The sequence below is a fragment of the Helicobacter canis genome (genome assembly GCF_900451095.1).
GTDB classification, from domain to species: Bacteria; Campylobacterota; Campylobacteria; order Campylobacterales; family Helicobacteraceae; genus Helicobacter_B; species Helicobacter_B zhangjianzhongii.
Genome location: NZ_UGHV01000001.1, coordinates 110,854 through 168,524, shown reverse-complemented (window position 1 = coordinate 168,524; position 57,671 = coordinate 110,854). Strand labels below are relative to the sequence as shown.

Here is a 57,671-nt window from a genome sequence, read left to right as displayed (position 1 = left end):
TCATTGTGGCTATCGTGCAGCACTTCTTCTAAAAGCTGCTTTTCTAATGCTTCTATCTTGCTAGGCTCTCTCTCATCGCGTGCCTTACGAGAATCTAAGAAAAGATCCTTTGGCGTGATTGCCTCATCGCTAAGGATCGCGGCTCGCTCCACCACAGAGAGCAGCTCTCTAATATTGCCGTGCCACTCGTATTCTAGCAAGGCTTGTGTGGCTTCTTTGGTGAAAGTCTTTGGCGGGAGGTTGTATTGGGCTAGGACTAGATCAAGCTTCCATTGGGCTATGGGGAGGATCTCTTCTTGCCGCTCTTTTAGCGGGGGGATTTGCACGGGGATTGTCTGCAAGCGGTAGAAAAGATCTTCACGGAAAGCTTTTTGCGCGATTTTTTGCTCTAAATCCGCATTTGTCGCGGAGATAAAGCGCACATCAAAGCTTATGGGCTTCGATCCGCCTAGCCTTGTGGCTTCTTTTTCTTGGATTGCTCGCAAGAGCTTTGCTTGGAGCATTATAGGCATCTCCCCTATCTCATCTAAAAAGAGTGTCCCGCCATCTGCTAGCTCAAATAGCCCCTGCTTTGTCGCTATGGCATCAGTAAATGCGCCTTTCTCATAGCCAAAAAGCTCGGATTCTAGTAAATGCTCGGGGATTGCTGCCATATTGATAGCGATAAAGGGCTTTTTGCTCCTAGTGGAGTTCTCGTGGATAAAGCGTGCGAAGACTTCCTTGCCTACACCTGAAGCCCCCATAAGCAAGATACTAGAATCCGTGGGCGCGGCTTTTAGCACTTGGGCTTGTATGGATTCTAGTGATTTGCTTGTGGCGACAAAGGGGCTTTGGCGGTTGATTGTAGCACTTGCTTTGGAGGTGGTTTTGGTGTGGGTTTGCTGAAACTCTAGCACCTTTTTACTGCGATAGATTGCCTCAAGCAAAAGCTCTGGCTCAAAGGGCTTTTGGAAAAAGTCTTTCACCCCTAGCCGTATAGAATCGATCGCAGAATGCAGCGTGGCATTGCCGGTGATGACAATCATTTCATAGCGATTATTAAGCTGCTTTAAAAACTCTAGCCCATTCATATGTGGCATATTTAAATCCGTGATCACAAGCTGATAGCTAGAATCCAGCTCTTTTAGCGCGTCTTTGGGGCTGCGGAAAGTTACTACACGCAAGTCCTTATGCTCGGCGAAAAACAGCTCTAGGCTTTTTCGCATATTGATGTCATCTTCTACGATTGCGATTTTCATCTCACTCCTTTAGCACTTCTATGATTAGATAGCGATTATCCAAATGCGCCAAAATCCGCTGCGGCGGGAATGCAAAGGTAATAGAATCCAGCACGCGCGTATTTTGGCTTGTAAGTCCATCGTGCCGCACGCTCGCCCGCCCTTTGCGTAGGCACTCAAGCACTTCTTCTTGGTAGTGCGTTAGGATATATTTAATCGCATAGCTTTCATCATCGGTGATTAGGTCGTTTATGGGGGCATTAAGCGAGCAGGTGTAGGCGATTTTGAGCGTGCGAGCTTTTAGCGTGATGGGATCAGCGACACTATATCGCTCGCCGGTGATTATGCCATCGTGGGTTTGGGCTTTGTAGGAGATGATAAACTCTAGTTTATTTGTGTCTAGTGTGGGCTGCTCGTTGGTGGATTCGGCTTTGCGCGATAAATGCGGGAGCTGCGGAAAATCACTGCGGTCACTACCGCTAAGGTAGCTCCCTTGCGATTTTCCTTGCAACCCACATTTCTCATCGCAAATCCTAGAATCCTTTGCTGGCTGGCTTATAGTTTGGGCGTTTTCATTCTGCGGCGTTTTTACACTTTTGGCGTTACCCCTAGAATCCACTTTTTGCGTTTGTGCGTTTGTGTCAAAAATCCTGCCGCCTGCGGCGTTTTCATCAAACACGCTTTGGGCGTTTTCATTCTGCGGCGTTTTTACACTTTCAGCATTTTTCCTAGAATCCACTTTTTCACTAGTAGCGTTGTTTTCTGTCATTGCGAGACACTGCGTAGCAGTGGCGTGGCAATCCATAGCTTCATTGCTAGAATCCTTTTTTTGGGTTTTTTGTATTTGTTCAGCATTGTTTTCAAAAGTGGATTCTAGGGCGTGCGTTTTTTGTGTGATGTTTTTGTGGATTACTAAAGAAGCTGCGGCTTTGCCTTGCTTTGCCACGCCTTGCTGGCGCAAGGCTCGCAATGACGATAAAAAAGCTTCATTGCTAGAATCCACTTTTTCTAAAAAAGCTATTTTTCCGTCATTGCGAGATTTTGTGGTAGCAAAATCGTGGCAATCCATAGTGTTTGTGGGAGTAAAAATAGCATTGTTATGAAAAATCCTAGAATCCACTTTTTTTGCGGTAGCAAAATCAGCGACATTCCTAGAATCCACTTGTGCTTGTGTGCTTGTGATAATCGCCCATATCATCGCTATATATGCGACTTTTTTATTCATCAACACACGCTCCATATCGCCAAATTCCGCGCATTATAACACAGCTAAAAAAGCATAATAAAGCTTGCATACCAAAATGGCGTGCGCGTGATCACAATATCTTTAGACACGATAGATTCTCCATTAGAGTAGCTAGCTGTGGATTCTAGCCCTAGTCGCAGCTCACTAGGCAGCCCCACCGCACTCATAGGGATTTTCGCGCCAAAATCAAGCTTATAGCGCGAAGTGAGGGAAAAGCTCGCCCCAAGATTGAAGCCATAATCCACTTGCAATAAATAATTCCACAACACATCTTTGCTAGTAAGTCCATTGGTATATTTAGCTAGATTCTCATTAGCTTGGTCAAAAAACAGCAGCACGCCTATGCTTAGTCCCCCATACAAGCCCACTGCCATATCCTTTAGCACACGATTTTCCCCAAGAGTGCCAAAGATACTAAAGGGCAGCTCCGCTAGCACATCGACATTCATACCCCCAAGCACATAGTAAAAGCTCCCCACCGCCTCTTTGCCTATGCGCTCTGTCCCAGCACTAAGCAGCCCATCGCCATAGAGCCTAGTGCCTAAAAATGGGTTAAAAAACCTTTGATACCCAAAGCCCCCACCAAAGGCAAAAAGATTAGAGACAAAATCAATCCCCTGCTCGCCATTGTGAAATATCCCGCTAATTTTGCAGCCACTTTTATCTGTATCAGTGCAGACAAAGCCTGCTTCATCTTTGGGGACATTGTTTGTTTTGTTATACAGCCCATCTTGGTAGCGTTGCGTAAGTGTGCTAGTCCCTAGCATAACGCTAGCAAAGGCTCCACTCTTTTTATCCGCACTTGTGTAATACCTGCTTAAATCCGCCTTTTTGCTAGGATCTGCGTGCGGGAAGCGCGCTTGTATATAGTCTCCAGACTTATAGGGCATAGGTTCTGGTGTGATGCCATTAGCGCGTAAAAGCTTCTCATAATGCTTGATTTTTTCCTGCGTGCTTTTGCCCTGCAGTGATCGCTCCTGTGCGCGCAAAATCTCTATCACATCAACGCGCCTATTCTCCAAAGTCGCAAAGCTTTTTTCATCAAGCAGCAATTCATCATTACTTAAGCCTTCAGCCGCACTTAGCCCATAGCATTGCGATAATGCCATAAGAGCTAGAAAGCCATTTAGGGATAAGATTTTAAGTGCTTGATTGATACACATACACGCCTACTTAGAAAAGATACTGATAGCTTACAAGATACATAAGCCTAAAGGCAAAATTATCATTGATGACACTTGGTGGGAGCTTCACGCCAGCTTCTAGGCGATGATGATATGCCAAAGTCGCAGAAATCCCAGCATTTAGCACACTGCCTACGATGATTTGGTGGTTTCTATATACATTTTCTAGCCTTTGATCAAATATCGCTAGCCCTCCGCCCACGCCAGCGTATGCCCCTAGATAATATCCATCATCAGTGATCGCCAAATCCCCAAACACATCAAGATTAAAGCTAAAAAGCTGCATTGTAATGCTATCTTGGATATTGTTTGAAGAATTCCACGCGGCAAGGTATTGCCCATAGACACGGATCCCCATAGGCGCAGAGTCGATAAAGTGCATATAGCCCCCACTTGCCCCTAGCACAAAGGGATTGATTGCAGCTGGATAGGGTCTGCCGAGTCTTTGCAGTGTGATGTCCATATTGCTAGCCCCAAGGATTACGCCCACAAACGCGCCATTTCTAGCGCGGTTTTCTAGCGTGCGGGCTTGGGATTTTAGGTGGTGGTAGTATTGAGCACGCAAGAAGTAGAGCTGCTTGCTGGAATCTGTGCTGGATTCTAGCCCAAAAGCCAAATTCCACACAAACAAAGCGTGTAAAATCAAAAGAACTGCCACCCTAAAACACATAGCTATACCCCACCATAGTCGCCGCCCCAAACCAATCCAGCTTGTCATTGATGATGAATTTTATCTCCGCTTCTGTGCGATGTTTTGTCGCTATCACAACATCAAAGCCTAGGTTGATCACCCCACCAAGGCTAGAATCAGGCTTATTATCATACGCCATACTAAATAGCCCTAGCCCCATAATCGCGCCAGATTCTAGCCCCTTTGCCACAGGCAAATCCACCAAAATATCCGCACTCACTCCAACTCCGCTAAAGCCAATATCCGCATAACTAAGCTCCTTGGCATTGCTGCCTAGATACTGCACATAGATTCTACTGCCTACGATATTGGGGATAGAGAGCCTATCATACAAAGAGGGATAGAAGCTTTGATACCCCACTTTTGCCCCATAGGCATAGGCATTGCCCGAGAGGTAGGCGGGGTCATTTGTGGCATTGTGAAAGATCCAGCCCCCATAAAGCCCGATAAACACGCCTGTTTTTTGATTAGAGGCTTCAAGGCTATTGACTAGATCGATGATCTCTTCATCTGTGGTGGCATTATAGGCGATGATATATGGATAGTAAGAAAGGTCAAGATTGTCATAGTCAAGGGGCTTGTCTGGATCAAGATAGGGGGCTATCTGGCTAGCTTGGCAAAGGCAGGCAAAAATTGCTAGCAAGATAGCCCCTCTTGCCACACGCCTATACAAAAGCAACGCCCTGCCCCCTGCTTGTAAGCCCAAACTACACGCCCCCTTGGCATAACTCTTATCTCTCATCAAAGCCCTTGTATGTTATAATCCCCTAGTCAAACGCGCTGTATTATAGGTTTATCAAAGTTATAGGAAGTTTAAAACATCTCGCTATATAAGGATCACTATGTCAAGCAAAAAGCTCACCCTAAAAGCCCTACAAAACAAAAAAGGCGTAGAAAAAATCACCGCCATAACCGCGTATGACGCGCTCTTTGCCGGGATATTTGATGGAGAAGTTGATGTGATTTTGATAGGCGATAGCTTAAATATGAGCTTTGGCGGGTGTAGCGATACCACAAGCCTAAGCCTAGAGCATATCATCTACCACGCCCAAGCAGTCTGCCGCAAGGCAAAAAGCTCATTTCTCATAGCTGATATGCCCTTTGGCAGCTATACTACAAGAGATAGCGCACTGCGCAATGCCACCAAACTCATCAAAGCCACGCAAGTTGATGCCTTAAAGCTTGAAGTTACACGCACAAAGCTTCATATTATCGAAGCTCTTATTGATGAAGGCATAGCCATAATGCCCCATATCGGGCTTATGCCTCAATATATCAAGGCAGAAGGCGGCTATAAGATTAAAGGCAGAGATGAGGCACAGAGCAAAGAGCTACTAGAATCCGCTTTAGCATTTGAGCAAGCAGGGGCGTTTGGACTGCTATTAGAGGGCATTATCGCGCCTTGTGCTACCACCATCACACAAAGCGTGCAGATTCCCACCATAGGCATAGGCTCTGGGGCGGCGTGCGATGGGCAGATTTTGGTATGGAGCGATATGCTGGGGCTTTGCAGTGATATATCGCCGAAGTTTGTGCGCCGATATTTACAGGGGGCAGAGCTTATCAAGCAGGCGGTGCGTGAGTATGCTAGCGATGTGCGCAAGGGCAGCTTCCCTAGCGAGCAAGAGAGCTACTAGAGAAGTGCTGGGAGTGTAAGGAGCTAGGATATATGGAAAAAATCTCGCTAGATTTTACCCACAATGATGATAAGCAAGCCCGTGTCGTAGGCGTGGAGAAAATCAGCTTTGAAGAGCGTAATGAAATCTCGCTAAGACCAAGTATCTGGGGGGATTATATCGGGCAAGAACAGGTGAAAAAAAACCTAGAAATAGCCATCTTAGGCGCGAAAAAACGCGGCGAATGCCTTATGCACACACTGCTCTTTGGACCGCCCGGACTTGGCAAGACGACTTTAAGCCACATTATCGCCAATGAAATGAATGCCCCCATAAAGGTCTCTGCCGCGCCGATGATCGAGCGAGCAGGCGATCTAGCCGCATTGCTTACTAATTTGCAAGATGGGGAGATTTTGTTTATCGATGAGATCCACCGCCTAAGCCCCGCTATCGAGGAAATGCTCTATCCTGCTATGGAGGACTTTCGGCTCGATATTATCACAGGCTCTGGACCAGCGGCACAAACGATCAAAATCGACTTGCCGCGCTTTATGCTCATTGGCGCGACAACTAGGGCTGGTATGCTCTCTCACCCCTTGCGCGATCGCTTTGGTATGGACTTTCGCTTGCAGTTTTATAGCACAGATGAGCTAGCACAAATCATCAAAAAAGCGGCAAAAAAGCTTGAAAAAGGCATAGAAGACTCTGCTAGCATAGAGATCGCGAGCCGCTCGCGTGGCACGCCTAGGATCGCCCTGCGACTACTGCGCAGGATACGCGATTTTGCCGATGTGAAAGATGAGGAGACAATCAGCCTAGAGACCACCAAGCAAGCCTTGCAAGAGCTAGGGGTCAATGAGCTTGGCTTTGATGCGCTGGATTTGCGCTATTTAGAAGCGATCGCACAAGCCAAAAAGCCCATAGGGCTAAATACGATCGCGGCTATCATTAGCGAAGATGAAGATACGATACAAGATGTGATCGAGCCGTATTTGCTAGCACAAGGATTTTTAGAGCGATCGGCTAGGGGGCGGATCGCTACGGCAAAGGTGTATGAGCTGTTGCGTTTGCAAAGCCCTAGGTTGTTATGAGAGATTTGGCTTTGCTTAGCGCGGATTTGGCTACGCGTTGTCTTTGCCCTTTTATCGTCATTGCGAGCTTTGCTCCGCAAAGCGTGGCAAAGCGTAGCTTCTTTAGAAAACAAGGCGAAGCCGAAGTTTCTTTAGTAATCCATAGAATCAACCGCCCTTGCCCTAGAATCCACTTTTGAAAATCACCCGGCTAAAGCAGGGCTATTTGACTACGATTGTCTTAACGCCTTGGCTAGAATACACCAAAAATCGCTTGTTTTTGTCTTTGTATTTATTGAGCGCGCGGGCGAAATCACTTGTATCTTTAATGGCGATTTCTTCAACTTGGGAGATGATGTCGCCTTGGGCAAAGCCCGCGTCTTGGGCTTTGGAATTTTCTATGACATTAGTAACAATCACGCCTTGTATATCATCAGGTATCCCATATCGCTGGCGGATTTGCGGGCTTAGAGGTTCTACGCGCATACCCTTTAGCGCGCTAGATTCTGTGGCACTCTCTGACAGCTTCTCATCTTGCTTGGCGTTTGCATCTTTGCGCTCTGCTAGGGTGATTGTGATATTTTGCGTTTTGCCATCGCGCAAGATTGTTAGGGTGATTTTTTGATTAGGCTTGATAGAGCCTATGCGATTGCGCAAGTCTGCGGCGTTTTTGATAGGCTTGCCATCTACTGCGGTGATGAGATCCCACACAAGTAGCCCTGCATTTTTTGCCGGGGATTTTGGATCAATGCTGATGACCACCGCGCCTTTATGCTCGCCATAATTATTGCGCAAATCTTGGCTTATATCCTGTGTGCCTACGCCTAGGTAGCCGCGCGTGATTTTCCCACTTTTGACAAGTGAGTCCGCCACTTCACGCACCATATTTGCAGGGATCGCAAAGCCTATGCCGTGATTGCCCCCAGAGCGCGATAGGATAGCGGTATTCATACCAATAAGCACACCTCTAGAATCCACCAACGCACCGCCAGAATTTCCGGGGTTTATGGAGGCATCTGTTTGGATAAAGTTTTCATAAGTATTGACTTGGATATTTTTGTTGGTCGCTGAGACTATACCTTGCGTAACGCTCTCTCCCACGCCAAATGGATTCCCGATAGCAAAGACAATATCCCCGATTTTGACATCAGCACTATCGCCAAACTTGATAGAGGGCAGATTATTTTTGCTAATGCGGATCACAGCAATATCACCCTCTTTATCGCTGCCTACAAGCGTGGCGGTGTATTCATTAGGGTCATTGGGGATTGTTACGATGATTTTATCCGCGCCATCGATTACATGGTCATTAGTGATGATATAGCCATCAGGAGAGATGATCACACCACTTCCAAGCGACCGCTCGATGCGGTCTTTGGGGATTTGATTATACATATCGCCGAAAAATTGCTGGAAAAATGGGTCATTAAACATTGGATTAAGATTGGTGGTGATTTTTTTCTGCGTGGAGATATTGACGACTGCTTGCGTGGCAGCGGCGATTACATCGTGGTAGGAATACACAGAATTAGCCTCGCCGACAGGATTTATCCGCTTGGCGATAGCGGGGGCTTGCTTGATTTCATAGGCATAGCTTGATAGGACTAGCAAAGGGACTAGCGCGTAGGAAAGAAATCGCATAAAAACTCCTTAAAAGTTATGTAAATGGCGATTATAAAGCCCTAGATTAAATGCTTATTAACTGCGCTTATCTAGCCCCTAGATCCACCCACACGCGATAGATGGATTCTGGTGGGATAGAGGCGATCTCAAAGCTACCACTTTGACTTAGCACATAAGGATTGCCTAGCAGCACGCGCGAGAGCTTTGTGTCGCGCATATTTTTGCCCTTGCTTGTTTGTGGATTGCCAAGTAGGGTGATGACTTGCGGGCTTTGTAATGCCCACGCCAAATGCGTAACCCCCGTATCCCCCCCGATCACGCAGTGCATAGCGTTTAGGACATATTTTAGGGCGTTGAAGTCAAGCGGCGGAAAAAGGCAGGTGTGAAGATTTCTCGCCTCTAGCATAGCTTGGAGGGATAGGGCATTGTGCTTATGCTCGTGATAGATTAGGCAAAATGTGATTTTCTGTGTGCTTGCTTGCTGCATACGCGTAGCAAGAGTGGCAAATTGCTCTATGGGGTAGGTTTTTTGCGGGATTGAGGCTTCTAGGACAAATAGCACGCGATAGGTGCTAGACTCTAGGGTGGCTTGTGTGCTTGGGGGGAGGTGGGCTTTGCCCCAGCCAAACCCACTTGGTGTTTGGAGGGATTCAGCTTTTAGGCTAGAATCGGGGATTTCATCGCCGCTCGATAGACGCCCAAGTCTTATCTCCTTGCGCGGCTTGCAAAGCCCCGATTTACTAAAGAAACTGCGGCTACGCCTTGTTTTCTCATCGCAAAGCGTAGCTTCTTTAGAAATCCTAGAATCCTTTGTGGAGTTGCTTAGAGTTGGGGTGTTTTGGGCAGAAAAGCTAGAATCCACTTGCGCGGATTTATGGATCGCCACGACTTCCTTGCGGAAGTCTCGCGATGACGATAAAAAATATTCATTCCTAGAATCCACTTTTTTACTTGCGGTGCTTTTTTCTGTCATTGCGAGACGCTGCGTAGCAGTGGCGTGGCAATCCATAGCTTTTGCGGTAGCAAAAATGGGAGTATCACTAGAATCCGCTTTTTGCAATGTTTGTATTTCTTGTGCTTTTTGTGCTGTTTTTTCAAAAGTGGATTCTAGGGGGTTGGTATATTTTTGTATGGATTGCCACGCTTTGCGGAGCAAAGCTCGCAATGACAGAAAATAAGCGTTGCTGCTAGAATCCACTTGCGCGCCTTTATGGATCGCCACGACTTCCTTGCGGAAGTCTCGCGATGACGATAAAAAAGCTTCATTGCTAGAATCCACTTTTTTATTTTCAGTTGTTTTTTCACACTCGGCTTGATTTTTATTTTCAGTCCGTTTTTCTTCTTCAAGGATTCTAGGAGTTCTAAAGAAACCTGCTTGCGTGCCCCCGCCTTGCACCGCTATCGCTTGTTTTGCGGTGGGGCTTTCAAAAGTGGATTCTAGGGGTTGGGCTTGTTTTGTAAAGCCGCTGTGGGATTCTAGGATTTGCGATGAGAAAACAAGGCGTAGCCGCAGTTTCTTTAGTAAATCGGGGTTTTTCAAGCCGCGCGCGGAGATAAGACTTGGCTGTCTATCGCACAAGCGCGGCGATGAAATCCCCGATTTATCGCGCAAAACAAGCGAAGCGGTCGGCGATAGCCGATGTTTCTTTAGTAAAGCCGAATCCCCAACAAACAAAGCCGAATCCCCACCAAACAAAGCCGAATCCCTCAAACAACACTGATAAATTGCGGCATTGCGCACCAATATATTCTCATCATACGCCACCTTCACGCGCCTACTATACAGCACGCTAGCTAGCCCCTCTCGCGCCGAGCTAAAGCTAAAGCCCACAAACTCCCTAGAATCTAGCGCACGCCCCACAATGGCGGATTTGATTAGTCCTTGCAAATCTAGCACCACATCAAACCGCCCCAAAGCACGCAAGCTCCTCCAAAGCTCCCTAACGGCGCGGAGTGATTTAAGGCGTTTGATAGGTAGGGCGTGTAGTGTCGTGATCGCTTTATGATGCTCTAATATCCCTGCAAAGCGCGTATCCACAAACCACTCAATACGCACTTCATCATATTCCTGTGCCAAAGCGTGATAAAAGTCCATAAGCTTGCTAGCAGATACCACGACATCGCCAAACGATGAGAGCCGCACAATGCCTATGCGGATAGATTTTGTGGGGGTCTTGCTTGCTTGTGTGAGCTGCTCCATATCTTATGCCTTGCTCTCTATCTCTCTCCACGCGATCATCTCGCCTGCACGCAAGGGCGTTAGATTAGAATCTAGCACGCGGATAGATTCTGGGATTTTGTAGGGGGCTTGCTCTAGGGTGATTAGCTTAGGATTGTCCTCCCACGCCTGCGCTGCTTGCACCCAGCAAGCAAGATCATAGATTTTCATCGCATTATCGCTCACAAAGGCTTGGAGATTGTGCAGGGCATTATGCTTGTGAAATAGCTCTGCAAGCTGGGGCAAAAGCCCCACCGCGCTAAAAATCCCTGCCGCGCCCTTTTGCTTGGCTTCTAGGCTATGGGGCGCAGAGTCTGAGCCAAAGCACACTTTGCTATGCGCATTTAGGGCTAGATCTAGCAGGGCTTGCTTGTCTTTGGGTGTCTTTAGCACAGGCTTGCAAAAGTGATGATGACAGAGTGCGCCGCCTGCTAGATTGCTAAGATCTAGGGTGATATGGTGCAAAGTCAAGGTCGCATAGAGATTATCATACTCCTCTAGAAGTGGGATCGTGCGGTGATCGCTTATATGCTCTATGATGATTTTGAGATTAGGGAAGCGTGTGGCAAGCTCTCTAAATATCGCGCCAAACTCCATCTCTCGCTCCAGCACAAAGCCCCCGCTCTCGCCGTGGATACAAAGGATTATGCCAAGCTCTTGTGCCGCGCTAAAAATTTCATACGATTTGCTATCTAGCACTTGGGCTATGCCATTATCGCTATTTGTGGTGGCACCCTTGGGATAGAGCTTTAGGAGCTTGAAGCCGTGCTTGGCGCAGGATTCTAGCTCTTTTGGGGTGAGTGAGTCGCTCAAATACAGCGCACAAAGTGGCTCAAAGGATTCTAGCGGCTGCTTGTGCGCTTTAGCATAGTTATGGATAGAATCTTTAATTGCTTGCTTGTAGGCTTGTGCCTTGTGTAAGGAGTCTATGGGGGGCGTTAGATTTGGCATTATCACCGCCGCGGCAAAGCTCTTAGCACTAAAGGGCGTAACGACATCAAGCAGCGCACCATCGCGTAGATGCAAGTGCATATCAAGGGGATTTTTTAGTGTGATTTGCATAGTAGCTCCTTAACGATAAATAGTATAGGTGATGTGGAAGCGGATAAGCGTGCGCTGCTTAGGTCGCGGATAGTCCTTATAGGCGATTTCTATGGTTTTTTGCGAATTTTTATCTAGTAGCACAAAGCCCGAGCTAAGAAGCAGCTTCAATCCTTGTATATCACCATTTGGTAGCAAGTAGAATTCTATCGCATTCTCGCCGGATTGGTTGAGATATGCGGCGGTGTTTGGGTAGGTTAAGTAGCGTTGTGTGATGCGTGCTATCTCGCGCAAATTGCTTGTGATGAAATCTCGCTCCGCACTGCCTAGATCCCCCCACTCATCGCCATAGAGCTTGTCAATATCACGCCTTGTTTGGCGGTCAAGCCCTTTGTCTTGCTCAAGTGATGGGCTAGATTGCGTGCTTTGGTTTGCTGGGGAGAAAAATTGCAAGTTTTTGGGATCGTAGGTGGTGTGTGGCAAAGGAGCTTGAGAGTCTAGGGGCTTTGGCTGCTTGGGGTTGCTTTGTGTGCTTGGGGTGGTGGCTTGGCTTGGCTTGGTGGGGGGGTATGGGCTTTGAGCGGTGTCTTTGCTTGCTAGGGTGGGAGGTGGTGCGCCGGGGGTATTTGCACTTTTATCAAGGCTTGTGCCGCGCTTTAGGATAAGCAGATTTTCTGTGTCGATTTTGCGGAGTTTGGGGGTTTTGAAAAAATGCGCATAAAGCCACCAGCTGATAAAAATCACAAACAAATGCGCGCTTAAAGCGATCGCTAGGCTTACATAAAAGCGCGTTTGGCTACTTGTATCAAGCGAGATAGGCGATTTATAGATGGGGGGTAGATTCATCATTTTGCATTGTTGAGTGCGCTCCAAAACTTCTCATCAAATGCTTTGACATCGCCTATCCTTTGTGGTTTGGCTTGGGGGGTGTTGCTGGTGGTGTGTGTTTGTTTGGGGATTTTATCAAGCAAGACATTGCCTTTATCACCTAAAAGCACCATATAGAAATACTCTTTAGCCTCGATGATGATGACTTTGTTTTTAGGGTCGATTTGGCTTTGTGAGACGACTTTGAGCGAGTCATTAAGCCCTGAGCGTCTGCGTATTTGCTTGCGGATATAGAGTAATACCACAAGGATAAGCAAAAAGCTTGCGATGATATACCAATACTTCTGTATATCCATATCCTGCGTGCTTAAGCCTAGCTTGCTTGTATCAAGCAAGGGGGCGGAGGTGGATTCTAGGGGAGATTCTAGGGCTTTGGTGTTTGCGGTGTCTTTGTCTTGCGGGGTGCTTTGTGTGCTTGAAGGCTTTTGAAATACTTCATTGATAGGCGTTGGCTTTAGTGTGGTGGGGGTATTTAGCAGAGAATCCACAATCCCAGAATCCGCGGTAAAAAAGCTTAGGCGCAGGGTGTTTTTGTCTTTGGAAATGCTTGGCTTGACATAGTAGGGCTTGCGCGATTCTACGCTGAAGTAGAGATTGTTGTTTTTGGGGATAATCTCAAGCTTTTTTATCGGCGAGTTTTGGAAGCTCCTAGTTACTTTGCTGCCGCTTGTGATTTGCGAGATCATAGTCATTTTTTGCGTGCTTTTGCCATTAGGCACGCTTGCTGTGCCTACCTCACCGCTAAAGGCAGAATCCAGCAGCAAAAGCACATCAAGCTTATCTTGCTCGGGGTAAGTTTGGATCTGCTTGAGCGTAGCTGCACCACAAATATGCGCAACTACCATAAGCATAGCAAGCGTGTGTTGGATACCTAGCTTTTTCATCGGTGGGTTAGTCGTAGGGATTTGTGCGTGCGATGTAATACACAATCGCATTAGAATCCAAAATTTCATTTAAACGGATAGCAAGCGATCGCTCATAGACCATCACCTCGCCTTTGCCGATGATCCTGCCATTGACAAAGACATCGATACTCTCTCCTGCGGGCTTTTGCAGATCGATAATCGAGCCTTTTTCAAACTTCAAAATCTCTGCCAAAGGGATTTTAGAAGAGCCTAGCTCCGCGGTAAAAACTACGCCCATATCAAGCAAGCCGCCGTAATTTTCCATCATATCTTCAAGATAGGAGGCAAGCTCTATTTCTTCCGGGGTATGGGCTTTTTGCTTATCGAGTATGGAGTTGGGTCGATCTGCCATAAGCGTTCCTTAAAGAGTTGTTGTCGCTATGATTTATTACTGCGTAGAAAAATACTGCAATGCCCCAAGCCTTGCAAGCGGAAGTGGATACCTTGATCGTAGTTTTTTATCACGCGGATTCCTAGGAATTCTGGGGTGGAGATGTTGAAGCTTGTATTGCGCTTTTGGGCGATGACTTTGGCGTGTCCTACGGTGAGATTAGCAAGCTCTCGCGCCATATCTTCTAGCGCGTCATCACTAGGAGTGCTATCATCTAAAAAGTGCAGGCACATTGTTTTTAAAAAAGGCTTATTAAACACAAGCAAGACATTTGTGCCTCTGCCAATCATTTCAATCGAAGTGAGATAGCCCTTTTTAAGCGGGATAATAGACTCTTCTACCTCGACACTGATAGAATCTTTAATAACTTCAAAAAAACTCTCTTTGATCACTTCCATACCGCACCAGCCTTTGACTTTTATTATTATTGTAGCGTAATTTTGGCTTTAGGCTTAGGTTTCTTGCGTGTTTTGTCCTTGTGGCAGAATTCTTGCACGAAGCATTGTGAGCATTGGGGCTTGATCGCCTTGCAGATATAGCGACCAAATAGCACAAAAGCTTGGTGCAAGTTTGATAGCTCGGTAACAAACACTCTCTGCAAATCTTGCTCGGTTTTTTCTGGGGTTTTAGCATTGCTTAAGGCTAGGCGGTGAGAGACGCGGAATACATGGGTATCGACAGCCATTACATTTGCCTGGCAGTATTCTAGCAGCACGACATTGGCGGTTTTCTGCCCTACGCCTGCTAGGGATTTTAGCTCTGCTTGAGTGGTGGGGATCTTGCCTTGAAAATGCTCTAGGACTTGCTGTGCCATTTGGTGTAAATGCTTGGCTTTGTTGTTGAAAAATGAAATGCTTTTGATGAGATCTTTGATCTCTGCAATATCGGCTTGTGCTAGTGCCTGCACGCTGGGATAGCGCGCGAAAAATGCGGGCGTTACGAGATTGACACGCTTATCGGTGCATTGGGCAGAGAGCATTACACACACAAGCAGCTCATACATATTGCGATAGTTTAGCTCTGTTTTTGCCTGTGGATAATGCGCGAGAAATCGCGCCTTGATCTCGGCGATTTGGGATTTTGTCCTGCGTGGCTTGGGTATTGTAGCTTTGCTCATAAAAACTCCTTGGGTATGCAAACGCATTGTAGCAAAATGGCTTAGGTTTGTAATTTAAGCTTTTTGTTTTAGCTCCTTTTTAAACTGCCGTGTGTAGAATGACAGAGCATAGCAAGCATAAAGCTAAAGACAATATCAAAGGAGCATAAGTATGAATGAGATGGATAATTTTAATATGACTTTTAGCACATTAGGTAAGGGGAGTAGTGTTTTTTTCAGTGTAAATGGTGGGTTTGTAATTTTGTCTGTCAATGGCAATAAAGTATTAGCGGATTTATATAGCAATGATGGCGATGAGGCTTGCGAGAAATTTGAGTTTGATAGTTTAGAGGAGGCTAAATATTTTGTGCTAAAAATGAGACAAGAAAATAGCGACAGGGAATAAATGGAGCTTGTGGCGTTTTAGTCCCTTTTTAAACTGCCCTATGGTAGAATTTTGGCGATGAGGTAGAATCCATTAGTATAGTTTTAGTCCCTTTTTAAACTGCCCTATGGTAGAATAGCTTCCTTTCTATCGCCCTGTGGCACGAAGCTAGAGCGACTTTGCTAGCGCGAAATCCTTTAGGATTTCGCGCTAAATTTGGCAGTTTAAAAAGGGACTAAAATAAGGAAGTAAAGGGTCTTCCGCAGGGTAAGTCATATCCCTATCAAAACCCTAGAATTCAAAGAGACTTGGCTGCTTTGGCTTAGGTCTTTGTGTAGTGGTGTTGGATTCTTTTGCTACACTTTTTTGACTCTCTGTATCTTTGCTTTCTTTGTCCTTATTTTCTGTATCTTTACTCTTTTGGCTAGATTCTTTATAGGCATAATCACCAAGCTTTTCATCAAAGTTAAATAGCACGAGATTTTGCTCGGCATTTATGCGTTCATTAAACGAGGCATTGCCTAAGAGGATCTCCATAGCGTCAAATTGCTTTTCTGTGATGATTAGGACACGCACATTGCCTTGTGGGGGTAGGATCATCTTTACTGCATTGATAGAGGCTTTTGCCGAGCTTAATCCCTTGCATATACGCATATATACGCTAAATTGCATCATAAAGTAGCCTAGCTTGATGAGATTATTGCGGAATTTGGTGGCGTGCTTTTGCTCCTTTTTGGTCTTGGTAGGCATATCAAACATCAGCAAAACACGCATAAATTTATCTTCAATCATTTGCATCACTAGCTTAGGTCTCAAAGCTTACCCTTAGCAAGCTCTGCTCCCCTAGCATTGCTCCCTTTAGGCTCTGCACATATCGCCCGATAGCCCTACTAAGCGGATAGCTCTGCCCATCTATACAGGCTTTTTCTTGCAGGATATTGATAAGAGTCCTTTTGTCTTCTTGCTGCAAGGATATGTCTTTAGAAGGGGTATCAAGCTCTAAGACACAGCGATCCACCCAAGGGCGAAAGACTTCTATCACATCATCGCAGAGATTGAAGCTGTTATACATATTATCGTGCTTTATGCCTAGCCACGGCAGCAGCCCGCTAATGCAGACATTACGCACGATACAAGCACGCACAATCGCATAGCCATAATTAAGCGCAGAATTAGCAAAGCAGAATTGCTCCCTAGAAAAGCCCTTACCAAAGAGAGCTTTGAAATACGCTGCTGCTGCTATGGCTTCAAAATTCCTAGAATCCCCTAAGGCGACATTACTAGCTAGGAGCAAGAGCTCATCGCTTGCTTTGTGCTTATGGTGGGTTTGTAGGACATAGGCTTGATTGGTGATTTTGTTTTTAATGATTTTTTGCCACAAAATAGACTTTTTCTGCTTGGTTACTTGCATTTGCTCTCTAGCGACTTTGGCTTGCTGAAAATGCCCTGAGTAAGGGTGCAAGATACCATTGATGTGATGAGTATCATCACAAGTTAGCACGATGATATTATGCTCACAAAGTGCAGAGAGCAGGGCGGTGGTTATGGTGATCTGCGGGGATTCTAGGATTATGGAGTGAATGTCTTTTAAAAAGAGCTTTGCTTGCTTGTCTTCTTGGGCTAAGACAAGGTGCTTTGCTTGTAGGCTAAGCTTGGCTGGGGAGCTAACTAGCACACTCCTAAAGGCTTCATCATAGCTCATCGCCACTCCTTTGGATTATGTGCTTTGCGGGCTTTGTGTGCTTTAGGGTGATGTCTTGGCGTGGGTGGAAGGGGGCAGGTGCTACTTGCCCTAGGATTGAGACTTGGTATTTTTCAAAGACTTGTAGATTTTGGATTCCAACTCTATCTTTTACTTCTTCTTGTGTGGCGTTGTTAAAGAGCAATTTTTGATTGTCTGTAAGTGTAGAGAAGCTATTATCGTGCTTGGCTACTTTGATATTTACACCACTAGTATCAAAATTCACAAAATAACACAGCTCTGGCTGCTGCATTCCTCTTTTTTGCACAAGTAGTAAATCATCTTTATAGAGTGAGAAAATAAACTCATAGCTAGTATCCATCTCTTTCCAATCATTAATCACGCCGCTTTTATCCTTGCCGAGAACCGCTGCTTTATTTGGTAAAATCCCTAGCGCGAAGTCCATCGTATAAACAGGCACGCCGTAGAATTTCCCGCTTCTTTTATGTTTAAAAATATCCACCCGCACCATCGCACCATTGCTTACAATCTTTGTGCCGATTTTTCTCATCTTGCCTAGGGCTAATGCCTTTTCCACACCTTTTGTCCCGCCATAGCTTTTAAGTAGTTTAGGATCATTTGGCGAGTAGAAGGTAGCCTCGTGCAATGCCCCCCTTGCTCGCAGTCTAGGAGGCTTAGAGACAAAGATGGATTCTAGCTTCTCTAGCACACTTGCGCGGAAGTTTTCGCCATTTGGGAGATTGATAAAGGCTCGTTTTTTCTTATACTCTTCTTTGCTTAGTGTGTGGGCGTAGTAGGCGGCTCTGCTTGTCTCTTGCGTCTTTTTGAACTCGCTAAAAGCCTTTATCACGCGATCATTCATAAAGCCGATAATCACCGCATCAAGCCCGTGGTGCAAGTGGTTGTTCCTATCTTTGCTAGCAAAGCCTAGGTAATGCCGCATTGTAGCAGTAAGCGCACCATTGACCACGACAATATGCTTTTTGCTCCCCTGTTGCCCCCTGCCAAGCGTGGTATCCTCACTCTCATCTAGGGGTAAAAACTCTAAATATGTTTGAGTATAGTCTGCCACAAGGCGTGCGATATAGCTTGTGTCATTAAGATTGCGGAGCTTAAATCCTGCTTCTTTATCGACAAAGTTTGCATTTAGGATTCTGCGTGCTTTGCTTTTGGGGAGTTTTTTGGCAAATGTTATCAAGCCTACAATTTTTCCCCACTTGGCAGAGTCTGCTCCAAAGGCTTCAAAAGGCGTTTTATCGCCCTTTTCTTGATTTGCCTTTGTAAAGACTAAGACTTTATTCATATAGCTATCATCAAAGCTGCGTGAGTAGGGGTAGATATGATCTATCTGCAAGGCGGTGGGGTCTTTTAGGTGGGTGGGTGGGTGTGATTTTCTCCCCACTATATGCGCAGAATTCTCCTTGCTCTTCCCATAGCTTTAACTTTAGGAGATTGGTGCTACTTGGCTCAAGTCCTAGACTCTCGCATTGCTTGCGTGCGTTTTGATTAGCAGTGTAGTTTTCTCTTTGCTCTTTTTCGTATTTTTGTCGCTCTGTGGCATTTAGCTTGGCTTCTCTGGCGTATTCTATGTGGATTTTATGGGGTCTGCCATATTGCTTAAGCAGGGCGTTTAGCACCTTTCTATACTCGGCTAATGCCCTTTTTACAACAGGGTTTGCTAAATATGGCTCAAACTCTTCAAAGGGTGGCAAAATATCACCTTTTGAAGCCTTTTTGCCTGTGGCTTTTAGCCCTGATTTTTCTACGGACTCATCATAGCGCAAGCACTGGCTCTCTCCGCTCTCATCAATGCCGATACAATAGCCCACATCACTGCTGCGTGCTTCACGCTCCCCGCGCATAAATGGTAGAATCTGTGATAGAGCCTTAAAGCTTAGGCTAATATGCTTAGAAAAATTGAGATTGCTTAGGGCTTGTATCTGGTCGCTTGTGAGATGGAGCTGCTCCTTGGCAGAGTAGGATTCTAGCTCTTTGTGTAGCTCTACTACATCTTTAATCACGGCAATTTGGCTTGCTATCTTATCTATATGCTCTCTTTCTAAGCTTGCAAAGCTCTCTCCCAAAGCCTTTTTAAACGCCTTTAAATGCGCAAATTCTACAAATTTTACCTTTTCTGCCTCTTTGAGCCCCTTGCTATAATCTAGCCTAGAATCCACAAATTGTATTTTTTCATCTAGGTTGATCATTTCACGCAATGCGCGATAGCTCATCTCTCCTTTTTCTAGCACATATCTCAAGATTGTAAGAATCATAGCTTTGTCATAAATCTCCCCGCTTTTCTTGCTAAGATTGGCAAGAGTGTTGATAATGCGCGATAGTGCGACAAACTCTATGGCACTTACGCTGTCTTTGGGCGCGCGCTTCTCCCCTGCGATAAACTGACACTCCCCCACCTTATCGGCAAAGCTCTTTAAGGGGCGTTGCTCAAAAATCTTTTTTATTAAGCTATCTTCAAACTCTTTGCTTATAGCAAAGCCATAGTCTCTTTGCTTAGAAAATATCAGTGCAAGCTCATCTTGGAGCATATCTTGTGAGACACAATGCTCGTAGTTATCTGTCGTATTTCGCACATTTTTAAACTCTAAGGAAACTGCGCTTTGCTTTGTGGGGTCTAGCTCTCTTGCTTGCTGAAAATACTCTTTGCACAGATATTCGCCCACGCTTCTGTATCCTTTGCTTTGCAGGATTAGGCGATTTTCTTCTATTGCCTTTTTGACCTTGCCTGATTCTGTATCTTTGCTCTCTTTGGCGTGTTTATTGCCATAGCCGCGGTGCTTGGCGATATGCAAAACTATGCGTGCTAGCTCACTAGAATCCACTTTTTGATCTAGTGCCTTTGTGCGTAGCTGATATGGGGATGGCAGTGGTGCTGCTTTGGAGCTTATGTAGGCTTTGGGCAGCTTGCCATCGCTGCTTAGATAATCTTGTAGCTCTAGCTTAAACTCCTTGCAAAGTAGCTGTTTTATGGTGTTTAGCCTCCCACTTCTTCTTGCTAGTCTTCTTCGCACGCCCCTTGCCGCTCTCCTTGGGAGAGCTAGGGACTCTCCTGTTTTGGGATTTTCTGCTTTGGTAAAGATCCTAACGCCCATATCTTTAAGCGCATTATCTTCAATCACCGCCCAGCCAATGCTGGCTACTCCAATATCAAAGCTATATATTTTGATGTTTGTTTGCATAGTTGCTCCTTGATGAGATTTCTGTCATAGCCTCTACTAGCGCGAGTCTTGTATAAAGTGGATTCTAGGGCTAGATCCACTTTATAGCCCAAGCTCTAGCTCTGCAAGCTCCTTAGCACTCTCATAAATGCGCGATTTATACTGCGTGAAAAACCGCTCCTTACGCGCTTGGATTTCATCATACTCAAGTAGCTCGCCACGCATAGCATAATGCCTATGGATAGGGATATTTGCCATATTGTAGGCTTCTAGCTCGCAGCCATATTTCACACGCTCCATGGCAGTTGTATTGCCCGCTAGAGTGTGGGCGCGGACATAGCACGCAGAAAGATTGCGCGCGATGATACCTGCGATCCTTGGCATATCTTGCTTAGGATTGCCACTTAGCGTCTGGGAGAATGCGTAATAATCCATAGCGTGGCGCGGCGGCTTAATGGCTTGGGAGTCCGTTGCTTGAAGAAGTGTGAGAGATAAAAGGGCAAGAGAGCCTAGAAGTGTGTATATGCGCATAAGTGTCCTTTGTGATGGGTTGTTTGCATTGTAGCAAGAAATAGTTATATTAAAGTGGATTCTAGCCCTAGCGATTCATCTTGGGCACTTTAGCGATTCAGTCTTGGGTGGGCAATGCGATTGATTTTAAGGATTTTGGGACAACCGCAGACCTCTAGTCTAGCTCTGCCCCAAAATCCTTAAAAAACACCCACAGCCCCACCGCAACCCTTAGAATCGTGTTACTCTAAAACTAACTTCAATCCTAGAATCCACTTTTTCAAATAACCCCTTTTCTTGTCATATTGAGCCACAGGCGAAATATCTCTGTCATTGCGAGACACTGCGCCAGCAGTGGCGTGGCAATCCACACTAGAATCCACTTTTTGACACATTGCTATATGCCTAAAATAAGTAAAATTTAAGCCAAACTCCTATACAATCGCGGCTTTATTAAACGCTGTTGGGGTATCGCCAAGCGGTAAGGCACCTGGTTTTGGTCCAGGCATTCCGAGGTTCGAATCCTTGTACCCCAGCCACTTTTCTTCCCTTTTCTTATACTATATCGCGGGGTAGAGCAGTCCGGTAGCTCGTTGGGCTCATAACCCAAAGGTCGGTGGTTCAAATCCATCTCCCGCAACCATTCATATATAAATAAGCTGACATTTTGGAGAGTTGTTTGATAAGCGTAGCGCATAGTCCCGATGCTGATGATATTTTTATGTATTATGCCATTGCATTTGGGTGGGTGGGCTCGCCGCTTGGGCTGAAGTTTTGCAACACTGCACTAGATATACAAACACTCAATGAAGCGGCTCTGCAAGGGAGCTATGATGTAAGTGCCATTTCCTTTGCTGCTTATCCGCTTATCGCGCAAGATTACGCGCTTTTGCGCACGGGGGTGAGCTTTGGCAGTGGCTATGGACCAAAGCTTATCAAGCTAAAAGGCAAAAGCCTAAAGCCTCATTGCAAAGTCGCCCTATCTGGCGCGCACACGACAAACGCCCTGCTTTTCCGCATAGCCTACCCCTACGCAAAAATCGTGTATAAAAACTTCCTTGATATAGAATCCGCTGTGCTAAATGGCGAAGTGGATGCAGGCGTGCTGATCCACGAATCAATCCTAACCTTTAGCGATCAATTAGAAGTGGAGCGAGAGATCTGGGATATATGGTGTGAGCTAGCAGGCGATGATCTGCCTCTGCCACTTGGCGGTATGGCTTTGCGCCGTAGTATCCCACTACACCGCGCGATTGATATAGAATCCACCCTCACAAAGGCTGTGCAAATCGCCACGCAAAATAAACCCCTACTCTCACAAATGCTGCTTAGTCGCGATCTTATCCGCGTCAATGCCAAAGAGCTAGATACTTATCTCAATCTCTATGCCAATGCCGAGTCCATTTCCCTTAGCCCCACGCAAATCCGCGCGATTGACACGCTTTTTGCCCTGCTGCATAAACGCGGATTCTACCCTAAGGCACTTTCTTGCGAAGAGTTTTTGCTCCCTAGAGAATATACAAGCCTGCGCAACTCCTAGCCCAAGCTTGTTTATAATCGCATAAATCTTTTGCGCTACAATTTTTACAAATCCACACAAGGACCACACGATGAACTACATTAACAAATGCCTTTTCCCAGCTGCTGGCTATGGGACGCGATTTTTACCCGCGACAAAAGCTATGCCTAAAGAAATGCTCCCCATTCTTACAAAGCCACTTATACAATATGGTGTCGAAGAAGCTCTAAGTGCGGGCTGCCAGACTATGGCGATTGTAACAGGGCGGGGCAAGCGCAGCATAGAAGATCACTTTGATATAAGCTATGAATTAGAGCATCAAATCAAAGGCACGGATAAAGAATTTTTACTCAATGAAGTGCGCTCACTCATCACGCAATGCACTTTCTCCTACACACGCCAAAATGAGATGAAAGGCTTGGGACACGCGATTTTGACAGGTGAGACACTCATTGGCAATGAGCCTTTTGCTGTGATCTTAGCTGATGATTTATGCGCAAATATCGGTGGAGATAGCGTGCTAGCACAAATGGTAAAGCTCTATGCCAAGCATAAATGCTCCATAGTCGCCATAGAAGAAGTGCCTATGAGCGAGGTGGATAAATACGGCGTGATCGCAGGAGAGATGATTAGCCAAGATGTTTATCGCGTTAGCACGATGATAGAAAAGCCAAGTGCTAGCGAAGCCCCCTCAAATCTAGCAGTCATTGGTCGCTATATTTTGACGCCTGATATTTTTGATATTTTGCGCGTAACACCCCCGGGCAAAAAGGGTGAAATCCAAATCACCGATGCCCTAATGGAGCAGGCGAAAAATGGGCGAGTCATCGCCTATAAATTCCAAGGCAAGAGGTATGATTGTGGGAGTATTGATGGCTTTGTCGAAGCGACTAATGCGTTTTTTGCAGCAAAAAGTAGCAAATAAAGTAGCCAATAATGTATAACCAAGGATTCTATGCCATTATTTTGATGATCGCCTGTGGGTTTGGGTTTGTCATCTTTGTGTTTGGGTTTTTTATGCGCAGCATATTTGACAAAAAGCCAGCCCCAAAGCCTTTCACACTAAAAGACTTCCGCAAGCTAATCCCAAATGCCAAGACTCAAGCCCAAGCCCAAGAGCTCATCGAGCAGTTTGTGAAGAAGTTTGGGCTTTTTGCGCCAAGCTCTAGCGATCGCCAAGAATGGCTTGATGTGGTAAAAGAGCTTACAAGCCTTGAAGTCATCGATACAGACAAAGCCGCTGAAGTCCGCGAGCGGCTAAGTGCCAAAAATCCCAATATCAAAAAAGACATATCTGATGCCATAGGGCTAGCACTCAAAACCAAGAAAGATACCAGCACTTAGATCAACACAAAGTGCGCTAGAGACTAAGCGCGCAATCTACTGCCTAGAATCTGCACGGGAGCTTTGCTAAAAATACTTGATTTGCGCTTTATGCTAGTGTGTGTGCTAGTGGGGTATAGAGTAGCACAAGCTTGATAGAGTCTATCCATAGTGGCAGGATCTGCCTTATAAGTATAGGCGTGTAGCCCTGCTTGCGTGGCGTTTGTGATGATCTCCTGCCTTGTGGCGTAGGTGGTGATGATCCCAGAGTCTTTAAGCAAGCTAGATAGCTTACAAAAATGCTTATAGTCCCATAAACTCGGGCATTTCTCATAGCTAAAGGGATCTTGGTAGATCACATCAAAGCCCGTAAAATCGCTATAATACTGCGCTAGGCTTGCGGACAAATCCGCAAGTAAAACACACGCATCACCCCAGAATATTTGCAAAGATACATTATGTGCTATGCGCGCTTGCCTACTAGAATCCAGCTGGGCTACAAGGCTAGAATCTAGCGCGTGGATTGTGCTAGCAAGGGCTAGGCTCTGCCTATCAAGCTCGATAGAGATGATACAAAACTCTAGCGTCTCAAATGCGCTAAATAGGCGTGAAAGCAGGGCGTTATACCCAAGCCCAAAGCAAAGATCTAGAATCCATATTTGTGCCTTAGGGGCTTCTTTTGGGGGTTTGGCTTTTGTGGCAAAAGTGGATTCTAGGGTAGCCCACACAGGTGCTATATGCTTCCCTAGCTTTTCGCTAAAGGCACCCTCACCCATATTGGCATAATGCTCGCCAAACTCCACGCTAAAGGCATTGAGAGAGCCATCGGCACTTGGGGTAAGCTCCATTGCCTGCAAACTTAGCCCAACCCTATCTTAAAAATCTATCCCTAAAGCTTATCCCAAATCTTATCCGTGATAGTTTGGTGCTTCTTTGGTGATATCTACATCATGGACATGGGATTCTCTAAGTCCAGCAGCAGTGATTTGCACAAACTCCGCCCTCTCCCACAGGCTTGGGATATTTGCCGCCCCTAGATAGCCCATAGAGCTACGCAGCCCCCCTACAAGCTGGTGCAAAACATCGCCGATTTTCCCACGATATGGCACACGCCCTTCAATGCCTTCAGGCACAAGCTTATCTTGCGCGGTACCTTCTTGGAAGTAGCGATCAGAGCTACCCTTACTCATAGCACCAATGCTCCCCATACCGCGGTAGCTTTTATACTGCCGCCCTTGGTAAAGCACCAAATCGCCGGGGCTCTCTTCTGTGCCAGCTAGCAGGCTACCTACCATCACGCTAGAAGCCCCCACGGCGATAGCTTTAGCCACATCGCCAGAGTATTTGATCCCACCATCAGCGATGATTGGCACGCCCATTTTCGCCCCCACTTCCGCACAGCCAGCGATCGCAGAGACTTGGGGCATACCCACGCCTGCGACAATCCTTGTCGTGCAGATACTGCCCGGACCTATGCCGACTTTCACCGCATCGGCTCCGGCTTTGATTAGGTCTTGCGTGGCAGCTGCGGTTACGACATTGCCCACGATCACATCAATTTCATAGTTTGCTTTAATGGATTCTAGGGTGGCGATGATATTTTTAGAATGTCCGTGCGCAGAGTCAAGCACCAGCACATCAACCCCTGCTTCAATGAGAGCTTGCGCTCTATCAAGCTGCCCCGCGCCGATCGCCGCTCCCACGCGCAAACGCCCTTGCGCATCTTTGTTGGCATTGGGATATTCTATGCGCTTTTGAATATCTTTAATGGTGATGAGCCCTTGCAAGATATTGTTGCTATCGACTATGGGGAGCTTCTCTATCCTGTGTTTATGCATAATGGCTTTGGCTTCATCAAGGCTTACGCCTACATTGGCGGTAACTAGGGGCATTTTTGTCATCACATCGCTGACTTTTTTGCTTAGATCATTTTCAAAGCGGACATCGCGATTGGTCAAAATCCCTATCAAAAGCCCCTTTTCATCAACCACAGGCACCCCGGAGATTTTGTAATTATCTGTGATGACTTTGGCATCAGCTAGCGAGCGATTAGCTTGGATAGAGATAGGGTTGGTGATGACACCGCTCTCGCTTTTTTTCACCTTATCAATTTGCTCTACTTGCAAGGCTTGGGGCATATTTTTATGGATAATGCCAATGCCCCCATAGCGCGCCATAGCAATGGCAGTCTTATGCTCTGTAACTGTATCCATAGCCGCAGAGACAAAGGGGATATTAAGCGAGATATTGCGCGTGAGCTTGGAGCTTGTATCCACTTCTTTTGGCAGCACTTCAGAAAATGCTGGGATTAGCAAAATATCTTCAAAGGTTAGGGCTTTTTGCGCGAGTTTCATATCATCTCCTTTGCTGTGGATTGGGCTTAGGCGAGCTGGGATTCTAGCCCATAAGCGCAGTCAAGCACGCTTTGCTCATCATACGCTCTGCCAATTAGCTGCATACCGATAGGTAGCCCTTGAGACTCGCCCACAGGCAGGCTAATGGCAGGCAGCCCCGCTAGATTTACCCCGATGGTGTAAATATCGCTTAGATACATTTCAAGCGGGCTTTGTGATGCGCGGAATTTAGGCGCGATACTTGGAGACACAGGCGATAGGATAAGATCGGCTTGCTCAAAGATCTGGGCATATTGCTGCTTGATAAGAGAGCGCATTTTCTGGGCTTTTAGGTAGTAGGCATCATAGTAGCCGCTACTTAGCACAAAGCTCCCTAGTAGAATCCTATTTTTCACCTCTCTGCCAAAGCCTTGTGAGCGGGTGTTGATGTATAAATCTTTGAGTCCGCTAGAATCTACGCGATTGCCATAGCGCACACCATCAAAGCGCGCGAGATTGCTGCTAGCTTCTGCGGTGCAGATGATATAGTAGGTAGAGATATGCAAGCTTGTATCAAGCATTGTGGCTGGGACTATGGTATGCCCGCTTTTTTCTAGGAGCTTGATCGTATCTTCATACGCCTTAGCAATTGCCGGATCAGCATCTTTTAGGAAGTCATTTAGCACTGCTATGGTAAAGCATTTATCCCTATCAAGCTTGGAGAAGCTCTGTAATGGCGGGAGCTTGGCACTTGTAGAATCTAGCTCATCATAGCCACTAATAGCATCAAGCAAAATCGCGCAGTCTTCTACATTTTGCGTGATAGGTCCTATGCAATCAAGACTTGAGCTATATGCCACTAGCCCATAGCGGCTCACGCGCCCATAAGTGGGCTTAAGCCCCACACAGCCGCAATACCCAGCAGGCTGGCGGATCGAGCCGCCTGTATCACTCCCAAGCGCGGCGATCGCATAGCCCCCAGCCACTGCTGCGGCACTGCCCCCAGAGCTGCCGCCGGGCACGCGCGTGGGGTCTTTGGGGTTTTTGGTGCGTCCATAGCAGCTAGATTCTGTCGTGCTGCCCATAGCAAATTCGTCCATATTTGCCCGCCCAAACGCGCTCATACCATTAGCACGCAAGCGCGTGATCGCCGTGGCGTTATATGGCGCGACATAGCCTTGTAGGATCTTGCTCGCACAAGTGATCTCCCAGCCTTTGACATTGATATTGTCTTTGATCAAAATTGGCACGCCGCTGTGATTATCGCTAGAAAAATCAATATAGGCATTAAGCTCGATAGCGGCTTGGGATTTAGCCTTGGCTTCTAGGCTGGATTGTAGAGCTTGCTGCTCTTCTTTAGGGAGAGATAGGGCTTGGGCTAGTGTCATAGGTATCCTTTGGATGGTCGTTGTATATGATAGATTGTTTTAGCTGGATTTTGTGCGGCATTATAGAAAAAAGTAGCTTATATATCGCTTGTTAATGTGCTTGCAGCCTAGAAGCTTAGGGCAAAGCGCAAGAACCATTCCTTGTCTTTTGTGCTGACAAATTTCTGCCTAAGCAAGCTCTCGCTCCACGGGTCATCTTCTCTCACTCCGCCCACACCATAAAGCCCATTATTTGGGTCGTATTTAGTGTGGTCAAAATGCGCACCATTATAGCCATACCACCGCTCTTGCGCGATAGGGTAGTAGGAGATTTTATAGCCAAAATCTATGCGAGTAAAGCGCGAGAGATATATGCTCGCCCCAAAGCGCATAAACCCTCCACTACCCGCGGCAAAGAACGCATCAGCCCCATTGCTCGCCTTGCCTTTAGCAGCAGCTTGGTTGTGCCAAGTTTTGTTATTAGGATCGCCTTGGGAGAAGCGCGCGAACTCCGCCCCCCCACCGATAAACCCCCCCACCTTAAAATACGCAAGCCGTGATCCCCAGAATCCACTTTTAAGCCCAAATCCTAGCCACCGCTGCAAAATCGTATCTATGGGGATATTAAGCATTGCATCAACCCCTAGAGAGAAGCTCAAATACCGCCCATCTTGCGGGGCGATGTCATTAGAATCTGGTGTGTCTTGGAAAGTGAAAGAGTCTTCGACTTTGGTGTTTGGTGTGTTTGGATTAGTGCTATTGCCTAGGATTAAGATCCCGCATTTTTGCTGCTTTTCTGCTTCGCTCCAAGTTTTGCTATTTTGTATGCAAAGTTTATAGGCTTCTTGCAGATTATTGGTGCTTCTATCGCGCTTATCACTGCCTGCAATCTTACTCCCAAGCGAGCCGCTGCGGCTTGCCACCTCGCCAAAGAGTCTAATGCCTACAATGTGAAACTTGTCAAAAAAGTATTCCGCGCCAAGCTCTAGACTAGAGCCTGCATTAAGCTGCCCAGAATACTCCGCGCTTGTGGTATCGCCGCTGCATTTTTGATTAGGACAGGTGGCGACTTCCTTGCTCATACTTTGGGTGTTGTGCGTGTGGATAGAGCTTGAAGAAGTAAGCCCAAAGCCAATGTAGGGGTGCAAAATATCGCCAAACACCCACGCGCTAGGACTAGGCTTGTAGAAAAAGCTAGAATCCTGCGCGCCAAACTTGCCTAGCGCATTATCGCTAATAGGCGGTGGGGTGTCTATTAGTGTGGTAGTGGGATTAGCGGGAGGATTGGCAGGCTTTGGGGCAGGTGTGGAGATAGTGGGCGTGGTGGTGTGTGTGGGATTGTTTTGCAAAATCGTGCGTTTTGGCTCTTTGGATTCTGGTGCGGCGTGTAGGGGGGCAGAGGCTGCTAGTAGGTATAGGGCAAAGTATATTGCAGTCGTTTTGCTTGTTGGGGGCGTTGGCTTTTTGCGAAAAAGCGGGGAGTTTGCCTTTTGTTTGTGCGATAGCCCACTAGGCTTATCTCCGCACAAAAGGCTGCACAACCCCGCTTTTTCACTAAAAATCCTGCCGCCTGCGGCTTGGTTTGTTGGGGGCGCTGGCTTTTTACTAGAGGATTCGGCTTTACTAAAGAAACATCGGCTATCGCCGACCGCTTCGCTGGTTTTGCGCGATAAAGCAGGGAGTTTGTGGCTTAGCTCTCGTTCGATAGACACCCAAGTCTTATCTCTTTGCTCGCCACTGCACAACCCTACTTTACTAAAGAAACTGCGGTTATGCCTTGTTTTCTCATCGCAAATCCTAGAATCCACTTTTTGTAATTTCTGTATTTTTTGCGTTTTTTCGGCGTTGTATAAAAAAGTGGATTCTAGGGCTTGTGTCTTTGTTTGTGTGGATTGCCACGCTTTGCTTCGCAAAGCTCGCAATGACGATAAAAAAGCTTTATTACTAGAATCCACTTTTGAGATTTTTGCGACTTTTGTATTGTCGTTGCTAGAATTTTCGTTTTGCCACCGCATTACACGCTTCTTTTGTTGAAATGCACAAGCTCCGCGCTTCCCCACTCTAGCACACTTGTCGCAAAAAACTCTTCAATACTCTGTCGCATTTCTATGGGGCTTGTGATGGTATTTACCACATTGCGGAAAGCACTTGCGCCATCGTGCCCCTTGGCATAGGCGTGGAGATTTTTTCTAAACATCACCACACCCCTATCGCCGTAGAACTCCACCATCGCATCAAAATGCTCTAGCACTAAGTCCTTTTTCACCATTGCAGGAAGCGCGGTGGTGTTATGGCGGATCTGCCAGAAGATCCACGGGCTAGTGAGCGCGGCTCGCCCTATCATCACGCCATTTGCGCCTGTTTCTTGCAGGACAGATTGCGCCTTTGCCACAGAGTCGATCTCGCCATTGGCGATGAGTGGGTGGCGCAAGATCTTTTTCATCTGGGCTATGGCTTGGTAGTCGATTTTCTCCTTTTTGTAGCCATCTTTGCGCGTCCTGCCATGCACTACGACAAAATCTATGGGCGCATCATTAAGCGCGTGAGCGATTTCAGTGGGGATCTTCTCATCAAAGCCTAGCCGCACTTTGACACTTGTATAAGGTGTCTTGCTCTGCTCTTTAATGAGTTTGAGCAGCTCTACAAGCTTAGGCAGATCCTGCAAAAGTCCGCTGCCATTGCCGTGATTAGCGACTTTGGGAGCTGGGCAGCCGCAGTTAAAATCCACAATATCAATGCCCTCTTGGGTGTTTAGCACGGCTATGGCTTTTTGGATAATCTCTTGCTTTGAGCCGGCAATTTGCACGCTATAAGGTGTCTCTAGGGGGGATTTTTGGAGCATTTTGAGCGTTTTAGCACTAGAGAATGCAAGCGCGTGGGAGCTTATCATCTCACTCACTGTAATATCTACGCCAAAGCGTTTGACCACCGAGCGAAAGGGCAGATCCGTATAGCCAGCAAGCGGGGCTAGAAAGAGCTTAGTGCTAGTAAAATCTAAGAGTGGTTTAGAATAGAAGCGCACATTTTTCTCCATTGCTACTGCTATATTTGAATTGCTTTGGGGGAAATGGGATTATAGCATAAGCTATATTTATGGCTTCTTGCATAGTAGGCACGCTTGTTTCTGGCGTTTGTGTAGCACGATAATGCTCGCTACAAAGCACAGCCCAAATAGCCCAAATAGCGCGAAAAAATGTGGAGCCACACTTGCAAAGCTCGCGCCCATTTGATTTAGGCTGATAAATCCTCTAACGCCGTGGTAGGCTGGGATCATAACGCTTAGATCTTGCAAAAATTGCGGTAGCAGCTCACTGGGCCAAATAAAGCCCAAAATAAACACCAAAGGCATAGAAGAGACAAAGATCACTTGCGTAGGCAAGCTCTCATCTTCTAAGCTAACCCCCAAAAGCACGCCGCTAGCCACACAGCTTGCGATAAATATAATCGCAAAGCACCAAAAATCACTCAAGCTTGCGATATGACTCACCCCAAAAAGTGGGAAAAGCACCCCAAAATACAAACCAAACAGCACGCAATAAATCCCTGTGAAAGCTAGGATTCTAGCACTTACGATCTTCCACGCACTAGCGTAGTTGCTATAATGCTGCAAGGCTTGGTAGTCTTTTTTAGCAGTTGCGCGGATGCGGATTCTGTTTTGATACGCGCTTAGGATACCGCTGCCTGCTATGGCAGTTTGGTGCAGGATAAAGACTAGCACCGCAGCTAGGGCGTAGTTGGTATAGCCTAGGCTTGGATTGTATAAAGGGATAGCCTGCAAGCTTACAAGCTCTGTATCAAGCAAATTTGGGTCGCGAGCTTTTCTTAGCTCATCGCTTAGCTCATCGATTGCCTTATGCACGCCCTCTGCGATCGCCCCATACACGAGGAAGTAAGAGGCATTGCCCATATAGGATACGACACTGCCAACGCCCTTTTTCGCGTTTGCTTCAAAGCCTTTAGGGATATAGAGTGCGCCATCAGCTTCAAAGCTTTCAATCAACCACTTAGCTTCATCAATGGAGCTAACCTCACGCACTAGCGCGATTTCTCTTGTGCTGCTAACAAGAAAAATCAGCCGCTTTGATAGCGCGCTAGAATCTTCATCAATGATGACAAGTCGCTGCTTGCGGACAATATCATTCATATAAGGCATAGGATAGAGCAGTCCATACACAAGTGAGCCGATGATCACGACCATTACGACAAGTTTATTGCTAAAAATGGCTTTATACTCTTCTAGCACAAGGGACAAAAAGCTCATAGCGCACTCCGTTTGCCAAAAGGTTTTGACAGAGATTTTGACGGAGATTTTGAGAGAGATTTAATGATAGGATTACTGCTAAAAAGTCGCAGATGATAGATCATAACCCCAAGGGCTAAAAAGAGCAAAAACCACAACATCTCCCCCATAATCCCAAGCCCAAAGCCCACGCTTCCGCCGTAGTTTGCTTGCTGGATATATAGCTCCATATAGTAGGATATGGGCAGAAATTTACTCCAAAAAAGCGCGAAAAAATTCATCGAAGCTTGCGGGTAAGTAACCCCGGCAAAAGCCAGAGAAGGCGCAGTATAGATAGCCACAAAGCCAATAGCCTTTTTCATATCAAGTAAGATAGATTGCACAAAGACTACCACAGCATTCACACACGCTACAAGCAGCAGCGTCCCTGCCACAAGTAGCAAAAAGCTCCCCCTAAGCTCATAGCCTAAGTTTTGCAAGAGCGTTAGCATACATACCCCCCAGAATCCAAACACAAGCGTATTAAACCCATAGCGCATAAACACGCTAGATACACTTGTGGGGCGATTTTTGAGTAGGTGGATCATCGCTAGCGCACTTAGGATTTGTAGCATACAGGGCAGCAAGAGTGTAAGCATAAATTGCGCGTAGTTGTTGCTGGCGTTATACAGGGGGATAATTTGTGAAAAAATCGGCATAGACTTGCTAATGGCAAGTTGTAGATTCTCATCTTTAATCAAGTTTTTCGCACTCCATTGCTTGGCATTGAGTGTGCCTACTACTTGTGTGAGCGCAGTGGCGATAGATTTGCCTATAAGCACAAATTGCGCATTGTAGTAGAGTGTGATTTGTGCATTGATAGAGCGTTTGAGATTGGACTCATAGGAGTGTGGGATCACCACAAGGGCATAGATCGCGCTTGTGGCTAAATCTTGCTTGGCTGCTTCTATACTTGGATAGATGTGCCTTATATGCACTGCCGCAGAAGAATCAATCATAAAAAGAGCTTCCTTGCTAGAAGGGCTTTTGTCAAAATCCACTGCCCCTATGGCGAGATCTCTTGGTAGCGATGCCATAAACACCGCATAGATAAACCACGCCAAAAGTAGCGGCAAAACCACATAAATAAGCAAAAGCACAATATGGCGCGAGAGATAGAGCCAAAATTGCCGTAATTTTTTGAAGAAATATGCTTGCATAAAAGTGGATTCTAGTTGGGCTCTAGGCGCACAATCGCGCTATATCCTATGCGAAACTCCCCGATATGCTCTAGCGGCTGTGCTTCTATCTCAAAGCTGCGCAAATCATAGCCCTTAGAGCTAGAGGTCGCTCTCCAAGTGGCAAAGTCGCCCAATGCCGCTACATAGCGCACCTTAAAGCGCACATCTTTTTGCAGGGCTGGGACAAACGCGCTAAATTCACTCCCTACACTAAAGCGCGGAAGATACTCTTCTGTAACGCTAAGATTGAGCCACGCTTGTGTGTTATCCACAAGCATAACCACAGGAAACCCTGTGGGACTTAGCTCACCCTCGCTTAAGAGAATATTGCTTACTTCTGCGGTGGCTGGGGCATAGGCTTGCATATCGTGGATATAGGCTTGCACTTCATCAAGCTGCCCTGCTGCGGCAAGCTCCTTTTGCTTGGCGGCGACTTTTGTCTCGTGGCTCGCGCCATCTAGGGCGATTTTATACTGCTGCAAGGCGGTGTTTTCGGCGTATTTGGCGTTTTGGTAGGCTGTGTAGGCTTCATCGCGTCTTTGCAAGCTTACTACGCCATTTTTGTATAGATCTTGTATGCGTGTGTAGGTCTTTTCTGTAAGCTCGCGCATAGCCTTGGCACTATTATACATATCCTTTGCGGAGATGATTGTCTCTACTCTAGCTCCTTTGTTAGTCTCTTGGGATAGGGCTTTAGCAGCCTCATAGCCTGCCTTTGCTTGCTCTAGCTTTGCTTGCACCTCTGGGGAGTCGATAGTGAAGATCAAATCCCCCTTTTGCACCTTATCGCCCTTTTTGACCAAAATCGACCCCACACGCCCAGCAAGCTTAGAGCTTACGCTATATTGCTTGGCTTGGATTTGCCCTTGGATAAGCTGGGGCTTAGGCTGATAGGCTTTGTAGAAGCTTACAGCAAGCCAAATTAGGAGAAGAAGAGAGAGGGCGGCGATGAAGCTGATTTCGACATATTTTTTCATTCATTCTCCTTAAATAAATTTAGCTTTGGGCAAGCAGTGTGCGCAAATTTGTAAAAGGCACGCTAAAATCCAAAGCTATATTGCAAAAATACCCTATGCGTGCTGTTTTTAGGCTCATAGAGAGTAACTGGCTGCCCTGTGTAGATACTCCTTATGGGTGCGCCTTGTGCTGCTTCTATACTCCAGTATTCATACACAAGCCGCACAGAGCGCATACCCCCATCTTTTGTCAAAAAGTTTGCCCCGATATATCCCAAAGCCCCAAAGCCATCGTGCTGCAGCACGCTGTAATTATCCATAAAGCCAAAGCGTGTGGATTGGGAGAAGTGGTTGCCAAAGATTAGGTAGCGATAGCCGCCACCATAGCTAAGGGCTAGAGTTTGCGAGATCTGGCTATGTCCTTCAAGCTCTATGGGGAGATATAAATAGCCCTGATACCTTAGCATTGAGATGATTTCGGTGCGATTTGCGTGGTAGCTCACACCACTTTGCAAAAAGAGCGAGCTTGTGGGCAAAAAATGCAGAAGATCATAGCCCACTCTTAGCTCCACATCGCCAGCGAGTGCGCCCACAGGCTGCCTTAGTGCTTTTCCATTTCTGTCTTTATTATCTGGGTCTAAGATCCCGCCGGTGTATTGCCCTAGCGCGTAGTTAAATCGAGCGGTAGCATCAAGCTTTAGCCCAAAGCTAGTAACATTGCCAAGCTGCCCACTAAGCCCAAACATCGCCGTATCCATACGCATAACACGACCGCCATTTCTGTCTATCTCGCCATAGTGATAGTAGCCTGTGTAAAATCCTAGCGATGAGTAGAATCCACTTTTATAAACTAGCCCTTCCGCGTAGCCTGCCGTGCAGAGAGTCGCAAGTAGTATGCCTTGTAGTATATATCTCATCATTACCTCCTAATATCCTATACCTAATCGAATACCGACATAGCCGAGATTGGAGCGCGGATACGATAGCACAGCTTCTGCACCGGGCTTGACGCCGGGCTCTTGGGTATCTGGCGGATTGCCTACGAAAATGCCTTTTGAAGCTCCAAAGTTATAATACTCCGCCACCAAAGTGCCAAAGAAATACAACTTAGGCGAGGCATAATATCTCCCCCCAAATTGCAAGCGCAAGCCATAGCTGCTATCTATGGGAAGCATTCTTTTATCTTTTTCACTGATGGTTACTTGCGTGGCTTGATCGAGTGCTATGTCATAGGCTAGGAGATACTCTATGGCTAGGGCTGGGGAGAGCCGCACATCACCGCGCAGCTCGATAGGCATATAGATTGCCATTAAGGGCATATTGAAGCTTGTATTTACCACGACATTGGAGTAGATAAGCTCCTTTAGCCCTGTGCCAAGATAGAGCGGCTTGTCATAGCTGCGGCGGATTAGATGCCAGCCAACATACACATCTAACCCCACAAGGAAGTTAATATCCCCCACCGGTCGCACGCTCATAAGATCCTGCATACCTTGGATCATATAGTTATCTAAATTGCCATAGCTCGCGCCAAATAAGGCATCAATCCCAAAGCCCAAACCAAGCTTTGTCGTGTAGTCATAGCTTGCAAATAATGCTTCGTGTAGCCCAGAGGTGCTGGCATTCGCGCTGGAGTGCCATAGCCCTGTGGATTGTATGGCTATTTGTGCGTGGGAGCCTCGCTTTTTAGGCTCATTTGCTAGAGCGATAGAGCATAGAGCCACGCACACTATCGCTAAAATTTTTGTCTGTATTTGCATTTTCATTCACACTCCTTGTATCGCCAAGCTTTAGGAATGGGCATTTTGCATAAAAAATATTTAAACAAACTTAAAAACCGCAATGCCTAATCTACCTCAAACCCTAGAATCCACTTTTGAAACAACGCCCCCACTCTGTCATTGCGAGATTTTGACTTGTCAAAATCGTGGCAATCCACACTAGAATCCATTTTTTCACAAGCCTGTTTTACTGCCGCATTGCTCACCCAAGACTAAATCGCCTACCCCCTAGAATCCACTTTTGTGCTAAGGCGTGTCGTTAGTGAATGAGTGGATTCTAGCTACTGCCTATATGGATAAAAGCCCTCTATATCATCGCTTAGTGCAAAGAGCCTAGCAAGTGCGATGATAGCCTTATACGCGGAAGTTTGCTGCTCGATAAGGGCATTTTGTAGGGCATTTTGCGCATCGATTACTTGCATACTTGTAGCAAGCCCTTGTTTGAAGGCATTTTCTTGGAGCTTTAGATTCTCTTTGGCGAGATTGATAGAAGACATTCTGCTTTTGTATTCTTCTTGGGCGTATAGGGCTTGCTTGTAGGTGTTTTTCACAAGGAGTGTGATGTCTTTGCGCGCTTGATTGGCAAGGGATTGCATCTCAAGCTGGGTGAGCTTGGCGGCTTGATAGTGCTGGATCCTAGCCTTTGGGGTGATGAGTGAGAGATTTGCCGCGACACCGATATGCCAAGTGGGGATAGCACGCATAATAAGCGCGTGATTGGCATTATTAGCATACACCGCCCCAAAGCCCACAATCTGCGGGAGGAAGGGAGCTAGGGCTAGGGTTTTAGCCTCTTTTGCGCTTTGGACTTTTAGGTCAAGTGAAGTTAGCACTGGATAGCTTGCTAGGGTTTTTTGTATAAATATGGATTCTGGTGGGAGGGGCTTTTCTGCTAGCTTTAGTGTATCTATCGGGGCTAGATTCTGGCTTGAGAGCGTGGAGTTTAGCGTGAGAGAAGCGATTGTCGCGGCATTTTGCGCTTGGCTTAGGGCATTTAGGCTTTTATCGTGTGCGACTTGTGCGGCTAGCACTTCTACGCGTGCGATTTGCCCGCTTTTTTCTAAGGCTAGGGCATTTGCATAGTGCTGCTTGGTCGCTTGGCTACTTTGTGCAAGCACTTGGGCAAGATTCTCTGCTAGCACCGCGCCATAATACACATTTGCTAGCTCTTCAAAGCTTGATAGCTTTTTAAGCCTTAGGGCTTCTTTGGCGTCTTTGTGGGCTATGGCGGCGATTTTACTACCCTGTATCCTAGCTCCACCTGTGTAGAGTGGATAGATCATTGTAAGCGCGCCTATGATGATATTTTGATCAAGCAAGACAATGGGCTGATTCAGCGCACTAAGCAAGGGTGCGAACTGCTGGGACAAAGCTGGCGGGATAGAGCTAGTATCCATAGGGAGCTGCTCTTGGATCTTTCTATCTAAATGCGTATAAAACACGCTTGCATTGATCTCTGGGAGAAAGCTAAGCTTTGCCCCTAGGGCAAGCTTTTTAGCGCGATCTACGCTTAAATCCTGCGCCTTTATGGCATCGCTTGTTTCTAAAAGCAAGGCGTATGCCTGCTCAAATGTAACTTCTTCTGCCGTGTTGCGTGCCTTGTCTGCCGGCGTGGGGAGATTGGATTCTAGGGGGCTTTTTGGCTGATCTAGGGTGGTGGGGCTAGGCTTGGCTTTTTTGCTGCTGTGTGGGGCATTGCTTATGTCATCTAGCGTGAAATCTGGTAAAAGTGCTGCTTGAAGAGAAGAAAATCCTAGAATCCAAAGTCCCAAATACACAAAATTACGCATTTGCACTCCTAATAAAACCACGATATTTTACTATAACCCTAGCTTACTCAAGCGATCACTAGCTATGCGATTCTTGGGGGCTAAAATGTCAGCCGCAAGCCGCCATTCACCTGCGTCATAGTCGGCACACCTAGAGAATCTAAATGCGTGTTTAGCACATTGATTACACCTATGACATTGCGCGTGAAGCCTATTTCCATAGCGAGATTTAGCTCATTTTGATTAGCTTTAGTGATTTTGGTGCTAGAGACATAGTCATAGAAGCTCGCCCCATAGGTGATAAGGAAGTTAAACCGCTCAACTTTCGTGGCAAGTTTGGCATAGATGAGATTGACATTTGGCTGTGTTTTTAGCACTCTGCCACCCCAGATGAAAAACGGATCAATGCTATTGCCCATAATCGCCAGACTCCCCCAGCCGGCTTCTTTGCCTGTGTGGATATAGCCTACTGCTATGTCAAAGACATTGGGCAGTCCAAAAGATGCTTGCGCATACAAGGCGTTGCCATCTTTGCCGGCGTTGATGAGATCGCTTGTGGGGAGAGAGTTTTTATGCTCGATACTATATGCATAGCCTACATTGCCCTTCAAGTCAAAGTCCAAAAACGAGATTTTGCCATCGATCCTACCGCCAATAGCTGTGAAAATCGGCGGTGCGAAGTAAGTGTAGATCCTAGCACTTAGGGCATCATTTAGGATATAGTATTTTAAGCCTGTGTGATAAAGCCCGATTTTGGTAGGGCGGTAGAATCTAGTCATTTGATAGTAATCAATGCGTCCAAAATCATTGACCCAAAATGCTTCAAGCAAGAGCTTTTCAAAGGAGCGATTGCGTAGCCAGACACCATCGCTAAGGACATTGACCCAATCATTTGCGATGGCTATGCGCCCTGTTTTTAGGCTCGTATCGCCATCAAAATACTCGATAAAGGATTCTGCTATGGCAGCTTGGTTGTGGTTGAAAAAATCTGCCTTGGTATCGCCTTTACCACCAGTGGGGGGGAAAAATCCGGTATGTGCATCATAAAATGACGCCACCGCGCGAAAGCCGATAGAAGCGCGAAAATTTTTATAGAATCCAGAAGTATAGCTTAGCCCTACATTGCCCATAAGATAGCCTAGATTCCCCAAGTAGGCATAATGCGCAAGTCCCAAAGACTCATCGCCTATGGTCGTAGCACCGCCTTTTTGCAAGCCCACATAATTCCCATATAAAATCACATCGCCCTTACTCACGCCATTTTTCAAGGCTTCATCAATGCTCTCAAATCCCAAAGCCACCTGCGCTAAAAGACTTACCCCACATATCACAGAAAAGACTTTTTTCATAATTGCCAAACTCCTTACAAATGGATTCTAAAAGTGGATTCTAGTTGGGCTCTAGCCAGAGATTATCTAGCAGTCTCACGCGCCCGACTCTTACGACTAGCACGACAATGCACGCCCCACCACCTTGGCGCAAATCCTCTATAAGAGCTAGATTCTCATCGATGATTTCAAGATATTCTATATCCATATTATTTAGCACTTTTATGCCTATGTTTTGCAGCTCTTTAGCGGCTGTTATGCCTTGATTGTAGGCTTGCTTGATAGATTCTAGTGCTTGATGTAGGCGCAATGCCTGCACGCGCTCTTCATCGCTCAAATACGCATTGCGCGAGCTAAGGGCTAGCCCAAACTCATCGCGCACAATGGGACAGCCGTGTATGCAAATAGGCAGGCATAAATCGCGCACCATACGCTTGATAAGTAGGAGCTGCTGCGCGTCCTTTTGCCCAAAATAGGCGTTATTAGCGCGGGTAAGCATAAAGAGCTTTAGCACCACTTGTAGCACACCGGCAAAATGCGTAGGACGCGCAAAGCCCTCTAGCACATAGCCCATAGACTTTGGCGGTAGCAAGCGCACTTCATCTAGCGCACTATCACACAAAGCACCTGCCCCTTGCGCGCTAGGATACATCTCCTCCACACTTGGGGCAAATACCGCGCTCACCCCAAGCGCATCGCAAAGCGCGTAATCTTGCTCTAGGCTTCTAGGATAGGTGGAGAGATCTTCATTAGGGGCAAATTGCGTGGGATTGACAAAAATTGAGACAATGGTGTGGGGATTATCTTGTATGCTGGCTTGGATTAGGGATTTATGTCCATTGTGTAATGCCCCCATAGTCGGCACAAGCCCTAGATCTTGCCTAGAATCTAGCTTGTTGATAAATGCTAGTAGCTCGTTTTTGGTGCGCAAAATGGGGGCATTCATCATAAGCCTTGTGCTGTGTAGGCACTATCTATTTGCATAAGAGCAGATTCTATGGCAGCTTGCGGATCTTGCGCGGTGTAAATAGGGCGACCGATGACAAGAAAATCTGCTTGTGCCTGCACGGCTTGCGCGATTGTGGCGGTGCGCTTTTGATCATCTGGCTTTGCTTGGCTTTGGGGGCGGATCCCGGGGGTTAGGGTAAGTAGATTGCTATGTGTGGCTTTGATCGCGCGAGATTCTAGCACAGAGCAGACCATACCGCTCACGCCTGCTTGGCTTGCAAGTGCGCTTAAATCCCGCACCCCAGAATCCACTTTTTTCCCATACACTGCATAAAAGCTCTCATCATCAAAGCTTGTTAGCGCGCTTACTGCCATTACTTTCATATTTGGCGCATTTGTAGCGATACTTTGCATAACCGCACGCATACCCTCTAGCCCCGCGCTTGCGTGGATTGTCATCATATCTATGCCTAAATGTGCGCATTCTTTGGCTGCATCTGCCATTGTGTTGGGAATATCATAGAGCTTAAGGTCTAGAAATATTTTTGCCCCGCTTGTCTTTTTGATCTTCTCAATGCCTTTTGCACCATCACGGATAAAGGCGCGTAAGCCCACTTTGAGCCAGATATTTTCGCGCTTTGGATTATCATAGATAATGCGTGCTAGCGCGAGATTTTCATCTAGATTTGGGAGATCTAGGGCTATGACAAGCTGGGGTGCAGAGACTCTAGGGTGGCTAGGCATTTTTGCGCTTTCTCCTATACCATAGGATATATACTAGAGCGATCACTGCGACTGCTCCAAGGGTGGATAGCACGATTAGGTGTAAGGACTTTCTAATATCAAAAGTCGTGGCTTTATCGATTAGGACATTGGCAATCCCGCTTGCACTCAAATCATCGCCAAACACTTCGCCCACATAGTAGCCAAACACCGCTAAAATGGTGATCCAAATAAGCGCACCAAGTGTTGTATAAATGCTAAATTTCCAGAGATTCATCTTTGCCAAGCCAGCGGGCAGAGAGATATACTGCCGAACGCCCGGGATCAAACGCCCTAAAAATGTGCTAATCTCTCCGTGCCGCGAGAAGTAGCCCTCCATTTTTGCCATCGTCTGCTCGCTAAAAAACACATACTTCCCAAATCGCACCACAAATGCACGCCCAAAATATAGTGCCAAGACATAGTTAAACACCGCTCCTGCAAGGCTTCCTGCTGCCCCAGCCAAAAGTGCCAAGCTCATATCCATAGAGCCTTTATACACAAGATAGCCTGCTGGGATCATCACCACCTCTGATGGAAAAGGGAAAAAACTGGATTCTAAAAACATCATACAAAATACGCCTACATACCCAAGCGCACCAACTGTATCTACGATGAAGTGGATTATGTCATTCATATTTGCCTACTTTGTCAAAAATGTCGCGATCTCTTGGGCGTGTAGCACGGGATCAAACTCAACTATTGTGTGCTGCGCTATGTGCTTTAGGGCAAATGGGTCATTAACGGCAAAGGCTTGTGCGTCTTCCCTTGAGGCAAAACGCCCGATGATCATACCGCCTGTGCGAGGGGTTTTAGGACCAGAAGCGAGTAGAAACCCCGCTTCATAGCCTTTGGCAAGATAGGATCTATGCTCTGCTAGATGTGCTTCTATCACAGCCAAATCCGCCGTATAAGCCACATCAATAAGAAAAAGATGACTAGAATCCATACCGATCTCCTTTATCTAAAAAATAGGCGTTGGCAACCGCCATTTACGCAAAAAAACATACACAAAATATTAAATAATTAAGTCTGCAATAGTAGCAGAAATTCGCAAACTCTAGGCTAAAAGTGGCATTTTAGGATTCTAGCAGGGGATTTCTCCATAGACTACGATAATTATTAACCATTGCTAGCTACAATGCCAAACGATAATAATTCTTGATTATTATCAAATTCATTTTACATAGGAGTTTGTTATGTTAGTAACAAGAAAAGCCCCAGACTTTGTAGCCCCAGCAGTTTTAGCCGATGGACAAATTGTAGAAAATTTTGAGCTAAGTAAAAATCTCGGTAAAAATGGCGCGGTTGTATTCTTCTGGCCCAAAGATTTTACCTTTGTTTGTCCAAGTGAGATTCTCGCTATGGATCACCGTGTGAAAGATTTCCAAGAAAAAGGCTTCAATGTCATTGGTGTATCAATCGACTCTGATGTGGTGCATTTTGCGTGGAGAAATACGCCTGTTGAGCAAGGTGGTATCGGCAAGGTAAGCTTCCCTATGGTATCTGATATTACAAAGCAAATTTCTAGGGATTATGATGTGCTTATCAATGGTGCTGTGGCGTTGCGCGGTAGCTTTTTGATCGATAAGGACCAAGTTGTGCGCCACGCTGTGATCAACGACCTCCCACTTGGGCGCAATATGGACGAAATGCTTCGTATGGCTGATGCGCTGCTTTTCTTCCAACAACACGGAGAAGTATGCCCAGCAGGCTGGCAAAAAGGGCAAGAAGGTATGAAGCCAACCGCACAAGGTGTAGCTGACTATCTTGCTAAAAACGCTTCCAAGCTATAATGCCCTAGTGTAATGCGCGCAAGACTCGCATTGCTAGATTCTAGCTACACTTATGCTATCGCTTAGGTGTAGCAACTCTTATAAAAAAATCCCCGCTATCTTCACATAAACCCAAAGTCCCAAAAGCCCGAAAAAAAGCACAAAAGGCACGATAAGCAAAGCTATTAGCATATATTGTAAAAAGCTAATGCTAATCCCGTAGCGTTTAAGGCTAAAAAGCCAAAGCAAAGTCGCTAATGAGCCAATGGGCGTGAGCTTTGCCCCGACATTGCAGCCTAGCAAATGAGCAAAAATAAGTGCGTTGCTAGAATCCTTTAGTGCTAAATCCCCTAGCATAACCATAGGCAAATTATTTATCACACTAGAGCCAAGACTTGAAGATATACCTACGCTAAAGATTTGTGCAAACAATGGCAGGGTATCAAAATGCTTAAGTCCTTTAGCTAGTAAGCCAACAAGCCCCATATTATTTAGCCCAAATACCACGATAAACAGCCCTAAGCTAAAAGCTACAATGCCCAAAGGAGCAAGTTTGAGCATTTGTTTAAGCGCGATTTTGTGTGTTAGGATTCCACACAGCGTGCCTAAAAATGCCACGCCTAGCGTGAAAACACAAAGAGCAAAGCCAAATTTCTCCCCGCCAATAATGCCAAAGAGCAAAAGTAAGGTTAAGGCAAAACAAAATAGCGTAATACTAGGCTTTGGCAAAGCTTGTGTATGCACTTTAAACTCTAGTGTTTTTGGGAGTTTGCGTGTAAATAGAATCCAAAATAAAATAAAAACAGCAAGGATCACAAAAAGCTGCGGCAATGCCATAGCTAAGGCAAAATCTATAAATGTGATTGTAAAAAAATCTGCGGTGATGATGTTTGTGAGATTTGAAAAGATAAATGTATTTGAAGCAAAATCACTCATAAATCCCACAAATAGTAAAAAGATGATAAGCGGAGAGCGTGAGAATTTGACATTTTCTATATGGGTTAAAAGCGCGATGATTAGAGGCGTTAGGATTAAAATCGCCCCATCATTAGAAAAAAATGTCGCTAACACACTTGCAAGCACACCTATAAAGACAAAAAATTTCCAAGTTTGTAAATGTAAGGTTTGCCTATGCGTAGAAAGCCTTAGCGTGTAATGGGCTAAAACTTCAAAAAATCCAAGCTTTTCTAAAGATAATGCAAAAATGATAAGCCCAACAAGGCTAAAGGTGCTATCCCACACCATATCCCACACAAACGCCACATCGCTTAAACTCACAAACCCAAATCCCACACAAAGAGCCGCCCCAAGAGAGCTATACACCCACAAAGGCAAATTTAAAGGACGGATATAAATGCAAAGCAAAGTTAAAGCAAAAAGCCACAGCATAAGCAATCCCTAATAATCATAATGCGCAATACTAGCTTATCGCCCTTGAAGAATGTATAATGCGCACAATACTCACAAGGAGATAAGCAATGCACACGCCACAAAAAATAGCAAAGATTCTAGGGCTATTGCTTATGCTTGCCATAGGCTCTAGTGTGGGGCTTAGTGCTAGGGAGTGGGATAGCTCAAGTAGATTTGCTCTAGGGGTTTATGCTAACACAGGGGCGAGTATGGGCGGAGGGCTAGAGCTTGGATTCCCTCTGTATCAAGGGCAGATTTTACAGCTGCGCAACACCATATCCATAGAATCTAAAGCAGCAAAATTTCTGCAAGAAGAGAGCTTTGATACAAATATTTTGGGCTTTTATGAGAAGCTATCACTTGGGATATTTGGGGGAGGGAGTATTAGCTCTTACATAGGGTTTCCATATTTTCGCCCGTATTTGTTTGTGGGGGCTGGGTTTGGGCTTGTCAATACACGCACAAGTAGCTTTGCCAACGCTCCGTATTATTGGGAGATTAGCGGTGGGCTTGGACACGAGTTTATTAGCAAGAGTGGGCACGGGGTATTCTTCGAGCTAGGGGGTGGGGTCGCTAGACTTACACAAGCTCTACCAGATCAAAGAGCAGATGCCCCGCTTGGCGGAATGTTTAAGGTGCTTTTAGGCTACCGATACTTTTTTTAAAGGATATGTATGCCCCCTATGCCACCACTGAGTGAGAAAGAGCGCGCGATCATCATCGATAAAGCCACAGAGCCGCCATTTAGCGGGATTTACACAGATCATTTTGAAGAAGGGGTCTATCTCTGCAGGCAGTGTGGGGCTAAACTCTATGAAGCTAAAGATAAATTTCCTAGCCATTGTGGCTGGGCTAGCTTTGATGATGAGATTGCAGGGGCTGTGGCTAAACAGCCAGATAGCGATGGCAGGCGCACAGAGATTGTATGTGCTAATTGTGGCGGACATTTGGGGCATATTTTTGTAGGAGAGGGCTTCACAGAGAAAAACACGCGCCATTGTGTGAATTCTGCGTCTTTGTATTTTGAGCCTAGCTAGGCTACAAGCCTTTGTGCTTGCATTGCTGGGGTTTAGGATCTTTAGTATATAATCCGTGCTTACATAAATTTCAAGGATAGTTCAATGTATCAAACGCGTATGAAAGATGCCATAGAGGCGATTAAAAAAGGTGAGATGATCATCATAATGGACGATGAAGACAGAGAAAATGAGGGCGATTTGGTAATGGCTGGGATTTTTTCAACCCCAGAGAAAATCAACTTTATGGCTCAAGAAGCAAGGGGGCTAATCTGCGTATCTATCACGCAAGAGCTAGCCCATAAGCTAGACCTGCCACCAATGGTGCAAAGAAATGATAGCAACCACGAAACCGCCTTTACCATATCCATTGACGCTAAAGAGGCAAAGACAGGCATTTCTGCGTATGAGAGAGATTTGACAATCCGCCTAATGTGTGATAGCAATGCAAAGCCAAGCGACTTTGTGCGTCCGGGGCATATTTTCCCCCTTATTGCTAAGAGTGGAGGCACACTTATCCGCACAGGGCATACAGAGGCTAGTGTGGATATTTGCAGACTTGCAGGGCTTGCGCCCATTAGCGTAATTTGTGAGATTATGAAAAAGGACGGCACGATGGCTGGGAGGGGGGATAAATTTCTCCTTGATTTTGCTAAGACTCATAATCTAAAGATTTTGTATGTCAGCGACATTATTCAATACCGCCTAAATTTTGAGAATCTCGTGCGTGAAGTATCGCGTGAAAAGGCGGTGTTTATGGCACAAGAGTGTGAGAAAATCACCTTTTTAGATCATTTAGACAATGAACATATCGCCTTTAGCTTTGGTCCGCAGGCTCAAACTCCGCTCATTAGATTCCATAGCACAAGCAGTGATATTGCTCTTTTGACAGATTCTAGTGAGTGGCAAGCTCTGCAAAAAAGCATAGAGCTACTCTCACAGCAAGGTGGCTATCTTGTGTGCCTTGATAGCACTAAAGCTATGGGGGCAAAAATTGCAAGTGGCAGTGCGGCAAAAAATTGTGGCGATATGAAAGACTTTGGCATCGGCGCACAGATTCTAAAACAGCTTGGCGTGAAAGACTTCACACTTCTTAGCTCTCATTGTGTCAATACTGCTAAAAGCTACAATGCTCTAAGTGGCTTTGACTTGCATTTGCAAAAAAGCGTTGAGGTGTAGCAAGGTGGATTCTAGGAGCTGGGTTTGTGGGGGGTGCAGGAGCTTTGGGCTTGCTCTTTGCTTGCGATCGTTGGGAGGGTCGGGCTGCCTTAGGTGTAGGCTTGTAGTCAAATTAGTAAAAGTGGATTCTAGGCTAGGGCGAGTCTTTGGCTACTCTTCTTCTACGACTATATAGAGATCTTTTAGCCCTTGGGCTTGGATTATATCCATCATCTGCACAAAGGCGTTTAGGTTGCTTTGGGAGTCGCCATTGATGATGACAGAGGTGCTTTCATCATAGCTTTTGATCGCTTCTTTTAAGGATTCTAGTGTATGGGGCTTGTCGTTGAGATAGTAGCGACCCTGCTCATCAATAGCGATGGTAATGGGCTTGCTCTGTGTGTCTTGCTTGCTTGAGCCATCGCTCACTTTAGGGACATTGACTTGGATTCTAGAGGTATTGACAAAAGAAGCCGTTGTAAGCACGATCACTAAAAGCACTAGCATAATATCAATAAATGGCACCAAATTCATAGAATCTATTTTTTTCAATCATAGTCCTTAAAGCAAGAGTGGGTAAGTGGAGCTAGATTCTAGCAGAATCTAGCTTGTAGAATATAGGGTATCGCAGATTTGGGTGGTTACACTGACTTAGATGTCGTAGTGTATCCACAAAAATGCGTGGCTTCTATCAGCGATATTTTTGGGTGTGCCAGATTGCGGAGCAGTATTACCATTGCTGCCACTCTCATTTGCCCAGCCGACTTTGTAGCCAGCTTTTGTCGTATCGCTGAAGTATTCGATTTTCCCGCCGATTGATAATCTCTCATCGATTTGGTATTTAAGATTGAGCGCGACACTATGCTCTTGACTACGCTCTGCATCTGTCCAGCGACCAAGGATCTGCCACCATAGCTTGTTTGCAAAGTGTGTCCCACCGACAAAGAGATAAGGCGTGATAGCATCTTTACCAATCATATCGCTGATACTTCGACCGATGTCATAGGAGCTAGCTGTCCAGAAGTCTATCATCCAAGGATTCCCAGTAGTCCCGATCCTAGCATTAGCGTGCCCAAAGTTTTTATACACACCTAGCCCGAAGTTGTAGTTGTTGTAGTCAAATTGCTGCTGGATAAGCAAGCTTTGCGTGTATTTATCGACTATGGAGCCCCAGCGATATTTGCCTACCCAAGTATCATCGCCATAAATTGGGAGCAAGATATTAGCAAAGGTGCGTGAGCGGAAGCCTGTGCCATCAAAGCCCTTGTTTGTATCATACTCTACGCGGAATGCCGGAGCTGTATAAGTGCCAGGAGAGAAGTAGATATAGGGCGTGATGTCAAGCCCACCAAGGCTGTAAATCGCTTTAAACGCGTGGATTCCGTAGTTGGCAAACTGCCCGCCTGAAGTCATATAGCCCTGTGGCGAGTAGAAGTCAATCAGCCATTGACCAAAGGCAAATGCCCTACCATAAGAGCTATACCACCAAAGCTTGAGTGATTGAGAATCGCTAAATTTAAACTTCATCGCCGCTTCAAAGCCTTGCGTATAGCCGCTCATATACTCAGCACTTGAGAGATAGCGACCGCCTTTGAATTGGAAGCTAAAAGGGCTTGTATCAAAATCCCCATAAGTATAATCAAGATAGGCATTATTGACCACATAGAGATGGCGATTTGTGCCATCTTTTGGACCTAGGTTTTGATTATACCCTGCCCAGTTTCCTACATACTCGTTATTCACGCTATCTGGTCCTAGTGGAAACCCCTTGCTCGTAGAATCCAAAATCATCGACCCACCTGTAACATTAAAGCCATATTTGAGCGATTGATTTTCTGTATCTTTGGGAAGCAAGTTGCCATCAAAGCCAAGGCTACCTACGACATTGAGAAAGCTATCTGTGGGATAGATGCCTTTGTCTGCATCGATAGCTTGATTATTAAAGCCACCTTTACCAAATGCTTCAAGCCAGCCGTTGTATTTAATATCAAATGCGCTTGCAGTGCTAAACATACTAGCTACAATCGTGCTTACAGCTAGAATCTTGCTTGTAGGTTTTGTTACAAAAGCGTGCATAAAAACTCCTTTAGATGATATAGGGGGTAAATTGTAGCTGCTTTACCTTATATTTACTTGATATTTACTATTTCGTATCAATGTGGGCAGATTTGTAACGATACTTGACAGACACTAGGTGCTAGGCTTTATAATGCTGCGTTAGATTCTAGCCTAGAATCCAACTTTCACTAAAAGGAGCAACAATGCTTTTAAAAGACAATCTAGCCCAAGCCAACAATGGGCAAAAAATCACCGCCAAAGGCTATGCAGTTACGCACAAAGATGACACATTTAAGCCTTTTAGCTTCACTCGCCACGCGATGGGGGAGAATGACATTTTGATTGAGATTCTCTATGCTGGAATCTGCCATAGCGATATACATTCTGCGCGAAGTGAATGGAAAGAGGGGATCTACCCTATGGTGCCCGGGCACGAGATAGCTGGGCGTGTGGTGGCTGTGGGTAAAAGCGTGAGTAAGTTTAAAGTCGGCGATTATGCGGGGGTTGGCTGTATGGTGAATTCCTGTGGGGAGTGTGCTGCGTGCAAACAAAGTCAAGAGCAGTTTTGCGAAAATGGCAAGGCGGTTTTCACTTATGATTGCCTTGATTGCTTCCACGATAATGCCCCAACTTATGGAGGCTACTCAAATAATATCGTTGTGAGTGAAAACTTTGCGATCAAAGTGCCGCAAAATGCCCCATTAGACAAGGTCGCCCCACTGCTTTGTGCGGGTATCACCACTTATAGCCCCTTAAAATTTAGCAAAGTCAAAAAAGGCGATAAAGTCGCAGTAGCTGGATTTGGCGGACTCGGGCTTATGGCGGTCAAATATGCCCTGTATCTTGGGGCGGAAGTGAGTGTATTTGCACGAAATACGCTTAAGGCACAAGAAGCTAAAGATTTAGGGATAAAGGCTCTCTACACAAATACGAGTGAGTGCAAGGAGCGATTTGACTTTATCATCTCTACCATTCCTACCGCTTATGATGTCAATAGCTATGTGGATTTGCTCAAATTTGGCGGAGAGCTGGCGATTGTGGGGCTGCCCCCTGTGGAGCTAAAAACGCATATTGATGTAACGCGTCTTGTCTTTAGTGCTGGGAAAAAGGTGTATGGCTCACTCATTGGTGGCATAAAAGAGACGCAAGAAATGCTAGATATTTCTGTAAAAGAGGGAATCTACCCTGAAGTAGAAATCATTAGCATAAAAGACATTGACACAGCGTATAGCAATCTTACAAATGGCAAGGCAAAGTTTAGATATGTGATTGATATGAAAAGCCTAGAGGGGTAAGGATAAGGCACTGCAAGGATTCTGCTAGAATCCTTGCTATTTGGCATAGATACTGCTTGAGACATATTGATATTGTTTAAGACAAAGGGGTTTAATGATTACACAAGACAATCTAAAAGAAGTGCTAGAGATTTTAGGCTTTGAAGCTCTCTCTGCGGGGGGGGGGGGGGAATCTAACAAGCTAGATTCTAAACAAGCAAATATCTACACAAAGACCATAAACACCTACATAATGCAAGTAGATTTTACAAATCAAAAGCTCATCTATCCAAAAGACTTATACACAGAAAGCGATTCTGTTACAGGTTTTACTACAACAGATGGCAAAGCAAGGAATGAAAATTTTGTCGTATTTGAATGTGTGCATAGACTGCTAGAGCAAGGCTACAAGCCACAAGATTTAGTGCTAGAAAAGACTTGGAAGCTAGGACACACAGGCAAAAGCGGTAGGGCAGACATCACCATTTATAAAGAAGCAAAAGATAACAAAGAAAAATTTATCTATGCCATTATAGAGTGTAAAACCGCAGGAAAAGAATACAACAAAGCAAAGCAAGATTTATTCACTAATGAAGAAGGCAATCAACTCTTTAGCTACGCCGCTCAAGCTAGAAGTGTAGAGTGGCTTATGCTTTATGCAAGCGATTTTGATGAACGCACAAAAAGCATAAGTTATAAAGATGAAATTATAAAATTTAAAGATGATGATAATGTATTAGACTTAGCCCTAAGTGATAAAAGCATTCAAACCTTTAAACAAGCTTCAGAAGCTAGCGATATTTTCTCCGCTTGGGAAGATACTTACAATAAGCAAAGTTACCACGATTTAATCTTTAAATCACAAGCTTACAATATAGGCATTCTCCCCCTTTACAAAAAAGACTTAAAGCCCTTTGATGAAAGCGATGGCTTAAATCTAAAATTTAGAGAGATTCTAAGGCACAATAAAGTCAGCAACAGAAACACCGCTTTTGATGTTTTGCTAGCCGTTTTTCTTGCAAAATGCTATGATGAAAAGAAAAATGATGATGAAAGGCTAGAGTTTTACTACAACCCTTTTAGCGATGATTATTTTAGTCTTTATAAGCGATTAAAAAGGCTTTTTATCTCTGCAATGATAGAGTTTTTAAACGAAGAAGTGTTTTTTATCGCCGATGATTTAGTAGAAAAGACCTTTAAAGATTATTTTCATACCAACCGCAAACAAGCGCAAAAGATTCTAGAAGATGCCATATCAAATGCACAAAATTATTCCGCACAATTTTTTGCCTTTAAAAAAGTCTATAACAAAAAGCTCTTTAATCAAAACGGCAAGATTCTAGTAGAAGTTATCCAGCTTTTTGAAAACTACCGCCTTTTATATGCGAATAAAAATCAATTTATAAGCGACCTTTTTGAGCATTTTTTAAACGAGGGCTTTACGCAAAATGAGGGCATTTATTTCACCCCCACACCCATCACTCGTTTTATTTGGAATTCCTTACCTTTTGAAGATTTTATAAATTTGCGCAACAAAACATTCCCAAAAGTTATAGACTTTGCTTGTGGAGCGGGGCATTTTCTCACAGAAGGGGTAAGTGCGATAAGCGATTATTGTAAAGATTCACATTTAAGCATAGAAGATAGAGAAATCTCACGCTACTTTTATGGCATAGACGCAGATGACCGCCTAGCTATGACCTCTCAAGTGAGTATGCTGCTCAATGGTGCAGGGGATAATAAAATCCGCTTCATAGACGGCTTAGAATACGACAAAGAATTTTACGGAGAAAAGCAACAAGATTTTGATATTTTAGTCGCAAATCCCCCTTATAGTGTGAAAGAATTTAAACAGCATTTATCACGCAGTGTTTTAAAGGGTAAAAATGGCAATATCCCCTACAAAGTGTTAGAACACCTAAGCCCCAACGCTAAAGAAATAGAACTTGTCTTTATAGAAAGGCTTACCCATATCCTAAAGCCAAACGCCCTTTGCGCGATAGTCCTGCCCAGCTCCATACTAAGCAACTCCGATAAAGCCACCATACTAGCAAGAGAGATTATTCTACAAAATTTTTCTATCCACGCCATTTGCTCCTTTGGCTCTCAAACCTTTGGCACCACAGGCACAAACACAGCTGTTTTATTCCTTCGCCGCTTTGATGAGCCACCTAAAATTACCGAACTTTTAGAAGATAGCCTAGAAGCGATTTTTGATAATCAAAACTTAGATGGCTTCATAGACAAAGAGATTTTAGAATCTTATGTAAGTCTTCAAAACATAGACTTGCAAGACTACAAAGCTTTTTTAAAGCAAGAGCAAATTCCAAGCCACGAGCTTTTTAAAGAGTATGAAACAGCCTTTAATGAGCAAAGCGAGATTAAGAAATACAAAGAGTCTAAAGGCTTTAAAGATTTAGACGAGCAAGCACAAAAGCAAGAATTAGAAAAAAGGCTTTTTACCTTTATCCTAGAGTGCGAGAGAGAAAAGCTTAAGTATTTCGCCCTAACTTATAAGCAAAACACACTCATCATAAAAGCCCCAGACGACACAGCCGAGCAGAAAAGATTCTTAGGTTTTGTGATAAATAAGAGTAAAACAAGTAATGCAGGCTTACAAGAAACAGAGGGACTTCTAAGCGACAAACACAACAGAAATGCTACAGATAAAATCGCCTTTTGCGTCAAGCAAAGTTTTAAAGGTGAATTTCACACACACGAAGCTTTTAGCAAATATGTGAGCTTCACACAAACTTGTAAGCTTTTAAATTTTGAAAATGTAGTGTTTAATAAGGCTATAAGTTTAAATCCTATCAATTCACAAGGTGAGGGCAAAACACAGAATCCTTTTGAAAATTGTAAGTTTGAGTTGGTGAAATTAGAGCAATTTCCAAACATTATCATAAAAAAAGGAACTTCTATTACAAAAAAACAAACGATAGAGGGCAATATTAAAGTTGTGGCTGGAGGACTTCAGTATGCCTATCTACACAATCAAGCAAATCGCCCAAAAAATACCATTACAATTAGTGCTTCTGGTGCGAATGCTGGATTTGTAAATTTTTGGCAGGAAGAAATTTTTGCTTCAGATTGCACAACAATCAATATTGATTGTGAAATTACTATAAGATTTATTTATTACACTTTACAATTTATACAAAAAAATATTTATGAATTAGCCAGAGGAGCTGCACAGCCACATGTATATCCAAAGGATATTGAAACCTTAAAAATCCCCTTGCCGCCTTTAGAGATTCAAAAGCAAATTGTGAGTGAGTGTGAAAAAGTAGAAGAGCAGTATAACACCATAAGAATGAGTATAGAAAAATACCAAGAATTGATAAAAGCGATTTTAGTCAAATGCGGCATTGTAGATTCTAGTGAGGGGGGGGGCAGTAGAGACTTCATCGCTTCCTTGCTAGATTCTATACAAGAGCTAGAATCTAAGCTAGATTTTGATACATCGTCATTGCGAGGGAGCGAAGCGACCGAAGCAATCCATAATCAACAAGCAGATTCTAGTATGGATTGCCACGATTTTGCTACGCAAAATCTCGCAATGACAGAATTAGATTTTAAAACCCTTTTAGATTCTATCCCTACCCCACCACCGCAAGGCTGGGATACAATCAAGCTTAATAATAAAAAATACCTTACCCTTAATCCAAGCAAAAGAGAAATTGCAAATATTGATGAAAATACCATTATTTCTTTTGTGGAAATGGCAAGTGTGGCAGATAAAGGCTATATCCAAAACAAAGTTGATAAGCCGCTAAAAGAGCTTAGAAAGGGGAGCTATACCTATTTTGCGGAAAATGATATTTTGATAGCTAAAATCACGCCGTGTATGGAAAATGGAAAATGTGCCATTGCAAAAAATCTTACAAATGGTTTGGGTATGGGAAGTAGCGAATTTCATATTTTTAGAACACATAAGGGGCTAAACAATAAATTTTTATTTGCTTGTCTTAATCAAGATTCTATAAGACAAGAAGCGGCGAAAAATATGACAGGCTCAAGCGGACACAGAAGAGTGCCAATAAGCTTTTATGAATCCTTGCAAATCCCACTCCCGCCCTTTGAAGCACAAGAAAAAATCATAAGTGCTATTGAAAGGATAGAATCCAAAATACACCTTTTAGATTCTAGCCTATCGTATTTGGATTCTAAAAAAAGCGAGATTTTGCAGCACTTTTTGCAAAACTAGCACCCCCTAGAATCCACTTTTGACAAAATGTAAATGGATTGCCACGACTTGCTAGCGCAAGTCTCGCAATGACAGAGATATTTCGCCTGCGGCTCAATATGACAAGAAAAGCGTTTTTCAAAAAGTGGATTCTAGTATAGGGAGTGTAGGGAGTGTAGGGAGTGGATTGCCGCGCCGCTGTCGCAGCTCGCAATGACAGAAAAAGCCGCTAGTGAAAACGCAGTTTCTTTAGAAAACAAACGCAGTGCAGTTTCTTTAGAAAACAAGGAATACCGCTCGCCGCTAGGCGATGTTTCTTTAGAAAAGTGGATTCTAGGGATTTATGCCCTAGCTTAGAGAGCAGATAGCCATAGGGCTGGCTGCCTACAAAGTGCCAAACAAATCTGTCGATAAGTATCGCTCCGCTGTGTCATTAAGCATTGTTAGCACCTTTTTGCCCGGATTTTCTTTGGCGATTTGTAGCGCGATAGCGACATTCGCGCCGCTTGAGATCCCCACCATCACGCCGATTTTGGCTAGAGCTTGCGCGGTGGCTATGGCTTCTTCATTGCCCGCGCAGATGACAGAGTCTATCACGCTTGTGTTTAGGATTTTGGGGATAAAGTTCGCGCCTATGCCTTGGATCTTGTGCGCTCCGGCTTGCCCTTGGCTAAGGAGTGGCGAGGCGGCTGGCTCTACGCCGATTATACGCAAATGCGGGATTTTCTCCTTAAGCACTTCGCCTACTCCGCTGATCGTCCCTCCTGTGCCAAAGCCCGCGACAAAGTAGTCAAGCTCGCCGCTAAAGCTCTCATAAATCTCTAGGGCAGTGGTGCGTTTATGGGCTTCTTTGTTGGCTAGATTTGTAAATTGGCTTGGCATAAAGGCATTGGGGATACTTGCAAGCAGTCTGTTTGCCTCATCGAGTGCGCCTTGCATACCCTGTGCGGCTGGGGTCAGCACAAGCTTCGCGCCAAAAAGCGCGATCATCTTGCGCCGCTCTAGGCTCATAGACTCTGGCATCGTGATAATGATCTTTAGCCCTAGGCTTGCGCAAATCATCGCTAGAGAGATGCCCATATTGCCGCTGGTGCATTCTACTATGGTGGAGTCTTGCGTGATCTTGCCGCTATCTAGGGCATCTTGGATCATCGCGTAAGCGGCGCGGTCTTTGACAGAGTGGCTTGGGTTTAGAAACTCGCATTTGCCGTAGAGATTGGGGGCGAATTGGTGGAGGGCTAGGATAGGCGTGCGCCCGATTAGATCGGTGATATTGTGTGCGATAGGCATTGCAGGTCCTTTGTAGAGTTGAGATTGGATCAAAGCTAGCAGACTTTACGCACTATGTCAAGCGATAGGGGGAGAAGTGGTGTGATCTAGGCTAGGGCGTGTTACTAAATGTGGCGAGGGCGTTCTAGGTGGGTAGATCGCCTATACCACTTCCACTTGATCGCCCATAAGCAAAGGCAGCAGATAGTCGCGCCACTCCGCTAGTCTTTGGGATTCTTGCTGGTTTATATGCTTTTGTTTGTATAGATTGTATGTTGCTTTATGAAAATCTTTTAGCACTTCTTCGCTTGGGATTACAAGATGTATAAAGTCTAAATTCTCATCATTGATTGCCTTTTGTGTTGAGCCATTGGCAAAGGCATTTTTTATGACATTAAAGTAATTAGAATTTATAAAATTCCAAATATATTCTAAAGCACCTTGTTTGCACGATAGCCCACACATTCCCGTTGATAAAATTAAAGTATGTATGGATTGTGAATACTCGCCAAAATAAAGGGTTTTATTTGTGTCTTTCATTTTAGCAAACCACACAGAATCTGCTTGCGGCTGCATATTTGCCCTTGATATTCTGTTTTCATAAGTTGTGCGCGTTGTAAAATCCACAATATCCCAGCCTTGTATAGCAGAAGTTGGCAGATAGATTTTCTCTCCTTGAAATTTATCTACTTTTGGCGATATGGGGGTACATAGCTGGTTGTCTGCAAGGCTGGCGACTTCCCAGTCTTGTGGGATCTCGCGCTTTAGGGTGGGGCTATAGACCATAGCTCCGCCGCTTGCTTTATAGGGCTTGCCGCTAGAGTCTGGGAAGTTATACTCCACAAAATAGCGCGTATAAAGGAGCTTTGCTAGAGCTTCTAGCTCGGTGTTTATGCGTGTGTTTAGCTCGATTTTTTTATCCAGCATACTAAGAACTTGCGCGATGTTTTCTTGCGTAGCGAGAGGCGGCAGGGGGATTTTGAGATTTTCAATATCATTTGGATATACATGCGGTTGAGCCGTGCCTCTTGCTAATGCTAAAATACTATTTTGTATGAGTTTAAGCGCGTAATAAATATATCGAATGGTTGGTTCAAAATCGGCATTTATTGTAGTGCAATCGGAGGCAAAAATTTCTTCATTCCAAAAATTTACAAATCCAGCATTTGCTCCAGATGCGCTGATAGTAATTGTGTTTTTGGGTCTATTTGAAGTGTTGTGTAGATAAGAATAGTTTAATCCTGCGGCAACTACTTTGACACTTCCTTGTTTTGCCTGTTTTTTAGTAATTAAACTACCTTTTTTTATTTGTAAATTTTGCATATCCCCCAATCTTACCTTTTCCCATTGTGTTTGGTGGGGTTGCTTGTGTGGTGCTGGTGTTGGCATTGTGTCTCCTTTGTGTTTTTGTGGATTACTAAAGAGGCTGCGCTTTGCCACGACTTGCTAGCGCAAGTCTCGCAATGACGATAAAAGTGGATTCTAGGATTGATAAAACGCACAAAATGTGTTTTGTCAAACGCAACTAGGCGGCAGGATTTTTGATGAAAAAGCGGGGTTGTGCAGCCTTTTGTGCGGAGATAAGCCTAGTGGGCTATCGCACAAGCAAAAGGCAAACTCCCCGCTTTTTCGCAAAAAGCCAACGCCCAAAGCCGAATCCATTATTCTCCTAGCCTTTAAACTTTAGCCGCTCAAAGCTCGCTACTATCTCTTCTTGCAACGCGCTAGACTCTGTGAAAAGCTCTTGCAGCCTAGCCTTGCTAGACTCTAGCTGGGCTTCAAACTCCTCTTGACTTAGATCGATATGCTCGATGCTAAAGTCAAAATACTGCCCCGCAGAAAATGAGTAGCCTTTCTCTGCGATGGATTCTAGGGGGACGCTTATGCTAAAGTCTTTTATCTCTTCTTGGCGTAGAAATGTGCCAATGATTTTAGCTTCATCTTCTTGGCTTAAAATGGTTCGCTCGTTTTTCTCTACCTTTTGCTTTGTGCCAAGCTTTGAAGCGTCCATCAAAAGCGCGTGCGTGTGGGGCTTGGAGCGATCGATAAAGACGATAGAGACATTGGTGCCAGTGGTGGCAAAGATATTGGGCGGCATTGTGATACAGCCTAGCAGTGAGCTAGAATCCACTAGGGCTTGGCGCAGGGTCTTTTCTATACCACTAGTGGCGGTGATAAAGCCTGTGGGTACGACTATGGCGGCTCTGCCCTTGGGGCTTAGGGAGTTTAGCAGGTGCTGGAAAAAGCACAGATAAATCGCCATAGATTCTAGCTTTTTGTTAGGGACTTTAGGCACTCCGGCGAAAAACCGCTCCTTTTGCGCATCTAGCTCGGCTCTATACTCGCTAAAGTCGAGCTTAAATGGCGGATTGCTCACGATGAAATCAAAGAGCTTGTGCGTGTGCTTTGGGTGGGTTAGGGTGTTGCCTTGGGTGATGTTGTGGATAGAGTGGGAGAGATTGTTTAGGATGAGATTTAGGCGTAGGAGCTGGCTGGACTTCTGGCTTATGTCTTGGGCGTAGATGGTGCATTTATCCTGCCCTATGGTGTGCGCTAGGCTCATAAGCAGCGTGCCAGAGCCTGCGCTTGGGTCATAAATGCTCACACTTTTAGGGCTGGTGTCGCCTACAAGTATGCGCGCCATTATGGAGCTTACAGATGCTGGGGTGTAATACTCGGCGTATTTGCCGCCGTTGTCTTTGTTGTAGTCTTTGATAAGGTATTCAAAAAGTGGGGCGAAAAAGTCATAGCCTTGATCAAAGATCGCTTCAAAGTCAAAATCCACAAGCGATGACACAAGAGCTTTGGCGAAGTTATCGCGCTTGCTTGCATCGGTGATGATAGGCGATATAGGCTCAAAAAGCTTGATCTTGCTCCCGCCTTCTGTGGTGATAGAGAAAATCTCAAGATTCCTAGAAGAGAGATTTTCTAACGCTTCATCAAGCCTTTTGTGGAAGCTTGATTCATTTTGCCGCTCAAAGAGATAGGGTAGCAGCTCATCTGGTAGAAAGATGACATTT

The 57,671-nt window shown here is 45.3% G+C and carries 55 protein-coding genes, 2 tRNA genes and 1 pseudogene (2 of these 58 only partly in view); 17 read left to right on the top strand and 41 right to left on the bottom strand.

The window, feature by feature from the left end:
- The 5 genes in view from DX060_RS00845 to DX060_RS00825 are tightly spaced (at most 44 nt apart) and all read right to left on the bottom strand, a layout consistent with a single transcriptional unit that may run on beyond the window.
- Window positions 1–1,238, bottom strand: partial view of a sigma-54-dependent transcriptional regulator gene (locus DX060_RS00845; RefSeq protein ID WP_115010712.1) — the 5' portion only. The gene continues 88 nt to the left of window position 1, outside the view; 1,238 of the gene's 1,326 nt are visible here — the first part of the coding sequence; it begins with the start codon at window positions 1,236–1,238; its stop codon lies off the left edge, out of view.
- A gap of 1 nt (window position 1,239) precedes the next feature.
- Window positions 1,240–2,442, bottom strand: coding sequence for a hypothetical protein (locus tag DX060_RS00840; protein WP_115010711.1), 1,203 nt, complete (start codon window positions 2,440–2,442; stop codon window positions 1,240–1,242).
- Window positions 2,443–2,486: 44 nt separating this feature from the next.
- Window positions 2,487–3,626 carry an outer membrane beta-barrel protein gene (locus DX060_RS00835; protein WP_115010710.1) on the bottom strand — a complete coding sequence of 380 codons (1,140 nt, stop codon included), beginning with the start codon at window positions 3,624–3,626 and terminating at the stop codon, window positions 2,487–2,489.
- A gap of 10 nt (window positions 3,627–3,636) precedes the next feature.
- Window positions 3,637–4,293, bottom strand: coding sequence for an outer membrane beta-barrel protein (locus DX060_RS00830; RefSeq protein ID WP_181814114.1), 657 nt, complete (start codon window positions 4,291–4,293; stop codon window positions 3,637–3,639).
- Window positions 4,294–4,306: 13 nt separating this feature from the next.
- Complete coding sequence (locus DX060_RS00825; RefSeq protein ID WP_115010708.1) at window positions 4,307–5,080, bottom strand: hypothetical protein; 774 nt, start codon at window positions 5,078–5,080, stop codon at window positions 4,307–4,309.
- A 100-nt stretch (window positions 5,081–5,180) separates the two neighbouring features.
- On the opposite strand from DX060_RS00825, the gene panB reads away from it, so the two are divergent.
- Genes panB through DX060_RS00810 form a run of 3 tightly spaced genes read left to right on the top strand, consistent with a single transcriptional unit; the run spans window position 5,181 to window position 7,224 of the window.
- Entirely contained in the window at window positions 5,181–5,975 is a 795-nt protein-coding gene (gene panB, locus DX060_RS00820; RefSeq protein WP_408938829.1) for a 3-methyl-2-oxobutanoate hydroxymethyltransferase, read from the top strand.
- A gap of 32 nt (window positions 5,976–6,007) precedes the next feature.
- The gene (gene ruvB, locus DX060_RS00815; RefSeq protein ID WP_115010706.1) at window positions 6,008–7,045 is read left to right on the top strand and encodes a Holliday junction branch migration DNA helicase RuvB; all 1,038 of its coding nucleotides are present in this window, start codon (window positions 6,008–6,010) and stop codon (window positions 7,043–7,045) included.
- Window positions 7,042–7,224 carry a hypothetical protein gene (locus DX060_RS00810; RefSeq protein ID WP_115010705.1) on the top strand — a complete coding sequence of 61 codons (183 nt, stop codon included), beginning with the start codon at window positions 7,042–7,044 and terminating at the stop codon, window positions 7,222–7,224. Before ruvB ends, DX060_RS00810 begins: the two co-directional genes overlap by 4 nt.
- Before the next feature lie 22 nt (window positions 7,225–7,246).
- Here the strand turns inward: DX060_RS00810 and DX060_RS00805 are convergent, their stop codons facing one another.
- The 8 genes from DX060_RS00805 to nth all read right to left on the bottom strand — a co-directional run bounded on the left by DX060_RS00805 (window position 7,247) and on the right by nth (window position 15,207).
- Complete coding sequence (locus tag DX060_RS00805; protein WP_115010704.1) at window positions 7,247–8,665, bottom strand: Do family serine endopeptidase; 1,419 nt, start codon at window positions 8,663–8,665, stop codon at window positions 7,247–7,249.
- 67 nt (window positions 8,666–8,732) lie between these two features.
- Complete coding sequence (locus DX060_RS00800) at window positions 8,733–10,847, bottom strand: glycosyltransferase family 9 protein (protein WP_115010703.1); 2,115 nt, start codon at window positions 10,845–10,847, stop codon at window positions 8,733–8,735.
- Window positions 10,848–10,850: 3 nt separating this feature from the next.
- Window positions 10,851–11,927, bottom strand: coding sequence for a dihydroorotase (pyrC, locus tag DX060_RS00795; protein ID WP_115010702.1), 1,077 nt, complete (start codon window positions 11,925–11,927; stop codon window positions 10,851–10,853).
- A gap of 9 nt (window positions 11,928–11,936) precedes the next feature.
- A complete protein-coding gene (locus DX060_RS00790; RefSeq protein ID WP_258552142.1) occupies window positions 11,937–12,755 on the bottom strand; it encodes an energy transducer TonB in 819 nt (272 codons plus the stop codon).
- Window positions 12,752–13,729 (bottom strand): flagellar biosynthetic protein FliO, encoded by a 978-nt coding sequence (locus tag DX060_RS00785; protein WP_181814113.1) that lies wholly within the window; start codon window positions 13,727–13,729, stop codon window positions 12,752–12,754. Before DX060_RS00785 ends, DX060_RS00790 begins: the two co-directional genes overlap by 4 nt.
- On the bottom strand, window positions 13,686–14,051 hold the full coding sequence (gene fliN, locus DX060_RS00780; RefSeq protein WP_115010699.1) for a flagellar motor switch protein FliN: 366 nt from the start codon (window positions 14,049–14,051) through the stop codon (window positions 13,686–13,688). The genes DX060_RS00785 and fliN overlap by 44 nt, the downstream gene beginning before the upstream one ends.
- A 26-nt stretch (window positions 14,052–14,077) precedes the next feature.
- Window positions 14,078–14,488: a chemotaxis protein CheX gene (locus DX060_RS00775; RefSeq protein ID WP_115010698.1), complete on the bottom strand. Its 411-nt coding sequence runs from the start codon at window positions 14,486–14,488 to the stop codon at window positions 14,078–14,080.
- 26 nt (window positions 14,489–14,514) lie between these two features.
- Window positions 14,515–15,207, bottom strand: a complete 693-nt coding sequence (gene nth / locus DX060_RS00770; RefSeq protein ID WP_115010697.1) for an endonuclease III — start codon at window positions 15,205–15,207, stop codon at window positions 14,515–14,517.
- A 151-nt stretch (window positions 15,208–15,358) separates the two neighbouring features.
- Between nth and DX060_RS00765 the strand changes: the two genes are divergently transcribed.
- A complete protein-coding gene (locus tag DX060_RS00765; protein WP_115010696.1) occupies window positions 15,359–15,592 on the top strand; it encodes a hypothetical protein in 234 nt (77 codons plus the stop codon).
- A 270-nt stretch (window positions 15,593–15,862) separates the two neighbouring features.
- On the opposite strand, the gene cas2 is transcribed toward DX060_RS00765, so the two are convergent.
- The 5 genes and pseudogenes from cas2 to DX060_RS11050 form a co-directional block, all read right to left on the bottom strand.
- Window positions 15,863–16,387, bottom strand: coding sequence for a CRISPR-associated endonuclease Cas2 (gene cas2, locus DX060_RS00760; protein WP_258552141.1), 525 nt, complete (start codon window positions 16,385–16,387; stop codon window positions 15,863–15,865).
- Complete coding sequence (gene cas1 / locus DX060_RS00755) at window positions 16,377–17,273, bottom strand: type II CRISPR-associated endonuclease Cas1 (RefSeq protein ID WP_115010695.1); 897 nt, start codon at window positions 17,271–17,273, stop codon at window positions 16,377–16,379. Before cas1 ends, cas2 begins: the two co-directional genes overlap by 11 nt.
- Window positions 17,263–20,470 (bottom strand): annotated as a pseudogene (gene cas9, locus DX060_RS00750) (type II CRISPR RNA-guided endonuclease Cas9). Before cas9 ends, cas1 begins: the two are co-directional and overlap by 11 nt.
- A gap of 81 nt (window positions 20,471–20,551) precedes the next feature.
- Complete coding sequence (locus DX060_RS00745) at window positions 20,552–20,980, bottom strand: hypothetical protein (RefSeq protein WP_115010694.1); 429 nt, start codon at window positions 20,978–20,980, stop codon at window positions 20,552–20,554.
- 221 nt (window positions 20,981–21,201) lie between these two features.
- Window positions 21,202–21,354, bottom strand: a complete 153-nt coding sequence (locus DX060_RS11050) for a hypothetical protein (RefSeq protein WP_181814112.1) — start codon at window positions 21,352–21,354, stop codon at window positions 21,202–21,204.
- 69 nt (window positions 21,355–21,423) lie between these two features.
- On the opposite strand from DX060_RS11050, the gene DX060_RS00740 reads away from it, so the two are divergent.
- From DX060_RS00740 to DX060_RS00720, 5 genes are all read left to right on the top strand, one after another.
- Window positions 21,424–21,498 (top strand) — tRNA-Gln (locus DX060_RS00740).
- A gap of 27 nt (window positions 21,499–21,525) precedes the next feature.
- Window positions 21,526–21,602 (top strand) — tRNA-Met (locus DX060_RS00735).
- Window positions 21,603–21,626: 24 nt separating this feature from the next.
- Window positions 21,627–22,499, top strand: coding sequence for a menaquinone biosynthesis family protein (locus DX060_RS00730; RefSeq protein WP_258552140.1), 873 nt, complete (start codon window positions 21,627–21,629; stop codon window positions 22,497–22,499).
- Between the two features lie 70 nt (window positions 22,500–22,569).
- Window positions 22,570–23,403, top strand: a complete 834-nt coding sequence (galU, locus tag DX060_RS00725; RefSeq protein WP_115010692.1) for a UTP--glucose-1-phosphate uridylyltransferase GalU — start codon at window positions 22,570–22,572, stop codon at window positions 23,401–23,403.
- Window positions 23,404–23,414: 11 nt separating this feature from the next.
- Complete coding sequence (locus tag DX060_RS00720; protein ID WP_115010691.1) at window positions 23,415–23,822, top strand: hypothetical protein; 408 nt, start codon at window positions 23,415–23,417, stop codon at window positions 23,820–23,822.
- 23 nt (window positions 23,823–23,845) lie between these two features.
- Here the strand turns inward: DX060_RS00720 and DX060_RS00715 are convergent, their stop codons facing one another.
- The 17 genes from DX060_RS00715 to DX060_RS00640 form a co-directional block, all read right to left on the bottom strand.
- Window positions 23,846–24,649 carry an MnmC family methyltransferase gene (locus DX060_RS00715; protein ID WP_115010690.1) on the bottom strand — a complete coding sequence of 268 codons (804 nt, stop codon included), beginning with the start codon at window positions 24,647–24,649 and terminating at the stop codon, window positions 23,846–23,848.
- Window positions 24,650–24,709: 60 nt separating this feature from the next.
- Entirely contained in the window at window positions 24,710–26,155 is a 1,446-nt protein-coding gene (guaB, locus tag DX060_RS00710) for an IMP dehydrogenase (protein ID WP_115010689.1), read from the bottom strand.
- Window positions 26,156–26,181: 26 nt separating this feature from the next.
- Window positions 26,182–27,522: an Asp-tRNA(Asn)/Glu-tRNA(Gln) amidotransferase subunit GatA gene (gatA, locus tag DX060_RS00705; RefSeq protein WP_115010688.1), complete on the bottom strand. Its 1,341-nt coding sequence runs from the start codon at window positions 27,520–27,522 to the stop codon at window positions 26,182–26,184.
- 107 nt (window positions 27,523–27,629) lie between these two features.
- On the bottom strand, window positions 27,630–29,516 hold the full coding sequence (locus tag DX060_RS00700) for a hypothetical protein (protein ID WP_115010687.1): 1,887 nt from the start codon (window positions 29,514–29,516) through the stop codon (window positions 27,630–27,632).
- Window positions 29,516–30,535: a tRNA dihydrouridine synthase gene (locus DX060_RS00695; RefSeq protein ID WP_115010686.1), complete on the bottom strand. Its 1,020-nt coding sequence runs from the start codon at window positions 30,533–30,535 to the stop codon at window positions 29,516–29,518. Before DX060_RS00695 ends, DX060_RS00700 begins: the two co-directional genes overlap by 1 nt.
- Window positions 30,536–30,592: 57 nt before the next feature.
- Window positions 30,593–31,762 (bottom strand): ABC transporter permease, encoded by a 1,170-nt coding sequence (locus DX060_RS00690; RefSeq protein ID WP_115010685.1) that lies wholly within the window; start codon window positions 31,760–31,762, stop codon window positions 30,593–30,595.
- Window positions 31,759–32,940 carry an ABC transporter permease gene (locus DX060_RS00685; RefSeq protein ID WP_115010684.1) on the bottom strand — a complete coding sequence of 394 codons (1,182 nt, stop codon included), beginning with the start codon at window positions 32,938–32,940 and terminating at the stop codon, window positions 31,759–31,761. The genes DX060_RS00690 and DX060_RS00685 overlap by 4 nt, the downstream gene beginning before the upstream one ends.
- Before the next feature lie 11 nt (window positions 32,941–32,951).
- A complete protein-coding gene (locus tag DX060_RS00680) occupies window positions 32,952–33,938 on the bottom strand; it encodes an HlyD family secretion protein (protein WP_115010683.1) in 987 nt (328 codons plus the stop codon).
- Window positions 33,939–34,000: 62 nt separating this feature from the next.
- Window positions 34,001–34,834, bottom strand: a complete 834-nt coding sequence (locus DX060_RS00675; RefSeq protein WP_115010682.1) for a hypothetical protein — start codon at window positions 34,832–34,834, stop codon at window positions 34,001–34,003.
- A 9-nt stretch (window positions 34,835–34,843) separates the two neighbouring features.
- Entirely contained in the window at window positions 34,844–35,683 is an 840-nt protein-coding gene (locus DX060_RS00670) for a hypothetical protein (RefSeq protein WP_115010681.1), read from the bottom strand.
- Window positions 35,684–35,763: 80 nt separating this feature from the next.
- On the bottom strand, window positions 35,764–35,904 hold the full coding sequence (locus tag DX060_RS11045) for a hypothetical protein (protein ID WP_181814111.1): 141 nt from the start codon (window positions 35,902–35,904) through the stop codon (window positions 35,764–35,766).
- Window positions 35,905–35,979: 75 nt separating this feature from the next.
- Entirely contained in the window at window positions 35,980–37,488 is a 1,509-nt protein-coding gene (locus DX060_RS00665; protein WP_115010680.1) for a TolC family protein, read from the bottom strand.
- Window positions 37,489–37,568: 80 nt separating this feature from the next.
- Window positions 37,569–38,816, bottom strand: a complete 1,248-nt coding sequence (locus tag DX060_RS00660; protein ID WP_115010679.1) for an Opr family porin — start codon at window positions 38,814–38,816, stop codon at window positions 37,569–37,571.
- A 40-nt stretch (window positions 38,817–38,856) separates the two neighbouring features.
- Window positions 38,857–39,744: a pantoate--beta-alanine ligase gene (gene panC, locus DX060_RS00655; protein WP_408938828.1), complete on the bottom strand. Its 888-nt coding sequence runs from the start codon at window positions 39,742–39,744 to the stop codon at window positions 38,857–38,859.
- A complete protein-coding gene (gene pyrF, locus DX060_RS00650; RefSeq protein WP_115010677.1) occupies window positions 39,741–40,487 on the bottom strand; it encodes an orotidine-5'-phosphate decarboxylase in 747 nt (248 codons plus the stop codon). The genes panC and pyrF overlap by 4 nt, the downstream gene beginning before the upstream one ends.
- Window positions 40,480–41,142 (bottom strand): DedA family protein, encoded by a 663-nt coding sequence (locus tag DX060_RS00645; protein ID WP_115010676.1) that lies wholly within the window; start codon window positions 41,140–41,142, stop codon window positions 40,480–40,482. The genes pyrF and DX060_RS00645 overlap by 8 nt, the downstream gene beginning before the upstream one ends.
- Window positions 41,143–41,148: 6 nt before the next feature.
- Entirely contained in the window at window positions 41,149–41,454 is a 306-nt protein-coding gene (locus DX060_RS00640) for a YciI family protein (RefSeq protein WP_115010675.1), read from the bottom strand.
- Between the two features lie 250 nt (window positions 41,455–41,704).
- Here DX060_RS00640 and DX060_RS00635 point away from each other — a divergent pair, with 250 nt between their 5' ends.
- The gene (locus tag DX060_RS00635) at window positions 41,705–42,301 is read left to right on the top strand and encodes a peroxiredoxin (protein WP_115010674.1); all 597 of its coding nucleotides are present in this window, start codon (window positions 41,705–41,707) and stop codon (window positions 42,299–42,301) included.
- A 78-nt stretch (window positions 42,302–42,379) separates the two neighbouring features.
- Here the strand turns inward: DX060_RS00635 and DX060_RS00630 are convergent, their stop codons facing one another.
- Entirely contained in the window at window positions 42,380–43,669 is a 1,290-nt protein-coding gene (locus DX060_RS00630) for an arsenic transporter (protein WP_115010673.1), read from the bottom strand.
- Between the two features lie 89 nt (window positions 43,670–43,758).
- Here DX060_RS00630 and DX060_RS00625 point away from each other — a divergent pair, with 89 nt between their 5' ends.
- The 3 genes from DX060_RS00625 (at window position 43,759) to DX060_RS00615 (ending at window position 45,885) form a co-directional block, all read left to right on the top strand.
- Window positions 43,759–44,355 carry a hypothetical protein gene (locus tag DX060_RS00625; protein WP_115010672.1) on the top strand — a complete coding sequence of 199 codons (597 nt, stop codon included), beginning with the start codon at window positions 43,759–43,761 and terminating at the stop codon, window positions 44,353–44,355.
- 18 nt (window positions 44,356–44,373) lie between these two features.
- On the top strand, window positions 44,374–44,727 hold the full coding sequence (locus DX060_RS00620; protein ID WP_115012249.1) for a methionine-R-sulfoxide reductase: 354 nt from the start codon (window positions 44,374–44,376) through the stop codon (window positions 44,725–44,727).
- 84 nt (window positions 44,728–44,811) lie between these two features.
- On the top strand, window positions 44,812–45,885 hold the full coding sequence (locus DX060_RS00615; RefSeq protein ID WP_115010671.1) for a bifunctional 3,4-dihydroxy-2-butanone 4-phosphate synthase/GTP cyclohydrolase II: 1,074 nt from the start codon (window positions 44,812–44,814) through the stop codon (window positions 45,883–45,885).
- 150 nt (window positions 45,886–46,035) lie between these two features.
- Here DX060_RS00615 and DX060_RS00610 read toward each other — a convergent pair whose 3' ends face one another.
- Together DX060_RS00610 and DX060_RS00605 are read right to left on the bottom strand one after the other, a co-directional pair.
- Window positions 46,036–46,416, bottom strand: coding sequence for an ExbD/TolR family protein (locus DX060_RS00610; protein ID WP_115010670.1), 381 nt, complete (start codon window positions 46,414–46,416; stop codon window positions 46,036–46,038).
- A 99-nt stretch (window positions 46,417–46,515) separates the two neighbouring features.
- Window positions 46,516–47,940: an outer membrane family protein gene (locus DX060_RS00605; protein ID WP_115010669.1), complete on the bottom strand. Its 1,425-nt coding sequence runs from the start codon at window positions 47,938–47,940 to the stop codon at window positions 46,516–46,518.
- Window positions 47,941–48,125: 185 nt separating this feature from the next.
- On the opposite strand from DX060_RS00605, the gene DX060_RS00600 reads away from it, so the two are divergent.
- The 3 genes from DX060_RS00600 (at window position 48,126) to DX060_RS11040 (ending at window position 53,739) form a co-directional block, all read left to right on the top strand.
- Window positions 48,126–49,217 (top strand): NAD(P)-dependent alcohol dehydrogenase, encoded by a 1,092-nt coding sequence (locus tag DX060_RS00600; protein WP_115010668.1) that lies wholly within the window; start codon window positions 48,126–48,128, stop codon window positions 49,215–49,217.
- 94 nt (window positions 49,218–49,311) lie between these two features.
- Window positions 49,312–53,403, top strand: coding sequence for a restriction endonuclease subunit S (locus DX060_RS00595; protein ID WP_115010667.1), 4,092 nt, complete (start codon window positions 49,312–49,314; stop codon window positions 53,401–53,403).
- Between the two features lie 192 nt (window positions 53,404–53,595).
- Window positions 53,596–53,739, top strand: coding sequence for a hypothetical protein (locus DX060_RS11040; protein WP_181814110.1), 144 nt, complete (start codon window positions 53,596–53,598; stop codon window positions 53,737–53,739).
- A 27-nt stretch (window positions 53,740–53,766) separates the two neighbouring features.
- Here the strand turns inward: DX060_RS11040 and cysK are convergent, their stop codons facing one another.
- A complete protein-coding gene (cysK, locus tag DX060_RS00590) occupies window positions 53,767–54,672 on the bottom strand; it encodes a cysteine synthase A (RefSeq protein ID WP_115010666.1) in 906 nt (301 codons plus the stop codon).
- 141 nt (window positions 54,673–54,813) lie between these two features.
- Window positions 54,814–56,040: a restriction endonuclease subunit S gene (locus DX060_RS00585; RefSeq protein WP_115010665.1), complete on the bottom strand. Its 1,227-nt coding sequence runs from the start codon at window positions 56,038–56,040 to the stop codon at window positions 54,814–54,816.
- 118 nt (window positions 56,041–56,158) lie between these two features.
- Between DX060_RS00585 and DX060_RS00580 the strand changes: the two genes are divergently transcribed.
- A complete protein-coding gene (locus DX060_RS00580; RefSeq protein ID WP_115010664.1) occupies window positions 56,159–56,338 on the top strand; it encodes a hypothetical protein in 180 nt (59 codons plus the stop codon).
- On the opposite strand, the gene DX060_RS00575 is transcribed toward DX060_RS00580, so the two are convergent.
- A protein-coding gene (locus DX060_RS00575) for an HsdM family class I SAM-dependent methyltransferase (RefSeq protein ID WP_115010663.1) crosses the window boundary here: on the bottom strand, window positions 56,321–57,671 show its 3' portion. It continues 284 nt past the right edge of the window; the window shows 1,351 of its 1,635 coding nt (coding positions 285–1,635); its start codon lies beyond the right edge, outside the window; the stop codon is at window positions 56,321–56,323. The two genes, DX060_RS00580 and DX060_RS00575, sit on opposite strands and share 18 nt — an antisense overlap.

Bases quoted from the DNA above. Each gene is read 5' to 3' on its own strand.
- nth (WP_115010697.1), bottom strand. From the start codon at position 15,207: ATGAGCAAAGCTACAATACCCAAGCCACGCAGGACAAAATCCCAAATC.
- galU (WP_115010692.1), top strand. From the start codon at position 22,570: ATGAACTACATTAACAAATGCCTTTTCCCAGCTGCTGGCTATGGGACG.
- DX060_RS00835 (WP_115010710.1), bottom strand. From the start codon at position 3,626: ATGTGTATCAATCAAGCACTTAAAATCTTATCCCTAAATGGCTTTCTA.
- DX060_RS00810 (WP_115010705.1), top strand. From the start codon at position 7,042: ATGAGAGATTTGGCTTTGCTTAGCGCGGATTTGGCTACGCGTTGTCTT.
- DX060_RS00715 (WP_115010690.1), bottom strand. From the start codon at position 24,649: ATGGAGCTTACCCCAAGTGCCGATGGCTCTCTCAATGCCTTTAGCGTG.
- DX060_RS00670 (WP_115010681.1), bottom strand. From the start codon at position 35,683: ATGAAAATGCAAATACAGACAAAAATTTTAGCGATAGTGTGCGTGGCT.
- DX060_RS00690 (WP_115010685.1), bottom strand. From the start codon at position 31,762: ATGAGCTTTTTGTCCCTTGTGCTAGAAGAGTATAAAGCCATTTTTAGC.
- DX060_RS00615 (WP_115010671.1), top strand. From the start codon at position 44,812: ATGTATCAAACGCGTATGAAAGATGCCATAGAGGCGATTAAAAAAGGT.
- DX060_RS00620 (WP_115012249.1), top strand. From the start codon at position 44,374: ATGCCACCACTGAGTGAGAAAGAGCGCGCGATCATCATCGATAAAGCC.
- DX060_RS00665 (WP_115010680.1), bottom strand. From the start codon at position 37,488: ATGCGTAATTTTGTGTATTTGGGACTTTGGATTCTAGGATTTTCTTCT.
- guaB (WP_115010689.1), bottom strand. From the start codon at position 26,155: ATGAAACTCGCGCAAAAAGCCCTAACCTTTGAAGATATTTTGCTAATC.
- cas1 (WP_115010695.1), bottom strand. From the start codon at position 17,273: ATGAGCTATGATGAAGCCTTTAGGAGTGTGCTAGTTAGCTCCCCAGCC.
- DX060_RS00800 (WP_115010703.1), bottom strand. From the start codon at position 10,847: ATGGAGCAGCTCACACAAGCAAGCAAGACCCCCACAAAATCTATCCGC.
- DX060_RS00765 (WP_115010696.1), top strand. From the start codon at position 15,359: ATGAATGAGATGGATAATTTTAATATGACTTTTAGCACATTAGGTAAG.
- fliN (WP_115010699.1), bottom strand. From the start codon at position 14,051: ATGGCAGATCGACCCAACTCCATACTCGATAAGCAAAAAGCCCATACC.
- DX060_RS00605 (WP_115010669.1), bottom strand. From the start codon at position 47,940: ATGCACGCTTTTGTAACAAAACCTACAAGCAAGATTCTAGCTGTAAGC.
- DX060_RS00805 (WP_115010704.1), bottom strand. From the start codon at position 8,665: ATGCGATTTCTTTCCTACGCGCTAGTCCCTTTGCTAGTCCTATCAAGC.
- gatA (WP_115010688.1), bottom strand. From the start codon at position 27,522: ATGACACTAGCCCAAGCCCTATCTCTCCCTAAAGAAGAGCAGCAAGCT.
- DX060_RS00700 (WP_115010687.1), bottom strand. From the start codon at position 29,516: ATGCGGTGGCAAAACGAAAATTCTAGCAACGACAATACAAAAGTCGCA.
- panC (WP_408938828.1), bottom strand. From the start codon at position 39,744: ATGATGAATGCCCCCATTTTGCGCACCAAAAACGAGCTACTAGCATTT.
- DX060_RS00745 (WP_115010694.1), bottom strand. From the start codon at position 20,980: ATGCGCATATACACACTTCTAGGCTCTCTTGCCCTTTTATCTCTCACA.
- DX060_RS00595 (WP_115010667.1), top strand. From the start codon at position 49,312: ATGATTACACAAGACAATCTAAAAGAAGTGCTAGAGATTTTAGGCTTT.
- DX060_RS00775 (WP_115010698.1), bottom strand. From the start codon at position 14,488: ATGGAAGTGATCAAAGAGAGTTTTTTTGAAGTTATTAAAGATTCTATC.
- DX060_RS00585 (WP_115010665.1), bottom strand. From the start codon at position 56,040: ATGCCAACACCAGCACCACACAAGCAACCCCACCAAACACAATGGGAA.
- DX060_RS00685 (WP_115010684.1), bottom strand. From the start codon at position 32,940: ATGCAAGCATATTTCTTCAAAAAATTACGGCAATTTTGGCTCTATCTC.
- DX060_RS00825 (WP_115010708.1), bottom strand. From the start codon at position 5,080: ATGAGAGATAAGAGTTATGCCAAGGGGGCGTGTAGTTTGGGCTTACAA.
- cysK (WP_115010666.1), bottom strand. From the start codon at position 54,672: ATGCCTATCGCACACAATATCACCGATCTAATCGGGCGCACGCCTATC.
- DX060_RS00785 (WP_181814113.1), bottom strand. From the start codon at position 13,729: ATGCGATTGTGTATTACATCGCACGCACAAATCCCTACGACTAACCCA.
- DX060_RS11050 (WP_181814112.1), bottom strand. From the start codon at position 21,354: ATGTGTCAAAAAGTGGATTCTAGTGTGGATTGCCACGCCACTGCTGGC.
- DX060_RS00625 (WP_115010672.1), top strand. From the start codon at position 43,759: ATGCACACGCCACAAAAAATAGCAAAGATTCTAGGGCTATTGCTTATG.
- ruvB (WP_115010706.1), top strand. From the start codon at position 6,008: ATGGAAAAAATCTCGCTAGATTTTACCCACAATGATGATAAGCAAGCC.
- DX060_RS00600 (WP_115010668.1), top strand. From the start codon at position 48,126: ATGCTTTTAAAAGACAATCTAGCCCAAGCCAACAATGGGCAAAAAATC.
- DX060_RS00630 (WP_115010673.1), bottom strand. From the start codon at position 43,669: ATGCTGTGGCTTTTTGCTTTAACTTTGCTTTGCATTTATATCCGTCCT.
- panB (WP_408938829.1), top strand. From the start codon at position 5,181: ATGTCAAGCAAAAAGCTCACCCTAAAAGCCCTACAAAACAAAAAAGGC.
- DX060_RS00640 (WP_115010675.1), bottom strand. From the start codon at position 41,454: ATGGATTCTAGTCATCTTTTTCTTATTGATGTGGCTTATACGGCGGAT.
- DX060_RS00680 (WP_115010683.1), bottom strand. From the start codon at position 33,938: ATGAAAAAATATGTCGAAATCAGCTTCATCGCCGCCCTCTCTCTTCTT.
- DX060_RS00695 (WP_115010686.1), bottom strand. From the start codon at position 30,535: ATGGAGAAAAATGTGCGCTTCTATTCTAAACCACTCTTAGATTTTACT.
- pyrC (WP_115010702.1), bottom strand. From the start codon at position 11,927: ATGCAAATCACACTAAAAAATCCCCTTGATATGCACTTGCATCTACGC.
- DX060_RS00840 (WP_115010711.1), bottom strand. From the start codon at position 2,442: ATGAATAAAAAAGTCGCATATATAGCGATGATATGGGCGATTATCACA.
- DX060_RS00790 (WP_258552142.1), bottom strand. From the start codon at position 12,755: ATGATGAATCTACCCCCCATCTATAAATCGCCTATCTCGCTTGATACA.
- DX060_RS11040 (WP_181814110.1), top strand. From the start codon at position 53,596: ATGACAGAAAAAGCCGCTAGTGAAAACGCAGTTTCTTTAGAAAACAAA.
- pyrF (WP_115010677.1), bottom strand. From the start codon at position 40,487: ATGCCTAGCCACCCTAGAGTCTCTGCACCCCAGCTTGTCATAGCCCTA.
- DX060_RS00635 (WP_115010674.1), top strand. From the start codon at position 41,705: ATGTTAGTAACAAGAAAAGCCCCAGACTTTGTAGCCCCAGCAGTTTTA.
- DX060_RS00675 (WP_115010682.1), bottom strand. From the start codon at position 34,834: ATGAGATATATACTACAAGGCATACTACTTGCGACTCTCTGCACGGCA.
- DX060_RS00645 (WP_115010676.1), bottom strand. From the start codon at position 41,142: ATGAATGACATAATCCACTTCATCGTAGATACAGTTGGTGCGCTTGGG.
- DX060_RS00720 (WP_115010691.1), top strand. From the start codon at position 23,415: ATGTATAACCAAGGATTCTATGCCATTATTTTGATGATCGCCTGTGGG.
- DX060_RS00660 (WP_115010679.1), bottom strand. From the start codon at position 38,816: ATGAAAAAAGTCTTTTCTGTGATATGTGGGGTAAGTCTTTTAGCGCAG.